The sequence below is a fragment of the Desulforegulaceae bacterium genome (assembly GCA_034006035.1).
Classification (GTDB): Bacteria; Desulfobacterota; Desulfobacteria; order Desulfobacterales; family JACKCP01; genus JACKCP01.
Genome location: JAVETN010000003.1, coordinates 173,014 through 230,684 on the forward strand (window position 1 = coordinate 173,014; position 57,671 = coordinate 230,684).

Annotated in this window: 43 protein-coding genes and 1 other RNA gene (1 of these 44 running past the window's edge); 21 read left to right on the forward strand and 23 right to left on the reverse strand. The window is 34.1% G+C overall.

Annotation, left to right across the window (positions count from 1 at the left end):
* Positions 1 to 70 precede the first annotated feature (70 nt).
* From RBR53_03990 to RBR53_04000, 3 genes are all read right to left on the reverse strand, one after another.
* Positions 71 to 427, reverse strand: a complete 357-nt coding sequence (locus RBR53_03990; GenBank protein ID MDY0131810.1) for a response regulator — start codon at positions 425 to 427, stop codon at positions 71 to 73.
* Between the two features lie 163 nt (positions 428 to 590).
* Entirely contained in the window at positions 591 to 1,073 is a 483-nt protein-coding gene (locus RBR53_03995) for a response regulator (GenBank protein MDY0131811.1), read from the reverse strand.
* A 27-nt stretch (positions 1,074 to 1,100) separates the two neighbouring features.
* Positions 1,101 to 2,789 (reverse strand): ATP-binding protein, encoded by a 1,689-nt coding sequence (locus tag RBR53_04000; protein MDY0131812.1) that lies wholly within the window; start codon positions 2,787 to 2,789, stop codon positions 1,101 to 1,103.
* Positions 2,790 to 3,523: 734 nt separating this feature from the next.
* On the opposite strand from RBR53_04000, the gene RBR53_04005 reads away from it, so the two are divergent.
* Entirely contained in the window at positions 3,524 to 4,078 is a 555-nt protein-coding gene (locus RBR53_04005; protein ID MDY0131813.1) for a hypothetical protein, read from the forward strand.
* Positions 4,079 to 4,215: 137 nt separating this feature from the next.
* Here the strand turns inward: RBR53_04005 and RBR53_04010 are convergent, their stop codons facing one another.
* The 3 genes from RBR53_04010 to uppP all read right to left on the reverse strand — a co-directional run bounded on the left by RBR53_04010 (position 4,216) and on the right by uppP (position 7,079).
* Positions 4,216 to 4,437: a cold shock domain-containing protein gene (locus RBR53_04010; protein MDY0131814.1), complete on the reverse strand. Its 222-nt coding sequence runs from the start codon at positions 4,435 to 4,437 to the stop codon at positions 4,216 to 4,218.
* Positions 4,438 to 4,907: 470 nt separating this feature from the next.
* Positions 4,908 to 6,251 (reverse strand): phosphomannomutase/phosphoglucomutase, encoded by a 1,344-nt coding sequence (locus tag RBR53_04015; GenBank protein ID MDY0131815.1) that lies wholly within the window; start codon positions 6,249 to 6,251, stop codon positions 4,908 to 4,910.
* Between the two features lie 18 nt (positions 6,252 to 6,269).
* On the reverse strand, positions 6,270 to 7,079 hold the full coding sequence (gene uppP, locus RBR53_04020) for an undecaprenyl-diphosphatase UppP (protein MDY0131816.1): 810 nt from the start codon (positions 7,077 to 7,079) through the stop codon (positions 6,270 to 6,272).
* A gap of 485 nt (positions 7,080 to 7,564) precedes the next feature.
* On the opposite strand from uppP, the gene RBR53_04025 reads away from it, so the two are divergent.
* The 4 genes from RBR53_04025 (at position 7,565) to RBR53_04040 (ending at position 10,957) form a co-directional block, all read left to right on the forward strand.
* Positions 7,565 to 7,867: a YggT family protein gene (locus RBR53_04025; protein MDY0131817.1), complete on the forward strand. Its 303-nt coding sequence runs from the start codon at positions 7,565 to 7,567 to the stop codon at positions 7,865 to 7,867.
* A gap of 35 nt (positions 7,868 to 7,902) precedes the next feature.
* Positions 7,903 to 8,985: a type IV pilus twitching motility protein PilT gene (locus RBR53_04030; protein MDY0131818.1), complete on the forward strand. Its 1,083-nt coding sequence runs from the start codon at positions 7,903 to 7,905 to the stop codon at positions 8,983 to 8,985.
* 79 nt (positions 8,986 to 9,064) lie between these two features.
* Positions 9,065 to 10,240, forward strand: a complete 1,176-nt coding sequence (locus tag RBR53_04035; GenBank protein MDY0131819.1) for a PilT/PilU family type 4a pilus ATPase — start codon at positions 9,065 to 9,067, stop codon at positions 10,238 to 10,240.
* A 12-nt stretch (positions 10,241 to 10,252) separates the two neighbouring features.
* Positions 10,253 to 10,957, forward strand: coding sequence for a hypothetical protein (locus RBR53_04040; protein ID MDY0131820.1), 705 nt, complete (start codon positions 10,253 to 10,255; stop codon positions 10,955 to 10,957).
* Between the two features lie 132 nt (positions 10,958 to 11,089).
* On the opposite strand, the gene RBR53_04045 is transcribed toward RBR53_04040, so the two are convergent.
* The 5 genes from RBR53_04045 to tilS all read right to left on the reverse strand — a co-directional run bounded on the left by RBR53_04045 (position 11,090) and on the right by tilS (position 16,680).
* A complete protein-coding gene (locus tag RBR53_04045) occupies positions 11,090 to 11,395 on the reverse strand; it encodes a helix-hairpin-helix domain-containing protein (protein MDY0131821.1) in 306 nt (101 codons plus the stop codon).
* Between the two features lie 173 nt (positions 11,396 to 11,568).
* Positions 11,569 to 12,339, reverse strand: coding sequence for a type III pantothenate kinase (locus RBR53_04050; protein ID MDY0131822.1), 771 nt, complete (start codon positions 12,337 to 12,339; stop codon positions 11,569 to 11,571).
* A 48-nt stretch (positions 12,340 to 12,387) separates the two neighbouring features.
* Positions 12,388 to 13,206 (reverse strand): dihydropteroate synthase, encoded by an 819-nt coding sequence (folP, locus tag RBR53_04055; GenBank protein ID MDY0131823.1) that lies wholly within the window; start codon positions 13,204 to 13,206, stop codon positions 12,388 to 12,390.
* Between the two features lie 3 nt (positions 13,207 to 13,209).
* A complete protein-coding gene (gene ftsH, locus RBR53_04060) occupies positions 13,210 to 15,138 on the reverse strand; it encodes an ATP-dependent zinc metalloprotease FtsH (protein MDY0131824.1) in 1,929 nt (642 codons plus the stop codon).
* Positions 15,139 to 15,264: 126 nt separating this feature from the next.
* Positions 15,265 to 16,680: a tRNA lysidine(34) synthetase TilS gene (tilS, locus tag RBR53_04065; GenBank protein MDY0131825.1), complete on the reverse strand. Its 1,416-nt coding sequence runs from the start codon at positions 16,678 to 16,680 to the stop codon at positions 15,265 to 15,267.
* A gap of 98 nt (positions 16,681 to 16,778) precedes the next feature.
* Here tilS and ffs point away from each other — a divergent pair.
* The 6 genes from ffs to RBR53_04095 all read left to right on the forward strand — a co-directional run bounded on the left by ffs (position 16,779) and on the right by RBR53_04095 (position 23,246).
* Positions 16,779 to 16,863: signal recognition particle sRNA small type (ffs, locus tag RBR53_04070), an RNA gene on the forward strand.
* Positions 16,864 to 17,064: 201 nt separating this feature from the next.
* Complete coding sequence (gene grpE, locus RBR53_04075; GenBank protein ID MDY0131826.1) at positions 17,065 to 17,787, forward strand: nucleotide exchange factor GrpE; 723 nt, start codon at positions 17,065 to 17,067, stop codon at positions 17,785 to 17,787.
* Between the two features lie 39 nt (positions 17,788 to 17,826).
* A complete protein-coding gene (dnaK, locus tag RBR53_04080; GenBank protein ID MDY0131827.1) occupies positions 17,827 to 19,752 on the forward strand; it encodes a molecular chaperone DnaK in 1,926 nt (641 codons plus the stop codon).
* Positions 19,753 to 19,912: 160 nt separating this feature from the next.
* Complete coding sequence (locus tag RBR53_04085; protein ID MDY0131828.1) at positions 19,913 to 20,260, forward strand: DUF134 domain-containing protein; 348 nt, start codon at positions 19,913 to 19,915, stop codon at positions 20,258 to 20,260.
* A gap of 24 nt (positions 20,261 to 20,284) precedes the next feature.
* A complete protein-coding gene (locus RBR53_04090; GenBank protein ID MDY0131829.1) occupies positions 20,285 to 20,497 on the forward strand; it encodes a DUF5320 domain-containing protein in 213 nt (70 codons plus the stop codon).
* 283 nt (positions 20,498 to 20,780) lie between these two features.
* Positions 20,781 to 23,246, forward strand: coding sequence for a helix-turn-helix domain-containing protein (locus tag RBR53_04095; protein MDY0131830.1), 2,466 nt, complete (start codon positions 20,781 to 20,783; stop codon positions 23,244 to 23,246).
* Positions 23,247 to 23,258: 12 nt separating this feature from the next.
* On the opposite strand, the gene RBR53_04100 is transcribed toward RBR53_04095, so the two are convergent.
* The 4 genes from RBR53_04100 to ubiE form a co-directional block, all read right to left on the reverse strand.
* Entirely contained in the window at positions 23,259 to 26,360 is a 3,102-nt protein-coding gene (locus RBR53_04100) for an efflux RND transporter permease subunit (GenBank protein MDY0131831.1), read from the reverse strand.
* The gene (locus RBR53_04105; protein ID MDY0131832.1) at positions 26,357 to 27,535 is read right to left on the reverse strand and encodes an efflux RND transporter periplasmic adaptor subunit; all 1,179 of its coding nucleotides are present in this window, start codon (positions 27,533 to 27,535) and stop codon (positions 26,357 to 26,359) included. The genes RBR53_04100 and RBR53_04105 overlap by 4 nt, the downstream gene beginning before the upstream one ends.
* Positions 27,528 to 28,904, reverse strand: a complete 1,377-nt coding sequence (locus RBR53_04110; protein ID MDY0131833.1) for a TolC family protein — start codon at positions 28,902 to 28,904, stop codon at positions 27,528 to 27,530. Before RBR53_04110 ends, RBR53_04105 begins: the two co-directional genes overlap by 8 nt.
* Positions 28,905 to 28,978: 74 nt before the next feature.
* The gene (gene ubiE, locus RBR53_04115; GenBank protein ID MDY0131834.1) at positions 28,979 to 29,683 is read right to left on the reverse strand and encodes a bifunctional demethylmenaquinone methyltransferase/2-methoxy-6-polyprenyl-1,4-benzoquinol methylase UbiE; all 705 of its coding nucleotides are present in this window, start codon (positions 29,681 to 29,683) and stop codon (positions 28,979 to 28,981) included.
* Between the two features lie 151 nt (positions 29,684 to 29,834).
* On the opposite strand from ubiE, the gene dnaJ reads away from it, so the two are divergent.
* Both dnaJ and queD read left to right on the forward strand, forming a co-directional pair.
* Positions 29,835 to 30,932, forward strand: coding sequence for a molecular chaperone DnaJ (gene dnaJ / locus RBR53_04120; GenBank protein ID MDY0131835.1), 1,098 nt, complete (start codon positions 29,835 to 29,837; stop codon positions 30,930 to 30,932).
* Between the two features lie 2 nt (positions 30,933 to 30,934).
* The gene (queD, locus tag RBR53_04125; protein ID MDY0131836.1) at positions 30,935 to 31,309 is read left to right on the forward strand and encodes a 6-carboxytetrahydropterin synthase QueD; all 375 of its coding nucleotides are present in this window, start codon (positions 30,935 to 30,937) and stop codon (positions 31,307 to 31,309) included.
* A 90-nt stretch (positions 31,310 to 31,399) separates the two neighbouring features.
* Here queD and RBR53_04130 read toward each other — a convergent pair whose 3' ends face one another.
* A complete protein-coding gene (locus RBR53_04130; protein MDY0131837.1) occupies positions 31,400 to 33,076 on the reverse strand; it encodes a DUF3352 domain-containing protein in 1,677 nt (558 codons plus the stop codon).
* A 181-nt stretch (positions 33,077 to 33,257) separates the two neighbouring features.
* Here RBR53_04130 and RBR53_04135 point away from each other — a divergent pair, with 181 nt between their 5' ends.
* Both RBR53_04135 and RBR53_04140 read left to right on the forward strand, forming a co-directional pair.
* Complete coding sequence (locus RBR53_04135) at positions 33,258 to 34,616, forward strand: sodium:alanine symporter family protein (GenBank protein ID MDY0131838.1); 1,359 nt, start codon at positions 33,258 to 33,260, stop codon at positions 34,614 to 34,616.
* A gap of 88 nt (positions 34,617 to 34,704) precedes the next feature.
* Positions 34,705 to 36,267, forward strand: coding sequence for an AAA family ATPase (locus RBR53_04140; protein MDY0131839.1), 1,563 nt, complete (start codon positions 34,705 to 34,707; stop codon positions 36,265 to 36,267).
* Positions 36,268 to 36,444: 177 nt separating this feature from the next.
* Here RBR53_04140 and RBR53_04145 read toward each other — a convergent pair whose 3' ends face one another.
* Positions 36,445 to 37,257, reverse strand: a complete 813-nt coding sequence (locus RBR53_04145) for a YkgJ family cysteine cluster protein (protein MDY0131840.1) — start codon at positions 37,255 to 37,257, stop codon at positions 36,445 to 36,447.
* A gap of 147 nt (positions 37,258 to 37,404) precedes the next feature.
* On the opposite strand from RBR53_04145, the gene RBR53_04150 reads away from it, so the two are divergent.
* Entirely contained in the window at positions 37,405 to 38,469 is a 1,065-nt protein-coding gene (locus tag RBR53_04150) for a branched-chain amino acid aminotransferase (GenBank protein ID MDY0131841.1), read from the forward strand.
* A 110-nt stretch (positions 38,470 to 38,579) separates the two neighbouring features.
* On the opposite strand, the gene galU is transcribed toward RBR53_04150, so the two are convergent.
* Genes galU through pyrR form a run of 4 tightly spaced genes read right to left on the reverse strand, consistent with a single transcriptional unit; the run spans position 38,580 to position 40,923 of the window.
* Complete coding sequence (gene galU, locus RBR53_04155) at positions 38,580 to 39,443, reverse strand: UTP--glucose-1-phosphate uridylyltransferase GalU (GenBank protein MDY0131842.1); 864 nt, start codon at positions 39,441 to 39,443, stop codon at positions 38,580 to 38,582.
* Between the two features lie 25 nt (positions 39,444 to 39,468).
* Positions 39,469 to 39,867, reverse strand: a complete 399-nt coding sequence (locus RBR53_04160; protein ID MDY0131843.1) for a hypothetical protein — start codon at positions 39,865 to 39,867, stop codon at positions 39,469 to 39,471.
* A gap of 16 nt (positions 39,868 to 39,883) precedes the next feature.
* Complete coding sequence (locus RBR53_04165; protein MDY0131844.1) at positions 39,884 to 40,384, reverse strand: molybdopterin-binding protein; 501 nt, start codon at positions 40,382 to 40,384, stop codon at positions 39,884 to 39,886.
* Entirely contained in the window at positions 40,384 to 40,923 is a 540-nt protein-coding gene (gene pyrR / locus RBR53_04170; GenBank protein ID MDY0131845.1) for a bifunctional pyr operon transcriptional regulator/uracil phosphoribosyltransferase PyrR, read from the reverse strand. The genes RBR53_04165 and pyrR overlap by 1 nt, the downstream gene beginning before the upstream one ends.
* A gap of 77 nt (positions 40,924 to 41,000) precedes the next feature.
* Between pyrR and RBR53_04175 the strand changes: the two genes are divergently transcribed.
* A complete protein-coding gene (locus RBR53_04175; GenBank protein ID MDY0131846.1) occupies positions 41,001 to 41,465 on the forward strand; it encodes a hypothetical protein in 465 nt (154 codons plus the stop codon).
* Entirely contained in the window at positions 41,462 to 42,640 is a 1,179-nt protein-coding gene (locus tag RBR53_04180; GenBank protein ID MDY0131847.1) for a murein transglycosylase A, read from the forward strand. Before RBR53_04175 ends, RBR53_04180 begins: the two co-directional genes overlap by 4 nt.
* A gap of 269 nt (positions 42,641 to 42,909) precedes the next feature.
* Here RBR53_04180 and RBR53_04185 read toward each other — a convergent pair whose 3' ends face one another.
* On the reverse strand, positions 42,910 to 44,376 hold the full coding sequence (locus RBR53_04185; protein MDY0131848.1) for a sigma 54-interacting transcriptional regulator: 1,467 nt from the start codon (positions 44,374 to 44,376) through the stop codon (positions 42,910 to 42,912).
* Positions 44,377 to 44,550: 174 nt separating this feature from the next.
* A complete protein-coding gene (locus RBR53_04190) occupies positions 44,551 to 45,276 on the reverse strand; it encodes a 4'-phosphopantetheinyl transferase superfamily protein (protein ID MDY0131849.1) in 726 nt (241 codons plus the stop codon).
* A 338-nt stretch (positions 45,277 to 45,614) separates the two neighbouring features.
* Here RBR53_04190 and RBR53_04195 point away from each other — a divergent pair, with 338 nt between their 5' ends.
* The 3 genes from RBR53_04195 to RBR53_04205 all read left to right on the forward strand — a co-directional run.
* Positions 45,615 to 56,789 carry a beta-ketoacyl synthase N-terminal-like domain-containing protein gene (locus RBR53_04195; protein ID MDY0131850.1) on the forward strand — a complete coding sequence of 3,725 codons (11,175 nt, stop codon included), beginning with the start codon at positions 45,615 to 45,617 and terminating at the stop codon, positions 56,787 to 56,789.
* A gap of 24 nt (positions 56,790 to 56,813) precedes the next feature.
* Positions 56,814 to 57,251, forward strand: a complete 438-nt coding sequence (locus RBR53_04200; GenBank protein MDY0131851.1) for an OadG family protein — start codon at positions 56,814 to 56,816, stop codon at positions 57,249 to 57,251.
* Between the two features lie 115 nt (positions 57,252 to 57,366).
* Positions 57,367 to 57,671: the 5' portion of a sodium ion-translocating decarboxylase subunit beta gene (locus tag RBR53_04205; protein MDY0131852.1), read on the forward strand. Its footprint extends 823 nt past the window's final position; 305 of the gene's 1,128 nt are visible here — the first part of the coding sequence; its start codon is at positions 57,367 to 57,369; the stop codon falls past the right edge of the window.

Here is a 57,671-nt window from a genome sequence, read left to right on the forward strand (position 1 = left end):
AATTATTTATGGTCACTGTTTGCAATCAGGCTTGTAAAGCCCTTTTTTTATCAGCCGATCTTTCTCTTTATTATTGACGGGCTGTATACGCTTCATTTATTTTTGCTATCAATTCATGAAGTTCACAGGGTTTGGTTAGATAGTCAAAAGCTCCTAGTTCAATGCCCTTTCGGGCCGCCTCCTGTGATCCATGACCTGTGAGCATAATAATTTTCATATCCAGACCCATTTGCTTAAAAATTTTTAGAACTTCAAGTCCGTCCATGTCTTCCATTTTCAGATCCATAATGGCTACGTCAAAATCTTGTTTCCGCACTGCTTTAATGGCATCGCCGCCGCTGGAAGCAGTGGTGACCTGAAACTTTCTTTTTGAAAGACGGTTGTTCAGTACCTCTGTATATCCTTCTTCATCGTCCACAAGTAGCACTCGGATACCCTTGGCTACAGAATGCAGATTGCTCTTTTTTTGATTCATGATACGCCCTCTGACTGTTTAAATTCAGCTGTGCCGTTTTAAGCCTTATGTCCATTTGAGAATTTTAAGCGCGGCATCTTTATTCATCTATCATAAGGTGTCTTTTTATAAGCGATCAGTCGTAACCCCTTCTCAGCACCAGCTCCTCAATGCGAGCCTGTTCGATTTTTTCATCGTGGGATTTCTTTTTCTTTGCTGCCTCATCCACCTTGGCCACCAGGGTATCGATATCACAGGGTTTCATCAAATAATCAAAGGCTCCCAGCTTCATTCCTTCAATGGCCGTTTCTACTGTGGCATGGCCGGTGAGCATTATTACTTCCTTGAGGGGATAATTTTTTTTAATCTTTTGGAGGGTTTCAATTCCGTCCATTCCCGGCATTTTTACGTCCAGGACAATAACATCAACGGTGTCGTTTTCTTTGAGGGTTTTTAATGCTTCTTCCCCGCTTGATGCAGAAACGATCTTTAGCCCTCGTTTGTCTAAGCGCTTGGTCATGGTTTCCACAAAGGGTACTTCATCATCAACCAGCATAACATAAGGTGTTGTCATCATTTTGCTTCTCCTTTTTTCCGGTATTTTTACATTATATTTCATTTGCTTATATAAACTGCTGCCTCTTTTTTATTTGTGAAAGGGAATCCAGATGCGAAACCGGGACCCTTTTCCCATTACACTTTGAACATCGATTTTGCCGCCCATTTTATTGATAATCCCGTAGCAGATGGACAGTCCCAGCCCTGTGCCTTTGCCCACTGGCTTGGTGGTAAAAAAAGGATCGAAAAGGCGGGAAAGGTTGGCCTCGGGAATGCCCGGGCCATTATCTTCCACCACGATCACAATGCTGTCGGGCTCAATTTTACTGATTTTTGTTGAGATATTTATGGTCCCTCCGGTTTTTTCCATGGCATACAAGGCGTTGTTGATTAAATTCAACAAGACTTGCTGGAGCTCAGACGGTGATGCCGTGATATAGGGAAGGGTTTTTTGAAGATTTGTTCCAATGGTGACCTTGTTGTATTTTGCCATCTGGGCGGATAAATATACAATTTCAGTGATAATGTCATTGATCTGGACATCTTTGAGTCTTGAGTCTGTTTTTCTGGCAAAACTGAGCAGTTTGTGAGTGATTTCCTTGCACCGTTGACCCTGGGTATTAATCTGGGTCAAAGCCCGCTGGAATTCTTCGAGGTTTTTACCTTTTTCAAATTCTTCTTCTTCCAGTAGATCACCGATCCATCCGGCTTCTTCCACCATAATGGCCACAGGATTGTTGATTTCATGGGCAATTCCTGCGGCAAGCTCCCCAATAGAAGCCATTTTGCCGGTTTCAATGATTTGTTGGTTCATTCCTTCTTTTTCTCTATCTGCCTTGCGAATGCGACGAACCATGCGATGGGTGGTATAATAGGCCATAGAAACAATGCCGGCGGCACCGATAACAAAAATCACCAATGCCAGGTAATACATTTTTCGCAGGCTTGAATACGCATCAGAAGTTTTTTGTTTGACAATAAGCAACCATTCGCCGTTTTTCAGACTGCCTGCCGCATAAAGGTTTTTTTCACCATTTTTTTTAGTCCATTGAGTGACAAGGAATTTACTCCGGGTTTTTTCAACTGCTTCCCACAAAAATGAAATCCCCTCCGGAGCCGGCGAAAAGTTCATGGCTGGTTGGGTTTGAAAATTGCCTTCCCGGTTTAAGATAAAAGCATACCCGGTTTTTCCCAGTCTAAGGTTTTGTACCAGAGAATTGAAAGCCATGAAATCTATGGTTCCCCTAAGTAAAAACTCCCGTCCGTTTTCATTTTGCTTGACCGAAACTATAAAGTGAGGGGTACCCCGGAGTCCTAAAAATACATCGCTGATATAGGAATCCGTTTGCCAGGCATTTTGAAACCATTCTGCGTCTTTGTAATTAACATTCTTAAATCCCAGTGGCCCAGCGTAGGCTGTTTGCTTGCCGGAAGCTTCTACAATACCTAGATCCACAAATACATTGCTGTAATCATTTCTCAAAAATTGAAGTTTTTTCTTAAGAAATTCGTCATCATTAAGAGTGTCAAAATCTTTTGTCATAGCAAGAAACCGGATGTTGCCCAGTTTTTCATTTAAAAAAGTATCTATGTTTTGCCTGTGTTTTTGAACCAGCTCATTTAAATGGGCATTGGTTTTTTCTTGGAAAGACACCTGATACTGGTGCAACAGGATAGTGATCACCAAAATCATGGGGGTAAAGGAAACAATGATGGTGCTTAAAATCATGTTCCTTTCAAGAGATTTATAATAATTTTTACTTTTATTTTTCGCCATTTTATTTTCCATTATTGTAATGGTTAGATGCTAAAGATGAATCCCGTACTTTGAATAATGCCAAAAACATGCCAGTACTCAATTCGTTTTTGGATTGTTAAAAAATAAACCTTTTAAATTAATATCTTTTTTTTAAAACAGCTGAATAAAAGTTCTCTTGCCATCTCAGGGGCTTAAATAAAGCCTTTTTTGGAACAATAGAAGGGAGGATTAAATTGAGTAAAAAATTTAAAATTTATTAAATAAGTGATAAAAAAATTTAAAATAAAGAAGGATTGGGCTGGCTTGGAAAGCCTTGGCACCTTTCTTTTTAAAGTTTGTAAAGTATTTTTACAGTTTGTAAAATATTTTACAGTTTTTGGCAAAAGTACAAGAAATTCTGCTTGTGTTGGGGAGCTTATATCCTTGAAGTTTGGGCAAGTTGGTAAAAACCTAATGTTTTTAATCAAAATTTTAAGTTTTGATTAGTTGTCTTTAGGGCTTTAAACTTTGGTTTTTTATAATAAGTTCCAGTAAAATCTGCGAAAGTCAAAACAAAGAGCTGTTATAAAAACAGCCCGTGAATTATGGCTTGTTAATTGCATAATATTAGTGACGCTTTTTGTGATTTTAATAAACCCTCTATTTTACTCTCCATACTGAAGAATAAAGCATAATATAAAGTTTCTTCTTTTTTAGATTTTTTCAGATGGTTGATTAGAGTAGAATAGTTAAACCTCAAGGAGGAATGTGTTGTGGATAAAATAAAAATAAGAGATCTGATGCGGCCTATCGAAGCATTTCCGGTTATTTCCAGTGATGCTTCCTTTATGGATGGGGTGGTGACTTTGGAAAATGTTGATGAGCAATTCAAATCAGGAAAGACTCCTGAAAGAATTTTGTTGGTTCATGATAAAAATGGAAAAGTTATTGGAAAACTTTCTCCAATGGATATTGTCCAGGGCTTGGAACCAAACTATGACTATATTGATCGAGTGAAATCCGGGCAGTATGGTAAAATGATTAGGAGTTGGCTTTTAGCCATGAAAAACCAATTGCAATTGTGGCATAAACCCTTCGAGGAACTATGTGAAAGAGCGAATAAAATCAAAATTTACGATTTTATTAAAATGCCGAAATCTGACCAGATGGTAATGATCGACGATAGCATAGACGTGGCTTTTCACCTTTTTGTTCTTAGTCGCCATGGTTCTCTTTTCGTCAAAGAAGGGGAAAACATTGTAGGCTTAATTTTATTTTCAGATATATACAAAAAAATCAGGGAATCCATTAAGACTTGTAAAATTTAAGATAAACTTAGATAGAATTCCCGGGCTGGGTGATTGTAAATTTGGTTGTCTTTTTTAATAGAAACAGATCTTTTAGGTTAAAAAATTTAATGCTGTTTTTGTAAAACAGCATTAAATAACATTTAAAAAACAATTGATTATGGTTTTATTACATTTTTTGCAGCATATCCTCTGTCATTTTCCTCAATTTCAAAAATCACTTTTTCACCTTCAGCAAGAGTTCTGAAGCCGGGCATTTCAATAGAGGTATGGTGTACAAAGATATCTCCGCTTCCGTCTTCTTTTTCAATAAATCCGTAACCTTTTTTGTTACTGAACCATTTTACTTTTCCTTCAAGCTTGTTTTTTTCAGCAGTCAAAGTCATTCCTCCTTCTTTCCTGTAGTCACAACTCAAAAAAGTGTTTTTATAAAACATCATTGTTCACCTTAATTAAACGACTATAAGTCTTTTGAAAAAAGATGAAAAAAACTTTTGGAATTGTGGTTAAAAATTGTTTTATAAAATATCACAACAAAAGTGCAGGGTGCAAGAAAATTTATAAATATTTATTGTTTTCAGGAGGTTCTTTGATAGTGCTTTGCACAAATAAATCTAATTGGGATGCTTTTGTAAAAAGAATGAAAAATAAATTTTCAGATCATAAAGTCTTTTTTAAACAACTCAGGTTTAGATTTTGTTAATTAAAGGCTGAAGTTTTTTCTGATAGATAAATTATATTGATAATAAGTAAAGGTTTGCTCCCGGCTGATTTCCGGGAGTAGGACTATTTGATTTTCTGTGGGTTGTTAGCCTTATATTTGTTATAATTTGAAGTAAGAATAAAAATATTAAATAAGTTTTTCAAGCTGAGCTTCAATTTCACCTTGTATTCTAAAAAGGCCTTCCTTGGTGTAGGATTCAAATCTCAACACTAAAACAGGCTGGGTATTTGAAGATCTGATAAGGCCCCAGCCATCATCATATAAAATTCTTGCTCCGTCTATATCAATAACTTTGTTTGTTTTTTTAAATATTTCTGTCATCTTTGAAACAATTGAAAGTTTTTTATTTTCAGGACATTCTACTCTTATTTCAGGAGTTGAAAAAGTTTTTGGGACATCGCTGATAAGCTCTGATGGAGATTTGTTAGTTCTATCAATTATTTCAAGCATTCTGCATCCTGCATATATCCCATCGTCATGTCCGAAGTATCTGTCAGCAAAGAATATATGTCCGCTCATTTCTCCGGCAAGAAGTGCTTTGGTTTCCTTCATTTTCTTTTTTATTTTTGAATGGCCTGTTTTCCACATAATGGCTTTTCCGCCGTTTTTTTCAATATCCTCATACATGGTTAGAGAGCACTTTACTTCTGAGATAAAAACAGCACCAGGATTTTTTTTAATTACTTCCCTTGCGAAAATTATCATCATTTGATCGCCGTAAATCATCTTTCCCGAACTGTCTATAATTCCAAGTCTGTCTCCGTCACCGTCAAACCCTATCCCTAAATCAAGGTTGTTTTCACGGACAAGTTTTTTAAGGTCTTCAAGGTTTTCTTCAACAGTTGGATCTGCCTCATGGTTTGGGAATGTTCCGTCCATATCGCAATAAATATCAAAAACTTCGCACCCAAGTCTTTTAAATATTTCAACAGCAAAGGGTCCAGCTGTTCCATTCCCGGCATCAACTCCGACCTTAAGCTTTTTGTTCAGAGTTATATCGTTTAAAATAAAGTCATAATAATCTTCTGTAATGCTTACAGATTTTGCAGTTCCCTTTCCTGAGTCATAATCGTTTGCTAAAATCATATTTTTTATTTTCTGGAGATCTTTTCCATGGAGGGAATCTGTACCTATATTAACTTTAAATCCATTATATTCAGGAGGGTTATGGCTTGCTGTAATCATTATTCCTCCATCAGATTTTAATTTGTGGATTGAATAATACAGCATTGGAGTGGTGGTAACTCCAATGTCTAGAACATCACAGCCCGCATCAATAAGTGCTTGTGTAGCTATTTTTCCGTAATTATCAGATGTTACTCTGCAGTCTCTAGAAAGGCAGATTGTTTTTCCGCTGTATCTTTTTATATACGAGCCAAGAGCTTTTGCTATGTTGTAGACATCTTTTTCATCCATATCTTTGCCCGCAATCCCGCGGATATCGTATTCTCTGAATATTTCAGGATTCATACACATCTCCTTTTTATTTTAAATATAAGCAAGTACAAAGCAAGTTGCTGAAGCCATTAAACAATACGGTGCAAAATAATAGAATTTTCCTTTAGTTAATACTTTTATTAAAAAAACAAGAGCTAAGTATCCTATGATAAAAGATATTAAAGTCCCTACAATCACAAAGAAAAGATTTTCTGCAATATAGTCTGGGGAAACATCTTTTAAGGCTAGAAGCTGTGCTCCAAGAATTGCAGGAACAGAAAGCAAAAATGAAAATTCTGCTGCAAATTTTTTGTCAAGTCCTAAAAAAAGTCCTGAAACAATGGTGGAACCTGATCTTGAAATTCCTGGGAAAACAGCAAAACCTTGAACAGTCCCAATAATTAAAGCTTTTTTAAGGGGATTTGAAAGGCTGTGTTGTTCTTTTTGAGAATTCTTTAAAAATTTTGATGCAAAAAGAAATGATGAGGTAATAAGAAGCATAAATCCTGTAAGAGCTATATTTGAAAAAATATGTTCTGAATATTTTTTTATTAAAAGGCCTATTGCAGCAGTGGGTATGCTTCCGACTATTATCATGAGTACAATTGTAAAATCTTTGTTTGAATTGTTTTTTATTCCCTGGAAGTCAAAACATGAGGCTGTCAGCTTTATGATTCTTTGGAAATAAAAAATTAAAATTGCACCAAGGGTTCCAACATGAAGGCAGATATCAAAAAAAATTTCAGGTTCTTTGATGCCTAGAATATGCTGAAAAATTACAAGATGACCTGAGCTGCTGATTGGGAGAAATTCTGTCAGGCCCTGGATTATTCCCAGAACAATAGAATTAAATAGATCCATAAATAGAACACTTTCTTTTGAGTTAAGTTAAGCTGATCTTTGAATCTGACCGAGTTTAAATTTTTCAGGTTGTACCATAATAGCTAAAAATGTAAACTCAAACTGGTTGTTTTATGTTTTAAAAGGAAAAGTTGTGGAAGTTTTGTGCTTCATTTTGTCTTAGTCTAATTTTTGTTTACTCATAAAAAAATCAAAAAAGCTGAATCATTAAAAAGAAGGTTGTAAACAGGTTAATCCAGGTGCAAAAAAGACTCAAAGTTTTTAAAGAAACCCTTTTGACTTGACTAACAAACAGAAATTAAACTATTTTTTACTTTGGTGATTAAGGGAAACTGTCTTTTTTTGCTCAATTCAGGTTAAGGTAAAAAATTTAAAATTCAAAATAATTTATGGATTCTGAATCTTGAGTTTTTTAATTAATCGAACAAAAAAATGGTTTGTGTAGTTTTTATTTATTTAGTCAAAGAATAATTACAGGTGATTAAATGTTTATAATGGGAAATCTTTTGACCGCTGTAGCTATGGTGCTTAATACAGTGCTTCAGATTTATATGTGGATTATTATTGGTAGTGCCATTCTTTCATGGGTGAATCCTGATCCTTTCAATCCAATAGTGAGGTTTTTGAGAAGTGTTACAGAGCCTGTGCTTTTAGAGGTAAGAAAAAGACTTCCGGTTTCATTTGGAGGTGTTGATTTTTCTCCTATAATAGTAATTCTTGGTATAATTTTTTTGCAGCAGTTTGTTGTAAATACACTTTATATGGCAGGAAAAAAAATGGGAGTATGATTTTAATACTTCAATAAAATTTACAGGATAAATATATGGCAAAAATAGACGCTTTTTTCAAGCTTATGAATGATCAGGGAGCATCGGACCTTCACATGGTTTCAGGTCTTCCTCCTTCTTTGAGGGTTAATGGAGAAATAGAAAGAGTAAAGTACAAGGTTTTAGCTAATGATGAATTACGGGGAATGCTTTATGAAATAGCTCCGGAAACAAAGATTAAAGAGTTTGAAGAAACCGGTGATGTTGATTTTGGTTATGAAATAAAAGGTCTTGCAAGATACAGAGCCAATTTTTTTATGCAGAAAAACGGAATCGGAGCTGTGTTCAGAGAAATCCCAAGCGAGATATTGACAGTTGAGCAGCTTGGCCTTCCTCCGGTAATTGCAAAACTTGCTCTTTTGCCCAGGGGTCTTGTTCTTGTAACAGGGCCAACTGGAAGCGGTAAATCAACCACTCTTGCTGCAATAATAGACGAAGCAAATAAAAAAAGAAAAGATCATATAATTACCATTGAAGATCCCATAGAGTTTGTTCATAAAAGTCAGGGATGTATTGTGAATCACAGGGAAGTCGGTTCGCACACCAAATCTTTTACAACTGCTTTAAGAGGTGCTTTAAGAGAAGACCCAGATATAATTCTTGTAGGAGAATTAAGGGATCTTGAAACCATTTCCCTTGCAATTGAAGCAGCCTCAACTGGTCATTTGGTTTTTGGAACCCTGCATACAAATTCTGCTGCAAAAACTGTTGATAGGATAGTTGAGGTTTTTCCTGCAAACGAGCAGCCTCAGATAAGATCAACCCTGGCTGATTCAATAAGAGCTGTGGTTTCTCAGGTTTTATTTAAAAGAGCAGATCAAAAGGGAAGAGTTGCCTGTCTTGAAATTTTGATCGCAAATCCTGCAGTGAGAAATCTTGTGCGTGAAGGAAAGACTTATCAGATTCCTTCTTCAATTCAGACAGGAAGACAATATGGAATGCAGCTTCTTGATGATGCCATTCTTGAACTTCTTCAAAGAGGTAAAATCACTGGTGATGATGCCTATACAAAAGCAAACTCAAAGGCAAAGTTCAGAGAATATATAAAAAATCCTCCAAAGGATTTTACAGAAGTCTAGTTCTTGGTTAACCAGATGAAAATAAATTTATATAAGATTTTGGTTGTTTCTATAAAAAATAAACTATTGGGTGAATTAAGTGAAAAGAAACGAGGTAGATCAGATACTTACAGCCATGCTTGATTCCTATGAAAATGTTTCAGACCTTAATTTCAGCATTGGAAGGCCTCCCCAGGTTGAGTCTGATGGTGAATTGAAACCAATTTTTGTTCATTCTGAAATGGAAGATCTTACTCCTTATCAAACAGAAACCCTTGCCCTTAATCTTATTAATAACGACAAAAGGCTTTTGGATCTTTTAGTAACCACAGGATCATGCGACCTTTCATATTCTCTACCGGGAAAAGCCAGGTTTCGAGTAAATATTTTTTCCCAGTCAGGGGGGAATTATTCCATAGTTTTAAGACGATTGGAAACAAGTGTTCCCACAATCAAAGAGCTTTCCCTTCCTGATGTTTTTTTGGAAATTGCTGAGGAAAAAAACGGAATTGTTTTTATTACAGGTGCAACCGGTACAGGTAAGTCAACATCTTTGGCTGCAATTCTGGACCAGATAAACACTGCCCATTCAGTTCATATTGTCACCCTCGAAGACCCCATTGAATACCAGCATCCTCAGAAGAAAGCCACCTTTAATCAAAGGGAGCTTGGAAGTGATTTTTCAGATTATTCAAGTGGTTTAAGAGCTGCATTAAGGCAGTCTCCAAAAGTTATTCAGGTTGGTGAAATGAGGGACAGGGAAACAGTTGAAATAGGCTTAAGAGCTGCTGAAACCGGTCATCTTGTTCTTACAACTCTTCATACTGTAGATGCAGGTAAAACTTTAAACAGAGTAATAGGTATGTTTGATATTGAAGAGGAAAGGCAATTAAGAATCAGGCTGGCAGATTCTGTAAAATGGATTGTATCACAAAGGCTTTTGCCAAAACTGGGTGGAGGAAGGGTGGCAGCCTTTGAAATTTTAAATACAAGCCTTAGAACTAAAGATGTAATTTTAAATGGTGAGGCTGAAGGCAAGACTTATTATGATATAATGGAAAGTTCCATGCATACAGGAATGATAACCTTTGATCATAGTATAATTGAGTTGTTTAAAAATGGCCTTATCAGCGAAGACACAGCAAAAGCTTATGCTTCAAGAAAATCAATTGTAAATAGAGGGATAGATTCACTAAAGTCTGAAAGGGGTGAAAAGACAACAGATATCTCAAATCTTGAAATGGAACGAAGCTATCCTGGCAGGAAAAAATTTTAAAACGGTGATAAAATGCAGAAAAAATGTAAAAACTGTGGTAAAATTTTAAACATACCAGATGATAAAATACCAAAAGGAAAGACTGTTGTTGTTACCTGTCCTTCATGTAAGAAAAAAATAAGGATTGAAAAAAAAGAAAATTTTTTTGATCTGGATGAAAAAAACTCTGATATTCCTGATCTTGTTAGTGATTTTGAGGGCGAAGAATTAATCCAGCCAAAATTTGAGGATAGTTTCTCTGATTTTAAGGACTCAGGTGATCCCTTTGATTTCATTGAGGAAGAAGGGGAAATGGCAATGCTTTGCACAGAGGATGAGGCTTTAAAAAAAGGGATGACAGATGTTCTTGAATACATGGATTATTCTGTTTTTTCACCTGAGGACAATCACCAGGCTTTAAGAGAACTCAGAATGAGAGGAGAATTTTCCCTTATTGTTGTGGATGAATCTTTTTACTGCGATGAGATAAGTAACAATGCGGTTATCAGGTATGTAAAAAGACTTCCCATGAGAGATAGGCGGGAAATTTTTGTATTTCTTGTGTCTGGAAGGCGGAGGACTTTTGATAGAAAAGATGCTTTTATCCACAGTGTCAACGCAATAATAAATACAGCCCACCTGAATAATTTTGAAGATTTGTTGAAAAAAGGTTTTGCTGAAAACGAGAGTTTTTACAGAAATTTCAAGGAAGCATTAAAAAAAGGTCTCAAATTTTAAGGACTGAACTTGCTTAGTTTCGGGTTCTTTATAGATTTTGCAGAGGAAGAAATTTTAAATTTTGTTGAACTTAAATTTTTTTAATAGAGGAATCAGCCATGAAAGCCTTTGGGTTTTCATGGCTAAAATAATTTATTTATTTTTCTTTTGTAGAATTTCTTTTTGTGCAGGTTGATCACCTACAGTTATTCTATCTTTGTTTTTTAATACAGTTTTATTACCTATTCCTTTAATCTTAACAAGATCTTCAATACTTTTAAAATTGCCGTTTTTATTTCTGTATTCAATTATTCTTTCAGCGTATTTGTCTCCTATTCCTGAAAGCTGAGTAAGCTCTGCTTTTCCTGCGGTGTTTATATTGATTTTTTGAGAAGCAAACCCTGAGCCTGTAAAAATAAAAATGAAAATGGAAAAAATAAGAACAAATTTTTTAAACATAATAGTCTCCTGTAAAAAAAATAGGTTAAAGTAAGATATGAAAATTTAATATTTTATATTTTTATAGTAAAATATTTAAAGTATCAACTGATAAAATTTTTTATTTGAATATTTGCAGCCAGCAAGTGATTTTGCTGGTAGTTTGATTTTTGAGGCTAGAAAATACTGAAAATTTAAAAAATTTCATTTACAGCAAGCATCCCTTCCAAAGTAAGTTGAGGTTCAATGCTTTCAATGGAAGTTGTTATTTTTTCCATTACAACTGCAAGTCCTCCTGTTGCAATAACCATTGGATTTCCCAAGGTTTCTTTTTTTATTTTTTCCACCATTCCGTCAACAAGAGCGGCATAGCCATATAAAATTCCTGATTTCATACTTGAAATAGTGTCTTTTCCTATGGCATTTGGTGGAGGATCGTAAATTTCTACCCTTGGGAGTTTTGAAGCAATATTATAAAGAGCTTCAGCAGCTATTTTTATTCCAGGAGAAATGGCTCCACCAAGATATTCGCCATTTGAGGAAATAACATCAAATGTTGTTGCTGTTCCAAAATCAATTATTATTAACGATGTTTTAAATTTTTTGTATGCTGCTATTCCGTTTATTATTCTGTCTGCTCCTACTTCCATTGGATTTGAGTATAAAATAGGCATAAGCTTGCTTACAGATTTTGAATTTATCCAGTGGATATTTGCATTTTTAAGATAGTCTCTGGAAAAATCTTTTATGATATGGTCTGTTTCAGGTACTACTGAAGAAACAAGAACTTTTGTTATTTCTTTTTCAGAAATGGAGCTTTCGGAAAAAAGGCTTTTTACAATAATTGCAAATTCGTCTTTTGTTGCCTGTTTTCTTGTACTTACCCGCCAATGCTTTAATATTTTTTTATCTTTAAAGATTCCTATAACGGTATTGGTATTGCCAACATCAATTGCAAGAAGCATCTTGCCTCCGAATTTATAAGTTTGTAAGCCTGGATCAAGGACTTAATGTTAAATTAAAGCATCTATTACTTTTAAGGCTGCCCTGGTTTCTTTTACATCATGAACCCTTACAATTTTTGCTCCGTTAAGACAAGCAGCGCATACTGAAGCAACGCTTCCTGTTATCACATCTTCATCATTTGGCAAATCATCTTTTCCAACAAGTTTTCTTATAAATGTTTTTCTTGATGTTCCTATTAGAATTGGAAAACCAAGAGCTTTTAATTGATCAATTTTTTTTATGATTAAAATGTTGTGTTCAAGGGTTTTTCCAAAGCCGATTCCAGGATCAAGAATAATTTTTTCTTTTTTAATTCCTTTTTTTAGTGCAAATTCAATTCTTTCTTCAAAAAAATTTAAAAGTTCATCAATAATATTTGAATATGAAGGGTTTTTCTGCATGGTCTCCGGAGTCCCTTTCATATGCATTAAAACAAGATGTGAATTGGAATCTGATGCAAGCTCTGCCATTTCATAGTCAAATGAAAGGGCAGAAATGTCATTGATTATAGAGGCTCCAGAAAGGATTGCATTTTTTGCAACTATTGCTTTATTTGTGTCAATTGAAATGGGAAGATCTGTTATTTTCCTTAAGTTTTTAATAACAGGAACAACACGGTTGATTTCTTCTTCCGGTGGAACAGATTTTGAAAAAGGCCTTGTGGATTCTCCTCCTATATCAAGGATATCAGCCCCTTCATTTATAAGTTTTTTTGAGTGGGAAAGAGCTTTTTCTAAATTGTAGAATTTTCCCCCATCAGAAAAAGAATCAGGGGTAATATTAATTACCCCCATTATTAAAGTTTTTTTACTTTTAAGATCAATCATTGATTATTCTTGATTTTCATCAGGAGGTTCAGGGTTTGTTTCTGAGTCAGAAACTTCTTTTTCTTCATTTTTTGTTTTTTCTTTGTTTATAATAGGTTCCTGATCATCAAGGGAAGGAACCTTTGAAGAAAATTTAAAGTCGGGCTTTTCGCTTAAAATAAGTTCATCAAGCTCATTGCCCATTACAGTTTCTTTTTCAAGCAAAAGATCCGCAAGTTTGTGAAGAAGGCTCATGTTTTTATTTAATACATCTTCTGCTGTTTTATATGCTTTGTTTATTATATTTGTAACTGCCAGATCTATTCTTCTTGCTGTATCTTCTGAGTAATCCTTTGAATGGGTTATTTCCCTTCCAAGAAAAACCTGATCATCGTCCTTTGAATATGAAAGCGGGCCAAGCTCTTCGCTCATTCCCCATGACCTTACCATTTTATGGGCAATGTTTGTAGCATGCTTGATGTCGTTTGAAGCTCCTGTACTTATCCTCTTGAAAATGAGTTCTTCAGCCACTCTTCCTCCAAAGGCAACAGAAAGTGAGCTTTCAAGCTGATCTTTATATCTGAAATCGCTTTCATCAGGTAGAAACCAGGTAACACCAGCAGCCCTTCCCCTTGGAATTATTGTTATTTTATTTACAGCGTCTGTTAAGGGAAGAAGTCTTGCAACAAGTGCATGACCGCCTTCGTGGTATGCAGTAACTTTTTTCTCGTCCTCACTCATTACCTTGGATTTTCTTTCAAGACCCATATATACTTTGTCTTTTGCATCTTCAAAATCTTTCATGTCTACAAAATCTTTGTCCCTTTTTGCTGCAATAAGAGCGGCTTCGTTTATTACATTTTCAAGATCAGCACCTGAAAATCCCGGAGTACCCTTGGCAAGGGCTCTTATGTTTACATCATCTGCAACAGTAGTTTTTTTAATATGCACTCTTAAGATCTTTTCTCTTCCTGCAACATCGGGAAGAGGAACTATCACCTGTCTGTCAAATCTTCCGGGTCTTAAAAGAGCCGGGTCTAAAACATCAGGCCTGTTTGTTGCTGCAATGAGAATAACCCCTTCATTTGATTCAAATCCGTCCATTTCAACAAGAAGCTGGTTAAGTGTTTGTTCTCTTTCATCATGGCCTCCGCCAAGTCCAGCACCTCTTTGTCTTCCAACGGCATCGATTTCGTCTATGAATATGATGCAGGGAGCATTTTTTTTACCTTGTATGAAAAGATCTCTTACCCTTGATGCTCCAACCCCTACAAACATTTCAACAAAGTCTGAACCGCTTATGCTGAAAAAAGGAACTGCGGCCTCTCCTGCAACTGCCCTTGCTAAAAGAGTTTTTCCTGTACCTGGAGAGCCGGTTAAGAGTACGCCCTTGGGAATTCTTCCTCCAAGACGGGTGTATTTTTTCGGATCTTTCAAAAAATCGACTATTTCACTAAGTTCTTCCTTTGCCTCGTCAACTCCGGCAACATCATCGAAAGTAACCGTTTGTGTGTTTGCAGTCATAAGCTTTGCCCGGCTTTTGCCAAAAGACATGGCTTTCCCCCCACCGCCTTGCATTTGTTTCATGAAGAAAATCCAGACTCCAATTATTATCATAAGGGGAAGCCATGAGACTAAGACGCTTACTATCCAGTGGTTTTGTTCAGGTGGTTTTGCATTAATTGCAATTCCTTTATTTCTAAGTTCTTCAATAAGGCCTGGATCATTTGGTGAGTAAGACCTGTAAGTTTGTCCAGAGGCATCTTTTATTGTAAGATTTTGATCCTGAATAGTTACATCAGTTATCTGGCCCTGGTTTACCATGGCCATAAATTCGGAATAGTTAATCTGTCTGGAACCTGGACTTTGCTGCTGTTCAAAAATTTGAAAAAGCATGAAAAAGACCAGAAGTATTACCAGCCAGAGAGAAAGATTTTTATAAAAAGGATTCAATTAGACCTCCAGATATTTATTTAGCTCCTAATTTTGACAAAGGAGCAGGGTTAACTGCTTAATGTTTAGCCAATTTTTTAATTACCTTAATCATCATTGTTGAGCAAGCAAGAAATATTTGTTTTTTTACATTAAAATTCGTTTAATAACTAATGTTTTTTCACCTTTCAAGGGTAAAGCATTAAAATGGTTTTTTGCAACTCCTGAGATCCAGTAGATTTTTTCCCGGGATTCAAGAACTGCAATTTTTTTCTTTTCATCCGGTGAAAGTTTTTTTTCAGCTAAGATTTTTTTTATTTTTTTTCTTCCCTTGAAGTTTTTTGGAGAAAATCTGTCTCCTTTTTCAAGATTTCTCAAGATAAGAGGAAAGTTGATTTCCTTGGGATTAAGCCTTATTTCTTCAACTTCCTCAAGGCTTTTTGTATTGTCTTCCTTTTGTGTATAAATTTTAAAATTTATTGTTTTATCCGGGCTTATCAATATATTTTTTTCCGGAAGTTTTTCTATTTTGATATTAAAATCAAGACTTTCGGGCTTATAGTTTCTCAGGCAAACTTCAGCTAGCTTAAGTTCTAAAGTTTCAAAATATTTTTCTGCTATTATCCGATCTTTTAAATGGAATTGTTTTCTTCCTTCAAGTAATGAAATTTCAATTATTTTATCTATATGATCCAGGGTGGTTTTAAAAGTTGTTCCTTTAAGGGATTTTATGGTTTTTCTTAAAACTCTTCTTTTTATTGCTTTTTCAAGTTGATTAAAGACTTCAAGATCAATTAATGCTTTGTTTTTTTCAAACTTGACTATACTTGAAAAAAAATTATTTATATAGTTTTCAATAAACCTGTTTTCTTCATCAGAAATATCTATAAGGTTTGCAATTCCTTTTTTTATTGATGGATTGAACTCTTTTTCCAGGTAAGGAATTAAAACATTTCTTATTTTATTTCTCAGATAGTCTGCTTCAAAATTTGTTTTGTCTATACAATAATTGATTTTCTTTTTTTCAAGGAAATCAATTATTTGATTTTTATCAATATCAAGAAGGGGTCTTATTATATTGTTTCTTTTTTCCGGAATACCAGAAAGCCCGTCAATTCCGGTACCTCTTAAAAAATTCATTAAAACTTGTTCTATTGAGTCATCTTTATGGTGGGCTGTTGCAATAAATTTAAACCCTTTCTTTTGTGAGATTTTATTTAGTAGATCATATCTTTTTTTTCTTCCGGCGTCTTCTTCAGAAATTTTAAGTTCTTTTGATATTTTTTTTATATCTTTTTTTTCGTAGAAAAATTCTATTCCAAGCTCTTTGCAAAATTTTTTGCAAAACTGGGCGTCCTTATCTGCCTCTTTTCCTCTTAAACAATGGTTTAAGTGAAAAGCTCCAATTTTAAATTTGTATTTTTCAGATAAAAGATGAAGATGGTAAAGAAGGAAAACAGAATCTGGGCCGCCTGAAAAAGCAAGAAGAACCGATTCGTTTTTTTTAAATTCGAATTTGTTTATGAGTTTTTTTTCTATTAGTTTTTCAAATCTTGATTTCATTAGGCTTCTCTTTTTGAGATTTGTCTTGATTTTTTTTATTGAAAATATATGATGTAGTCAAAATTTTCAATGAAAAGCCCCAAAGTCATCCTGACCGGCCGCCGTGTAACAGACGGTTGTGAACCTCGTCAGGCCTGGAAGGGAGCAGCGATAAGCGATTCTTTGTCTGTGTCGCGGATCGATCCCGGTCAGGATGACTTTGGGGCTTTTTTTTCTTTAAGTCCCTCCACTTAGGCATATTTTCAAAATAAAACCCTTAAGAATTAGCTTTTACTTTTCTTGACAAGCTGTTTTTCCGTCTTATTTTTCCCAACAGATTGAGTATGATTGTTTTTACACTATAAAAAATTGAAATAATTAATAAAGTTTTGATGGGGGAGAGTTTTGGAAGAAAATAATAAGACATCCCGGAAAATTGATATTGATGATGGCTCTGAAGATTCTTTTGAAAAAGCTGAGCCAGAAGAAAAAATCAATTTAGATTCTTGCTTTGAAAGTCATGATGCGGAAAAAGAAAATCAGGAGTTTGAAAGTGGTTTGGAAGAAAAAGAAGCTGATTCAATAGAGCAGCCTGATGAAATTGTTCTGCTTAAAAAAAGGCTTGAGGAAGCTGAAGAAAAATCCAGGGAATCAAATGACAAGTATATTCGAGCTCATGCAGAGCTGGAAAACTTTAAAAAAAGAACCAATAGAGAAGTCAATGAGTTTAAAAAATATGCGGTAGAAGCAATAGTAAAACAGCTTCTTCCTGTGATTGACAATCTTGAAAGAGCAGTGCTTTCCGCTGAATCTTCAGGAGAAACTGAATCATCTCAGATAACTCAGGGAATAAAAATGACCTTGAAAGAAGTTGAAAGAGTATTTGATCAGTTCAGTATTAAATCTGTTGATGCCCAGGGAGAAAAATTTGACCCCTTATACCATATGGCAGTGGGGCAGGAAGAGCGGGATGATGTTGAAGCAAACATAGTAGTTAAGCAGTTTCAAAAAGGATATCTTCTCCATGAAAGACTTATAAGACCAGCAATGGTTATAGTTTCTACAGGAAAGTCTATGGAAAGAGCAGATAATGAAAATTTGGACAAAGAAAATAATAGCGGTGAATAATTCAGTAATAACCGCGGGATAAGATAAGGAGATTTTAAAATGGGTAAAATTATAGGAATAGATTTAGGTACAACAAACTCTTGTGTTTCAGTTATGGAAGGCGGAGAGCCCAAAGTTATAACAACAGCAGATGGCGGAAGAACCATGCCTTCAATGGTGGCATTGACTGACAGCGATGAAAGAGTTGTGGGGCAGATTGCAAAAAGACAGGCAATTACAAACCCTGAAAATACAGTGTTTGGTGCAAAAAGACTGGTGGGAAGGAAATTTAATTCTCCTGAGGTTCAAAGAGATCAAAAAAACCTTCCCTATGAAATAAAAGAAGCAGACAATGGTGATGTCCGGGTTGTTTTAAGAGACAAGCAGTTCAGTCCTGCCGAGATTTCATCTTTTATTCTTGCAGAAATAAAAAGAACAGCAGAAGCTTATCTTGGCGAGCCTGTAACAGATGCTGTAATTACAGTTCCTGCTTATTTTAATGACAGCCAGAGACAGGCAACAAAAGATGCAGGTAAAATTGCAGGGCTTAATGTTCAAAGAATTATAAACGAGCCTACTGCTGCTTCTTTGGCATACGGGCTTGATAAGAAATCAGAGGAAGTCATAGCAGTATTTGATCTTGGCGGTGGAACCTTTGATATTTCAATTCTTGAAATAGGAGACGGTGTTTTTGAAGTTAAGGCCACAAACGGTGATACCCATCTTGGCGGTGACGACTTTGACCTTTTGGTAATTAACTGGCTTGCAGATGAATTTAAAAAAGACAATGGAATTGATTTAAGAAATGATAAAATGGCGTTGCAGCGTTTAAAGGAAGCAGCTGAAAAAGCAAAGATGGAACTTTCATCTTCAGTTGAAACAGATATAAATCTTCCTTTTATAACAGCTGATCAGTCAGGCCCAAAGCATCTTCAGATCAAGCTTTCAAGATCAAAACTTGAATCTTTAGTGGGAGATCTTCTTGCAAGAATTGACGGACCCTGCCTTACAGCCATCAAGGACTCTGGACTTTCAAAGGATAAAATCAATGAGGTTATTCTTGTTGGTGGTATGACTAGAATGCCAGCTGTTCAGGAAAGAGTTAAAAATCTTTTTGGCAGAGAGCCCCATAAAGGAGTAAACCCCGATGAAGTTGTGGCCATCGGAGCTGCAATTCAGGGCGGTGTTTTACAAGGTGATGTAAAAGACGTTCTTCTTCTTGATGTAACTCCTCTTTCTCTTGGGATTGAAACCCTTGGCGGAGTTATGACAAAGCTTATTGAAAAAAACACCACTATTCCTACAAGAAAAAGTCAGGTGTTTTCAACAGCTGATGACAATCAGCCTGCTGTTTCAATTCATGTGCTCCAAGGTGAGCGTGAAATGGCTTCAGACAATAAGACTCTAGGAAAATTTGAGCTTACAGATATTCCTCCTGCACCAAGGGGAATGCCTCAGATTGAGGTGACTTTTGACATTGATGCCAACGGAATAGTTGCTGTTTCTGCAAAAGACAAAGGCACAGGAAAAGAACAGTCAATTAAAATTACAGCGTCCAGCGGCCTTTCAGATGAAGATATTGAAAACCTTGTTAAGGAAGCTGAGCTTCACGCAGAAGAAGATAAGAAAAAACGCAAATTGGTTGAAGCTAAAAACCAGGCTGATGCAGTAATTTATCAGACAGAAAAATCTCTTAAGGATGTTGGAGATAAAGTTGATGCCGAAACCAAGGCAAATATTGAGTCCCATGTAGAAAAACTTAAGGTGAAGATAGAAGGCACTGATGTTGAAGAAATAAATAAAGCAACTCAGGAGCTTACAGAAGCATCCCATAAACTTGCTGAAAAAATTTATCAGCAGCAGGCAGAGCAGGGCCAGGCCGAAGCAGGTTCAGCAGATCCTGCCCAGGGAGAGTCAGCAAGTCCTTCTGACGATGATGATGTTGTTGATGCAGATTTTGAAGAAGTAAAAGACGATAAAAAATAAAATTAGTTAAAATATAAATTATTTAAAAGCCCTGAAAGGTTAATCCCTGCAGGGCTTTTTTTGTTTTTATCAAATTAATTTGGTCATTTGACCATTATAGACTTGAAATTATTGTTTTTTATATGTATATTTAGTTATCAAATGACAATCAAGGTGGGTTATGACCAGGTATAAAAAAAAACGTTTTATTTCAAGAAAGCCAGAAAATCAGGTTTTTGCACCTTTGGGAAATTCTTTTAAAGAAGAGCTTGTCTTATCCCTTGAAGGTTTTGAAGCAATAAGGCTTTCTGACTATGAAAATCTTAATCAGGAAACAGCTTCAAAAATTATGGGAGTATCAAGACAAACCTATGGAAGAATTCTTAGAGAGGCAAGGCAGATAATAGCCGAAGCCCTTGTTGTAGGAAAAAAAATAAACATAAGCGGAGGGCATTACCAGCTCAGAAGTGAAAAAGGAAATAGAAGACGCTTCAGAGGTGGACAAAGCAGGAATCCTGATTTTGAATAAAAAAACTTAAACAGGAGGTGTATTATGCCAGGAATGGATAAAACAGGCCCAAACGGAGCAGGTCCAATGACAGGTGGGGCAAGAGGTTATTGTTCGGGAAATTTTCAGGGAGCTCGCAATCCTTCAGGTTATGGATATGGAAGGGGAGGAGGTTTTAGAAGAAGATTTTTTAATAGAAACAATAATTTCCAAAATCCTTTGCCAAATTTTCAAAATGGATCAGAAGTCGAAGAATAAATAACTACTCAGGGCAGCTTAGCTGTCCTGATTGATTTTAGCTTTAAACATTTTTTAAAATATTTAAAGTTTTAAACCTCACCTCAATAAAAATCATCTGTTAATTATTTAACAACACCGGTTTATTCATTTATTTAAAAACAAATCCCCAAAAGATAAAATCAGTTCCAAGTATTGTTTCACAAATTTGTTTTCAAATTTGTAAATTCTAAGTTTGTTATGCTAAGTATAAGTTTAAAATTTTGCATATTAATTTTGAAAATTTAAAAGGCGGGGGCAAGTTGTGCAGGACTTTATAAATCATGAATTAAACCTTGCAGGAAAATTTGTAGAAGAAACAGGAGCTAATATTTTTCTTACGGGAAAGGCTGGAACAGGTAAAACAACTTTTTTGGGAGAAACAGCAAAGACAACAGCCAAAAGGTTTATTGTCACAGGACCAACCGGAGTTGCTGCAATAAATGCAAAAGGAGTGACCCTTCATTCTTTTTTTCAGCTTCCTTTTACCCCGTTTATTCCGGGCTCAGACCTTGGGGACAGAAGATTTAAATTAAGTAAGGAAAAAAGAAATATAATTAAAAATTTAGATCTTTTAATCATTGATGAAATAAGCATGGTCCGCTCTGATGTCTTAGATTCAATTGACCTGGTCTTAAGGAGTTTTAAAAACAGTCCAAAGCCCTTTGGAGGGGTTCAGCTTTTAATGATAGGTGATCTTCACCAGCTTTCTCCTGTGGTAAAAAGGAATGAATGGGAAATTTTGAAAAATTATTATGATTCCCCTTATTTTTTCAGCAGCCACTCTTTGAAAAACACTGAATTTATAACAATTGAACTCAAGCATATTTATCGTCAAAAAGATGAAAAATTTATAAATATCTTAAATAAACTAAGAGATAATGATTTTGATAATCAGATAAAAAGTGAGCTTGAAAAAAGATATATAAAAGATTTTGTTCCTGAAAAAAATGAGGGTTATATGATTTTAACCACCCATAACAGGGCAGCAGAGTGTTTTAATCAGGAAAGAATGGAGGAAATTGAAGAAAAAGAATTTTATTTCAATGCTGATATTTCAGGTGATTTTCCAGTCAATAATTATCCGGCTCCTGAGGTTTTAAATCTTAAAAAAGGTGCCCAGGTAATGTTTTTAAGAAATGATCCCTCACCTGAAAAGCTGTATTTCAATGGAAAAACCGGAATTGTAACAAAAATAGATAAAGAAAAAATCAAGGTTTTTTGTCCTGATGATAAAAAAGAAATCAAGGTTTTTCCTTTGGAATGGGAAAATATAAAATACGGACTTGGGGATGATAATGAAATAAAGTCTGAAATTACAGGAAAGTTTATTCAGTTTCCTGTAAAGCCTGCCTGGGCAATAACTATTCATAAAAGTCAGGGGCTTACATTTGAAAAGGCAGTTATTGACGCCCAGGATGCTTTTACCCACGGCCAGATTTATGTTGCCTTGAGCAGATGTACAACTCTTGAAGGCCTTGTTTTAAGTTCTCCACTTTTAAATCTTCCGGGAACCGACAAAATGGTAGAAGATTTTTATAATAACCTTGAACCAGGCCTTTATCTTGAGAAATTTCTTGAAAGTTCAAAAAAAAGCTATCAGCAAAAGCTTATTTTTGAGTGTTTTGATTTTTCATTGTTTGACAGGTTTTTCAGGCGATTTTATTTTTTTTGTAAAAGCAATTCAAATACAATCTTTTTATCAAATTCAGAAAAAATAGAAGAAATTAAAAAAATTGCAGAAGATGATATTTTTTCTGTATCTGAAAAATTTAAAAATCAGCTGGGTAAAATGTTTGGATCAAAAATCCTGCCTGAAAAAGATAGTTCCCTTATTGGAAGGATAGGTAAAGCTTCTCAATGGTTTTTTGAGCGGGTGGAAAAAATAAATGATTTTTTAGAAAAATTAAGTTTTGAAACAGACAACAAAGAAATAAAAAAGCAGCTTGATTATTCATATAAAAACCTTTTTCAGGAAACACTTATAAAAAAAGCATCAGTAAAATCCTGCGAAAACGGGTTTAGTCCTTTGTTTTATTTAAAATCTGTTTCAAAAGCACAAACAGATTTTACTCCACCAAAAAAAAAGAAAGATTCATTACCTTTGTTTGAAGAATCAGATATTGAACATGGCGAAGTGTTTTCTCTTTTAAAAAAATGGAGAGCAAAAAAAGCAGGGGAAGAAAATCTCCCCCATTATCAGATACTTCATCAAAGTGTGATAATCCAGATTTCCATAATTCTTCCGGAAAATGAAAAAGAGTTGATGAAAATAAAGGGAGTAGGGCCTAAAACCAATGAAAAATACGGAAAAGAGCTTCTTGAAATTGTAAATAATTATAGAAAAATAAATAAAATTGAAAAAGTAGAGCTTCCAGAATTTGAAGAAAAACCTAAAAATGTAAAAAAGAATAAAACCCCAAAAGAGGACACTAAAACAATAAGTTTTAATTTATACAAAAAAGGTCTTTCCATTGAAGAAATTGCCAGGGAAAGGGGTTTTGTTCCAGCAACAATTGAAGGACATTTAAGTTTTTTTGTAGAAAAAGGAGAGCTTAATCTTAATGAATTAATTTCAGAAGACAAAAAAGATAAAATAATTCAAGAAATTAAAAATCAAAAAGATCAACTTGGTTTTAAACAAATTAAAGAAAATTTAGGCAATGAATATTCCTATGGAGAAATAAAAATGGTTGTTTCTCATCTTAAGTTTCTTGAAACTAAAGATTAGTTTTATATAAAATCAGCTGACTTCTTCAGTTTGAAAAACAAAATTAAAGGCTTTTTTAAGATCTTCTGTCACAAGATAAAAACAAGGAACCATGACAAGGGTGATTATAGTTGCAAATAAAACTCCAAATCCAAGGGAAATTGCCATTGGAATAAGAAACCTTGCCTGTCTTGAAGTCTCCATAATCATTGGCATAAGTCCGCAAAATGTTGTCAGAGTTGTTAGCATTATCGGCCTGAATCTTAAAATTGCTGAATTGTAAACAGCATTTGCTGGTAATTCGCCTTCCCTGGTTTTTCTATTTGTAAAATCAATTAAAACAAGGGAGCCGTTAACAACAACTCCTGAAAGAGCAACTATTCCAAAAATACTCATTACGCTTAGGGAGTATCCCATAATAAGATGGCCTATTACAGCACCGATTATTCCAAAAGGAATGCAAACCATTATTATTACAGGCTGAAAATAACTTTTGAATGGGATAGCAAGAAGAGCATAAATAAGTAAAAGGGCAAATAAAAGGCCCTGGATAAGGCTTTGAATACTGTCTCTTATTTCTGCCTGGGTTCCTTCAAAGCTATAGGTTAAAAGAGGGGTTTTTTCTAAAAGTCCTGGAAGAACATCTTTTTCAAGATTTGCAGTTAAGATGTCTGCCTGTGATCTTGGGAAAATATCTGCTGTAACTGAAACAACTCTTTTTCCTTCTTCACGGTTTATTGATGTAAATGCCCTTGAATAACTTATTTGGGCAGCATCTCTTAAAAGAATTTCACCTTTGGGAGCATTTAAAACAAGGTTTTCAAGAGTTGCTTCATAATTTCTTTCTTTTTCAGGAAGTTTTACCATAACGCTTATTTCATCTTGACTTCTTAAAAATGAAAGTGCTTTTTTTCCGTAAACCGCATTTCTTACCTGACTGGCAATTTCCCTTGAAGTAAGACCCATTCTTTTCCCTGCCGGGAGAATTGAAAGATCAATTTGACGTTTTCCACTGGCAGAACCATTGTCTATATCAGAAACTCCTTCATAGTTTTCAAGCTTTTTTGCCAGCTCTTTTCCTGCATTTTCAAGAATATCTTTATTGGGATGTGAAAGTCTTATTGTAATTGCTTTTCCCGATCCCGGGCCTCCTCTGTCAGACTCAAAGGAAATTGTTTCAATTCCTGTAAGATTTCCAGTACGTTTTCTCCATTTGTTTGAAAATTCAGTTGTACTTATGGGCCTTTTATCTGCATCTGTAAGATAAACTCTTAAGCTTATTGTATTTTCACGTATAAGAGAAAAAATTCCCTGGCTTAATTCTTCTTTTCCGTTTTCCTCAACAATCTGATTTGCACCGTCAATAAGAATTTTTTCAATTTTTCTTACATTTTCATGGGAAGATCCAATAGGAAGAACTGCATTAGCATAAACATAGTCAGATTCAACAGAAGGAAAAAGAGTCATTCCCATTCTGCCTGATTTTATATACCCTCCAAAGCCCAGAAGAATTGCAAGGCAAAAAGCTATTACATTATATTTGTTTTTAATGGCAAATTTTAAAAATTTGCCATAAATATTTTCAATAAAAGATTCAAAGGCTGTGCTAAAACGATTTTGTAACTTGTTTATAAAATGAAGAATTCCTTTTTTTCTTAAAGGTTTTTGATGGCCAAGATGGGCAGGAAGGATCAAAAGACTTTCAATCAGAGACACAGCAAAGACACAGGCCACTACAATAGGAATTGATTTAAAGATTTTTCCCATGAATCCAGGGATAAAAAGCAGGGGGAGAAAAGTTATAATATTGGTGGTAACACTGAAAAATACAGGGGTAGCAACTTCTTTTACTCCATAGACTGAAGATTGGAAAATTGAAAATCCCTTCTGTCTAGAGCTGTAAATATTTTCGCCTACAACAATGGCATCATCAACAACAATTCCAAGTGTAATTATAAAAGCAAACATGGTTATCATGTTTATGCTGAAGTCTGTAAATGGGAAAATAAGGAAAGCTCCTGAAAATGAGACAAGAATTCCAAGGCTTACCCAGAAAGCAAGTCTGATTTCAAGGAAAAGAGCAAGAAGAATAAAAACAAGGAAAAGTCCCTGAAATGCATTTTTTAATAAAAGTGCTCCCCTTTGCTTGAAGGTGTCTGATCTGTCCCTTAAAACTGAAAGCTGTAAATCTCCTGGAAGTTCTGAGTTTATTTCAGCCATTATTTCTTTGGCGGCTTTAGAGACCTGAATGGGAGTTTGATCTCCAACTCTGTAAACATCAATCAAAAGGGCATTTTTTCCATTAAATCCTGCAGTGACAAAGGAATCTTCAAAACCTTCCTTAACAATTGCCAGATCTCCAAGCAAAACTCTTTCCCCGCTTGCCGTGGTGATTATGGGAAGTTTTTTGTATTCTTTGGCTTTTTCCTTTAAATCTTTGACTCTTACAAGAAGGTCTCCTCCTTTTGTTCTTAAGTTCCCAGCTCCTACATCAAGAGATGAGGCTTTTATGGAAGAGGCAATATCTTCAATTTTTAAATTATATTTTCTTAAATTAGCCTGGGGAACTTCAATGTGAATTTCCCTGTCCCTTGAACCGCTTAATTCTATCTGGGTGATGTCTGAACTTTGCAAAAGTCTGTCTTTTATGTTTTCGGCTGTGTCTCTTAGAACAATATCATTTTCAGAGCCCCATAAAACCAGATCAAGAACTCCTCTTTTTCTTTCAGCAATTGATACCTTTGGATCTTCGGTTTCATCGGGAAAGGAACTTATTCTGTCAACTTCCTTTTCAACTTCCTGCCATAGTCTTATAATATCAGCAGATTTTAATGCCTCAATAATAACTCTGCCTGAACCTTCAGAAGCAGTGGAGCTTATACTTTCTATTCCTTCAAGTCCTTCAATTGCTTCTTCTATTGGAAGAATTATTCCTTTTTCAACTTCTTCGGGGCTTGCTCCGGGATAGGCAACTGAAACAATCACTGAATCAGGATCAAATTCAGGGAAAACTTCTTGTTTTATATTCAGTCCCATAATAATTCCCCCAACCAGAAGAACTATCATTAGAATATTTGCAGCAACTGAGTTGGAAGCCATCCAACCTAAAATGCCTTTGTTTGTGAATTCGTTCATCTGTGACTATCCTGATTATTGTCTATTTTAAGAGGCATTCCGTTTACAGGTATATTAATTGAGGAGGTGACAATTTTTTCACCTTCTTTTATTCCTTTTTTAACAAAAATATTTTTATCGTCTTTCCAGATTATTTCCACAGGCCTTATTTCAAGAACTCCATTGTTAAAAATCCAGATATTATTGTCATGGACATTTTCCCTTGGAATTTCAAACACATTTTTTATAATATCACCCATGATTTCAAAACTAATGTAATCACCTGCTATCAATGGCAGTTTTTCACAGTCAAGACTAAGAGGATCCTTTACTTCTGCAATAATTTCAACCATTCTTGAATCTTTACTGACCCGGCCTGTAAGGGATTTTAAATTTCCTGTTCTAAAAAGATCTGAAGTCTGGGAGTAAACTTTGACCAAAGCTTTGTTTTGCTCTGCTTTTACAAGTCTTTTGATTCTGTCCTGGGGAAGATAGCCTAAAATTCTATATGATGATGTTCCATAAAGCAGGGCGATTTTTTCAAGTGAAGAAATATAGCTTCCCTCTTCAATATAGGTTTCTATTATTACCGAATCAAAAGGTGCTTTAATTATGGTTCTTGATAGGTCTAGCTGAGCTTTTGAAAGTTCAGCTTCTGATGATTCAAGTTTTGCCCGGGCAGATTTAAGTTGGGGCTGTCTTAATGCAAGTGATTTGTTTTCAAATTCATCCATTCCTGATTTTTCATAAAAGCTAAGCTCTTTTTTGGCACTTTCCTGTTTTCCTATTTCAAGGCTTAGTTCTGCTTCAGACTGCTTTACCTGGGCTTTTAGTTTTTTTATCTGGTAAAGGTAATCTTCTTTTTCAATTTCTGCTATTATTTCGCCTTTTTTTACAATCCCCCCGGGATAAAAGTTTTTTGAAACAAAAACAATTTTACCGCTGACAGAAGTTTTAAGGTCAACACTTTTTTCAGGAACAACTGTTCCCATTCCTTTTATTATTATTTGAGATGTTTTTTTATTTAGAGTTTTAATATCAACATAAAATGCTTTTACTGTCTTTTTGGCTCCTTTTTTTACCAAAGGTTTTGAAGTCATAAAATAAGTGTAGCTTTTAACCCCCAGGAAAATGAGTAAAATAAAAAGAGCTGTTTTTATAGAAATTCTTATGATTTTTAAGTTTTTTTCATTCATTTTTATTTTCCATGTTTTTTGCAAATTTTTCAGCCCAGGTGCTTCCAATGGCTCTGTAAAGAGATATCCTATATTCAAGGAGATTTGATTTTTCGTTTATAAGAATAGATTCAAGATTTTTGAGGTAATTATATTTTTCAATATAATCAATATAATCTGAGCTTCCGTTTTTATATTCATTCTCAGAATAATAAAGGGAAGTTTTTGATGCTTCTATTCTTTTTTTTACAAGTTCCAGTTTTTTTAACTGGGATTTTTCTTCTGAAACTGCATCTGATACTTCCTTTAGTGCCGAAATAACAAGGTCTTTATAGGAATATAAATTTTCGTTTCTTTCCGCTCTTGTTCTTTTGATCTCTTCTTTTAAATTTCCTCCGTTAAACACTGGTGCTGCTAAATTTGCCGCAAGATTTGAGATCCAGTCATCAATGGAAAGAGAAAAGTCATCTGAACCAAGACCTATGGCTCCTGAAATTGAAAGCTTTGGAAGCATATTTTTTTTTGCAGAATAAAGGTTTTGCTGGGAGGCATTAAGCCTTGAAAAAGAAGCTTTAATATCTGGCCTTGAACTGAGAATATCTAAAGGAATTCCAGTTTCAGGCATTGGAGGAAGATCAGGAAGTTCAGATACTTTTAATTTTAAAGAGTCAATTCCTGTAAGATAGATAAGTTTGTTTAAAAGAAGGGTTTTTTCAAGCTCAATGGAGTTTATTGTTTCTTTTAATGAAATTGTTTCCTTTTTATGATCATAAATATTTGAAGCCTTGGTCATTCCATTTTTATACCTGAGCTTTAAAATCTCAAGCTGGTTTTCATTCTGGTTAAGGATTTCATTTAAAATTTTTAGTCTTGAATTGATTGAAGTTATATCTTTCCATGTGGTTACAGTTTCAGAGGCAATGGTTACTGCAGCTGATTCTAGTTCACTTCTTGCAGCTTTTTCATTAAATTCAGCAGCTTTTACCCGGGAATTTATTTTTCCCCATAAATCAATTTCATAACTTGCCGCAAGTCTTGCAGATGAAGATTTAGAGGTGTTTTTATCTGTTCTTGTTTCAGAAATTCCCCCCTCAATATCAAGATCAGGAAACAGCCCTGATTTTTCCTTTGCAGAAACAGCCCCTGATTTTTTAAGGGTTTCAAAGGCCTTTTTTATTGTATTATTGTTTTTAAGAGCGGTTTCAACCAGATAATTAAGTTCTTCATTATTTAAATCTTCCCACCATTTTTCAATTTTTACATTTCCTGATAAATTTTTGGTGAAACTTTCAGGCATTTTAACATCAAAATTTTTTTCTTCGGGTTTAAATGACGCACACCCGGAAATTAAAATGATTATCAATACAAAGATTAAAAATTTTTGATTCATGATTATCCTGTAAAATTAAAAGCTTTAAGTTTTTTTAATTGGCTGATGAAGATCATTAGATTTAAGAAAGCTTTTTATTTTTCCCCTGTAAAAAGAGTGCAGATTCCAAAGGTAAAATTTTTATATTCCAGATTTTTAAATCCGGCTTTTTCCATTATTTTTAAAAAATCAGGGGAAGAAGGAAAATTAATTACAGATTCAGGCAGATAAGAATAAGCGTTATAATTTTTTGAAAAAAGGCCGCCTATAAATGGAAGTATTTTTAAAAAATATAAAAGATAAAGGGATTTTAAAAATTGGTTTTCAGGTGTTGTAAGCTCTAAGACAGCAATTCTGCCGCCGCTTTTAAGACAGGAATAAAAGTTTTCCAAAGCTTTTTGTCTGTTTACTATGTTTCTTATTCCAAAAGCTATGGTAACTGCATTAAATTTTTGATCTTTAAATGGAGAATAAAGAGCATTTGAAGAAACAAGGTAAAAACTATTTTCTTTATTTTTTAGCCTTATTTTTTTCTTTGAAAATCTAAGCATTTCCCAGGAAAAATCAGCTCCTGTTATCTGGGCTGTTCTATTTTGTCTTAAAACTTCAAGGCCTATATCACAGGTTCCGCATGCCATATCAAGAATTTTGGGGTTGTTTTGATCAAGTTTAAGTGATTTTACCGCCTTTTTTCTCCAGGTGACATCCTGTCTTAGGCTTAAGAATCTGTTAAGAAAATCATACCAAGGTGCTATTGTATCAAACATGCTTTTTATAAATGGGCGTTCATTCTTATTCATTGACAATACCGTTTAATGTATTAATTATTATATAAAATTTTGGCTTCCGAAAAACTCAAGGTCGGAAGCCAATTTTATTTAATTGAAGACGGCAAAATATTTACCACAATCTTAAATTTTAAACAATAAACATAAAGTTCAGGTTTTTATAATGACAACAAAAAAAGATTATTATGAGATTTTAGGGGTTGAAAAGGATGTTGATTCAGATACCTTGAAAAAAAGGTATAGAAAAGTTGCAATGAAGTACCATCCAGACCGAAATCCTAACAATGCCGAAGCTGAGGAAAAATTCAAGGAAGCATCTGAAGCATACGCTGTTTTATCCGATGTGGAAAAAAGAAAGATTTATGATCAATATGGTCATGAAGGCTTAACAGGAGCAGGTTTTTCAGGAGCTGGAGATTTTAATGATATTTTTTCAGACTTTGGTGATGTATTTCAGGAGTTTTTTGGATTTGGGAGAAGCAGAAAAAGACGCTCAGGACCTTCAAGGGGCTCTGATTTAAGATATGATCTTGAAATAGATTTTGAAGAAGCTGTGTTTGGTGCTGACAAAGAGCTTGATCTTTTAAAAGATGAAAAATGTGAAAGATGCTCTGGAATAGGAAGTGAACCTGGAAGTTCTCCCGAGGTTTGTTCCAGGTGCGGGGGATCTGGCCAGTATACAGAGTCCCAGGGATTTTTCACAGTGAGATCAACTTGTCCGTATTGTAAGGGGCAAGGTTCTGTAATTAAGGATCCATGCAGGGAATGCAGGGGAAGGGGAGTTGTCCAGAAGCAAAGAAAGATTTCCTTGAAAATTCCCAAAGGGGTGGACAGTGGCTCAAAACTAAGGATTTCTGGTGAAGGAGAAGCAGGGGCATTAGGCGGACCAAACGGTGATCTTTATATTTTTCTAAGGGTGAGGCCACATAAAAATTTTGAAAGAAGAGGAACAGATTTAATCTGTTATGTTGATATTACTTTTATCCAGGCCGCTTTAGGAGATAAAATAACCATTCCAACCATAAGTGGTGAGCTTGAAATAGAAATACCAAAAGGAACCCAGTTTGGCGATAAAATAAGACTTAGAAATGAAGGGGTTCCCTCTCTTAGAACAGGTCAAAGAGGTGATCAAATTGTCATTTTTCATATAAAAACTCCAAAAGGTATAAACAAGAAGCAGGAAAAGCTTTTAAAAGAATTTAACAAGCTTGATAAAAGTAAGATTAAAAACAAACTCAAAAATCTTTTAAAAGGATTTTAGATATGTATGAACTAAAAGTTACAGGAAGTTTTGCAGCTGCACATCGTCTTTCAAATGTTACTGAGAAATGTGAAAATCTCCATGGACATAATTGGAAAACAGAGCTCTTTATAAAATCTGACAAACTCAATGAGTTTGGAGTTGTAATAGATTTTGGAATTATAAAAAAATATTTAAGGGAAATTTTAGAATATCTTGATCATAAGTATTTGAACGAATTGGAGCCATTTAAAAATATCAATGCATCATCAGAAGTTTTATCAAAATATATTGCCGATGAAATTGAGAAACGAATTGAAAGTAAAGAAATAAGTGTTTCAAGGGTAACAGTCTGGGAATCAGACAATGCCGCAGCTACTTATTATCCTGATAAATAAAAAGCTGGAAAACTGAAACTGCTTTTTTGCCCGGTCATCAAATTAAGTTTTATCAATATGAGCTGGACAAAAAAGCTTTGTTTCGGTTAATTACTCACCTGATTTTTTTATTATTCCTTTTCCATGAAGTTTGTCGTCTTCAAAAACAGAAGCATTTCCAAAAGCCTTATAAATTGAAAGTCCGTCAAAAAGTGGAACTAAAACTTCATCTAAAAGGATTTCGCCTTTTTCTGTTAAATCAGGAGATTTAAATTTTGAAAGTTTTAAAATAGACCTTCCTGAATCTTTGAGATTATCTAAAAACTTTATGGTATCAAAAAATGAAATCATGTTGAATTCTTCTGGAAACTGTTCTTTTATAAATTTGAAGTTAGAATTGTTTTCTATGGAATTTCCAGACTTGCCTGAATCTATAATTTTTTGGAAAACAAAAGTATTGACTGAAACAATGAAGTAATCATTAAAATATCCCCAGGAAGGCTCAATTGACTTTCCAAACGGAAGGGGAATTGATTTGATTTTAACATTGTTTAAGGTTTTGTTCTGAAGGGGAATCAGGTTGTTTTGTTTTTTCCGGATAGAATCAAAGCCTTTGTTAAAAACAGGCCCGGCTTTTTTGTCAAATACAAAAGCCAGAGAGGGAACAGGAAAGATTCCCCTGGTGTCAGTATCTGTAATTATAATTCCCAGTTCACCTTTAAATTCATTATAAAATGTTCTTGGATCAACCTGGGTTTCAAATAACAATTTCTGCTCAAATTCCTTAAGTTTTTCTTTGTCATTAAAAATATTGTCTATAAATTTTTCAGGATTGAACTTGTTCTGCCATGAAAAGCTGACAAGGTCTTTGGGAACCATGGATAGAAAATTTTTCCCATTTTCTTTTTTGATGGTGTTTTTATAATTAAGCTCTACTTCTGAAATAGATTCATAAAAAGAGTCACCTCTGTTAAACCCGCATAAAACAACTGATTTTAAGTCATTATTCAATCTGCTCTTTAAATTAACAAGAAAATCTGTTTTGTTTTTTTTGCTTATTCTTTCAATTTTTGAATAGATTTCTTTTGTATCTGCATAGAAAAAAAAGTCTCTTTTCTTAAAATTTATTTTGTTTTTTATATTTTTATATTTTTTTGTAGAAGCCAGGGATTTTTCTTTAGTCACTCCTGCAATTTTTTGGGCTGTTTCAAGGTTTAAGGTGAGTATCAGGTATTCATTAATTAGAAAATGGTAAAAGTCAAAAGAGTCTTTATATCTGGCTTTTGAAATTGTGGTTTTCTTGTATTCAAATTTTTCTTTTGTTTCTATTTCAGAAATGGATTCTGATAGGATTTGAGAAAATTTTGAGTTTATTTTGGACTGGATAAGCAAAGCTGCTTCCATATTTTCCAAAGGTTTTTCAAGATCAAAGGATATAAGGGCAAAAGAAATGTTTTTACCCAAAAAGTTGTAAAAAATTTCCTGATTTATTTTTGAACTAAAGTCTGATTTAAACTTTTCAAAGCCTTTTATTGTTTCTTCGGGAAGCTCAAGTTTTTTAGCTGTTGAAATAAAATCTATTTTTTTTATATTTTGACCCAGGTTGTTTTTGCTGATACTTTTTATGTTTTTTTCAAGGTTTTTTATCTGAATAAGAAAAGTTGTATTCTCAGGCAGAAGCTGTTCAGGAGCTGATGGTAAAAGAACAGGGGCTTTTATTAAATAAAAATAAGCTCCGACACCTGATGCAAGTGCAAGAATAAAAAAAGAAATAAAAATTTTTTTCATACAAAACCTTTCCTGGTGTATTTTTCATAAAAATTAAAGTATATGTTTTGGGCTTGACTGTTTAGTTACAGCTCAAATCAATGTTTTTTGTTTGATAGACAAAGATCTTTTTTACCAAGATTAACTGCTCATAATAATAGATTTCATTTTAATGTAAACTAAATTAAAAGGGGAAAGATTTATGGACGCTTTTCTGAAATCTCTGGAAAGCTTTATGGGAGTACTCAGCGGTTGGATTTGGGGGACTCCGCTTTTGGTTCTCCTTGTTGGAACAGGTGTTTGGCTGACAATAAGATTAAAAGGACTTCAGTTTACAACTCTTGGAGAATCCCTTTATCTTGCTTTCATCAGAAGAAAAAATTTTGATGATAAAGAAGACGGAGATATTTCCCATTTTCAAGCCTTAATGACAGCCATGTCAGCTACAGTTGGTACAGGTAATATAGCTGGAGTTGCAACTGCAATTGCACTTGGAGGCCCTGGTGCCTTGTTTTGGATGTGGATAACAGGACTTGTTGGGATGGCTACAAAGTATGCGGAAGCTGTTCTTGCTGTTGTTTACAGAGAAAAGGATGCCAAGGGGAATATGAGCGGCGGGCCTATGTATTATATTTCCAATGGTTTGGGCTGGAAATGGATGGGTACTCTTTTTGCTGTTTTTGCAGCAATTGCAGCCTTTGGTATTGGAAATATGGTTCAGTCAAATTCCATGGCCGATGCAGTTAATGCAAACTTTAATATTCCTTTTTGGGTTACAGGGCTTGTAACAATGTTTTTTGTTTCCCTTGTTGTTATAGGAGGGATCAAGAGTATAGGAAGAGTTACTTCTGTTATTGTACCTTTTATGGTTCTTTTTTATGTAATAAGCTGCCTTATTGTTCTTATTGTCAATTATTCAGAAATTCCCTCAGCTTTTGGAGTTATTTTTAAATATGCTTTTAATCCCACAGCTGCAACTGGAGGGTTTGCAGGTTCTGCTTTGATGCTCACAATAAGAATGGGGGTTGCAAGAGGGGTTTTTTCAAACGAATCAGGGCTTGGCAGTGCACCTATTGCCGCAGCTGCTGCTAAAACAAACCATCCTGTAACCCAGGCTCTTGTGTCCATGACCCAGACTTTTATTGATACAATAATTGTTTGTACAATGACAGGTCTTGTTATTGTTTTAAAAGGTGCCTGGACAACAGGCAGAAACGGTGCTGATCTTACCACCTACTCTTTTAAGATTTCAGCAGTTCCAGGGGGAGAATACATTGTAACAATAGGTCTTATTCTTTTTGCCTTTTCAACAATTTTAGGCTGGTGTTACTATGGAGAAAAATCAATAGAGTATCTTTTTGGTGAAAAGGCAGTAATGCCTTACAGGTTTGTATTTGTTCTTTTTGTTGGAATAGGATCTGTTTTGAAACTTAACCTTGTCTGGACAATTGCTGATGTTTTCAACGGTCTTATGGCTTTTCCAAACTTAATAGCTCTGGTAGCTCTTACCCCTGTTGTTGTTAAATCCACCAGGGAATATTTTGATAAGAAAAAAGAATAGATTTTTTTAAAGTTTTAAAAAGGCTGTTTTATCCTGAAATCCAGCCCGGGAAATAGATGATAAATTTTTATTTTATGGGAGAATTGATATGGGTACAAATAATCTACAACCTTTTTCTATGATTGAAGGCTTGGTTGAGCATTTTAAGGATGAAAAATGTCTTACAATTGAAACCCATATTTCATGGATTGTTATAACAGATAAATACGCCTACAAGATTAAAAAATCACTGGATCTTGGGTTTCTGGATTTTTCCACCCTTGAAAAAAGGTTGCATTTTTGCCGGGAAGAAATCCGTCTTAACAAAAAATTTGCACCAGATATTTATCTTTGTGTTATTCCAATTACCGGTACACTTGAGTCTCCCAAATGGGATGGAGATGGGAAACCCATTGAATATGCTGTGAAAATGCGGGCTTTTCCCCAGGATAAGCAGCTGGACCGAGTCCTTGACGCCGGTTTGCTAAAAGCCGAACAATTTGATCTTTTAGCAGATTATATAGGAAAATTTCATGAAGAAGCAGAGGTTGCCCCTGGAAACAGCGACTATGGAAGCCCTGAAAAAATTTTTTACCCTGTCCAGGAAAATTTTATCCAGATACGCGAGCATTGCAGGGATAAAGATGTGTTGAAATCGCTTTCACAACTGGAAAAATGGAGCAGCGAAACCTTTGATTCTCTTTTTTCCACTTTTATAGCAAGAAAAAAGTATGGTTTTATCAGGGAATGTCATGGGGATCTGCATTTGAGAAATCTTGCCTGGGTCGAAAACCGGCCAGTGGCTTTTGATTGTATTGAATTTGATCCTTACCTGAGGTGGATCGATACTATAAATGATCTGGCGTTTTTGGTAATGGATTTAGATAGTAAAAATCAATCCAGGTTTGCCAACCGTTTTATTAATAAGTACTTGGAATATAACGGAGATTATGAATCAATTCCCATTTTAAAATTCTATCTGGTTTATAAGGCTTTGATCCGTGCCAAGATCTCTGCCATTCGAGGTGATCAGCCAGGGATAAGTTCCAAAGAAAAAGCCTTGGCTAAAAAAAAGTTTCAAGACTACTTAAAGCTGGCCTTGGATTATACTAAACCTGTGACACCATTATTGATTATCACTCGAGGTATGTCAGCCTCTGGAAAAAGCACCATAAGTCAGCAGCTTGCAGAATCATTGGGAGCCCTGCGTATTCGAACTGATGTTGAACGAAAACGGCTTTTTGGTTTAAGACCTGAAGACAAGAAGGAGAATAAAATAGATCAAGGTATTTACGGACAAAGTGCCACTGAAAAGACCTATTCAAAACTTGAGGAATTTACAGAGAAGATAGTCAATTCAAAACATTCTGTAATAGTTGATGGAGTGTTTATGCATTATTGGCAGCGGGAATTATTTAGAGAGCTGGCAAAAAAGAAAAATATCCCCTTTATTATTCTGGAATTTGTCTGCGATATAAAAACTCTTCAAAAACGTATTGTAGAGCGTAAAAACAAAGAAAATGTTTCTGATGCGGATCTCAAGGTACTTGAACATCAGTATACCAGGTGGGAACCCTTGAATAGCAATGAGATCTGCAATTCTGTAACAATAGATACAGGCAGGCAGGTCAACATAAAAATCCTTGCCAGGCAGCTTAAAGAAAAAACCTAATTTACCAGGAGGCTATTGTTATAGGTTTGTTTTTTTCTCTTATCCCATTGATTAACTAAAACCTTTGTGGGCTTTTCAAATTTATTGCATTTACTGAGTTAAACTTGAAAAACCCTCAATTCAGGTAAAATAAAGAAAGCTGAATTGAACAGCTTTTTAACCAATTTTTCTAAGTAGTTAATTGTTTTTTTTAACTCTTTGTTCTGCTTTTTCTTGATCCACCTGAAAAATACCTGTGGGGTCAACCTGGAAAAACATTGCTTTAAGCCAGGCAAATCCGAACTGAAGAAGCTCTACGTCATCGCTGAATCTTTCAATAAGGTTGTCATCAAGGTTGTACATTTCCTTGAACCCGCTTTCCAAAACAAACCTTCTAAAAGCATCTATGTTGTAGCAGACCATGAAAAAAAGTTTTTTACTTTTTTCAGAAAATTTCATTGTTGTGGTTGTTGTTTGCTTTCTTATAACAAGATCCATCCATCCTGAATTTATTTTGTCTCTTTCTTCAATCCCTTGATCTTGTCTCCATTCTTTTACTGTCATTTCATTTTTTTCAAGGTGACCTTTGCAGGTAGGCTCTGTAATGAGAAAAAAGAAGTCTTTGTCTTCATTTTCTTTCATTCTATGACTTAAGGATCCAAATCCTACAGGATAATATCGGCATATTGTGGGTCTGTCCTCGTAAATAATGCACCCTTCAACGTCTTTTACAAAAGGACAGGATTTTCTTTCATCATCAAGCATTCTCAGTGTAATTATAGGAAGATCTGTTTTTTCCAGCATATTAGGCTCTGTATAAATTGAGAGAAATTCGGATGAGTCAATTTCCATCTTATTTTTTATTTTAATTATGTCATAGGGAGTGAGCATAATGTTTATATTTCTGCAGCAATTGGTAAAACAGCTTACTCCAGGATGGCATTTGAATTGAAATTTACTATTTTCATTTAATTCAACAGGTTTAATTTCTGCTTTTATATCTTTTGTCATTTTAATATCTCCATTAGTTTATAATTAAGAAGTTGAAAATACCATTAATTGGTTAAATGTCAAATCAGGTCTTGAGTTTTTTTTAAAACAATACTTATATAGTTTTAATAAAATTTAAGTTTAATTCCAAATTAACGGAGTAAAGGTATGGATTTACAAATCATAAAGTCTAATCAATTAAAGGAAAAACCAGCTGAGGACAAGCTGAGTTTTGGCAAAATGTTTACAGACCACATGTTTATTATGGATTATGAAACAGGAATCGGATGGAATGATCCAAGAATTCAACCTTTTGGTCCTTTTACCATTTCTCCGGCAACTTCTGTACTTCATTATGCTCAGGCAATTTTTGAAGGACTAAAAGCCTATAAAAACTCTAAAGGCGAGGTAGTTCTTTTTAGGGCAAAAGAAAATTTCAAGCGAATGAATAAATCAGCAAAAAGAATGTGCATTCCTGAATTTGATGAAGATTTTGTTTTTAATTCTCTTAAGGAGCTTATAAAAATTGATAAGGACTGGGTTCCCTCAAAAGAAGGAACTTCCCTTTATATAAGACCTGCAATAATTGCTACAGATGAATATGTTGGAATAAAGGCATCTGATAATTATAGATTTTTTATAATTATGTGTCCTGTGGGAGCCTATTATTCAGCAGGCTTTGATCCTGTTAAAATCTGGATTACCAAAGATTATGTAAGAGCAGTTCCCGGAGGTGTGGGAGAAGCAAAAACTGCAGGTAACTATGCAGCAAGTCTTTATGCGTCAGAAGAAGCCATGAAAAAAGGTTATAATCAGGTTTTATGGCTTGACGGGATAGAAAAGAAATACATTGAGGAAGTGGGCTCAATGAATATATTCTTTGTTATTGATGGAGAAATTATAACCCCAAAACTCACAGGCAGTATTCTTCCGGGAATAACAAGAGATTCTGTAATAGCAATGGCAAAAAAAGAAGGCTACAAGGTTAGAGAAGAAAGAATTTCAGTAGAGGATGTAATAAAAGCCCATAAAAGCGGAAAGCTTGATGAAGTTTTTGGAAGCGGAACTGCTGCAGTTATATCTCCGGTTGGAGAAATTGCCTATGGAGACGAAAAAATAGTTGTGGGTGATGGTAAAACAGGAAAAATTTCAGCAAAATTTTTTGAAAACCTGACAGGAATTCAGTATGGAAAAAAACCAGACCCTTTTGACTGGATGATAAAAGTTTGCTGATTTAAACTTTTGTTAGATAATTGAAAAATTATAAAAAAAGAAGGCTGAAATGAAAAAAGATATCAGCCTTATTTTTATAATATAATTACAGGATAAAGTTAAAACTTTGGCTAAGTATAGTTTTTTATAAACTCTAAAAGTTCATCTTTAATTTCAGGCTGTTCCATACAAAATGCAAAATTAGCCTTTTGAAATCCTGCCTTGCTTCCGCAGTCAAATCTTTTGCCTTTAAATCTGTAGCCGTATACAGGCTGTGATTCCATAAGCTCTGCCATTGCATCTGTGAGCTGGATTTCTCCTCCTGCTCCTTCGTTTGTATTTTGTAAAATTTCAAAAATTTTAGGGGTAAGAATATATCTTCCAATAATTGCAAGATTTGATGGAGCATCCTCAGGCTTTGGTTTTTCAATCATTTTCTTTATCTGAACAAGACTGTTTCCCATTTCATCAGCATCTACTATCCCATATTTATCCGTATGTTTTGGATCAATTTCTTCAATGGCTGCGATTGATGCTCTTACCCTGTCAAATTCATTTATCATTTGTTTTAAAACAGAGTTGTCTGACTTGATAAGATCGTCTGCAAGTAAAACTGCAAAAGGTTCATCTCCAACAATATCTCTAGCACACCAGATGGCGTGGCCAAGTCCTCTTGCTTCGTTTTGTCTTGTGTAGATAATAGTTCCTGATTCAGGAACTATATTCATTACACTTTCCAAGAGCTTGTCTTTCCCCTTTGTAAGAAGAGTATTTTGAAGTCTGTGCGAATAGTCAAAATGATCTTCAAGAGCACTTTTACCCCGGCCTGTAACAAAAATAATCTGCTCAATTCCTGCTTCAAGTGCTTCTTCAACTGCATATTGAATAAGAGGTTTATCAACAACAGGAAGCATTTCTTTGGGCATTGCTTTTGTTGCAGGAAGAAATCTTGTTCCAAGACCGGCAACAGGGAAAACAGCTTTTTTTATTTTCATGGTTATTAAAGGTCTCCAGTTTAATTTATTTTGCCTGTTCGTATGCTTCTTCAATTCTTTTTCTTATATATTGGATATTTTCATCTGTTCCCTCATCAAGGTCAAAACAGTGTCCGTCTTCACCAAGAAGTCCCCCTGGAACAAAATCACCTTCTTCATTTGGATCGTTAATTGTATCTCCGTAAAAACAGACAGAAAGCCATCTGTCCATAGGATCATCATCAATAATATCAAGAAGAACAAATAAAGGTCTTGATTGTCCCTTTTTTTTGCCTCTTAAAGAATAACTTATTCCAGGTCTTGAATTGAGTTCAAGCTCAACATCTGTTTTTGATTCAAGAAAATCTTTAAAAACAATAAAACTTTCTTTTGTTTTTGTTCCTGAATCTTTCCAGTCTTTAATCAGTTTTTTTAATTCTTCCATTATTTATCTCCTTATTTCAATTTCTTATATTATTCACAATATGCTCAAGCTCTGGAAAAATAAGAGCTTTTGATGCAAGTTTGCATGCACCCACGCTTTTAGGAAGACAGAAAATAACAGTTTTTCCTGCTATTCCTGCTTTTGCTCTTGATAAAATGGCTGGTGAATCAATCTGTTCAAGCCTTATTGAGGTGAAAGCAGATGAAAAACCTGTAATTTCTTTTGTAAAAAGAGGGGAGATTGTTTCTATTGTAATATCATTTCTACCCAGTCCTGTTCCTCCTGTTGTAATTATACAATGGGGATTTTCATAAAAAATTAAATTTGTAACAGCAGTGCTTATTTCACTGAAGTTATTTTTGACCGTTATCCGTTTTAAAAGATTGTGGCCTTCTTTTTTTATTCTTTTTTCAATCCAGTTACCGCTTCTATGCTTCTTGTTTTTTGATGAAGATATAACAACAACAGCAATATCAAGTTTTTTAAAAGGTTTTTTTATATATGTTTTTAATCCCATTAATTTTCTCCGGTTATAAATACCATGTCCTCACCGTCGACTTCTTTTACAAAAACATTCACTCTTTCATTTTTTTCAGTTTCAATAAACTTCCCTGTAACATCTGGCTGGATGGGAAGTTCTCTGTGATCTCTGTCAATTAGTGCAGCAAACATTATTCTACTGGGTCTTCCAAAATCAAGAAGTGCATCTATAGCAGCTCTTGTTGTTCTTCCTGTGAAAATAACATCATCAATAAGAATAATTTCCTTGTCATCAACTGAAAAATAAATTTTTGATTCCTTAACCTCAGGATGGATAGAAATTCTTGTCCAGTCGTCTCTATATAAATTTATATCAATTTCTCCTATTGGAAAATCTGAATCTGCAATTTTATCCATTATTTTTTTAAGTCTTTTTGCAAGAAAGACTCCCCTTGTGTAAATTCCTACAATTGCAATTTTTTTTGGGGATGAAACTTTTTCAAGAATTTCATAAGCCATCCTTGTAAGCTTTCTTGATATTTCATTTTCATTAAGAATTACACGTTTTTCTTTCATTTTATTACTCCGATGGTATAAAAGTTGTCATTGATAATAGGACGTTTGGCAATTACCTTCAACAATGAATTTTGACTATGAAAGATTATGGGCTTGTTCTTATTCACAATAAAGAAGAAAATTCTTTTAAAATTGATCAAAAACTTGAATCTGTAAAAGGTTTTTTTAAATCAATTGTTATAGTTTCGCATTCACCTGAAAAATTTGGAGAGTCCTTATTTCCTGTGATTGTGCCTTTTATGGGAAACTCTTTTTTTTCCCAGATTTATTCAGGGCTTTTTTTTATGGAGGATAAAAATATTCTTGCACTAGATTCAGGCTTTCTTTTTCCGGTTTTAAAAAATTTGGAAAAACTTAAGAAAAATCTCCACAAAGGCGTTGATGCTGCTCTTTTTTATGAAAAAAACAAGTATATTTTAACTCCCGGAGCATACTCAACAAAAATTTTAAATAAGTTTAGAAAAAATGTCTTTGATCCTGATTATGATGAGTTGTTTATTAAAAGAATGAAAATAAATAAAATTTTTAATGGGGAATCATGAAACGATTTTTAATGTTTTTTGTTATTGTTTTTTTCTTTTGTTCTTGTGGATCAAAAGATAATCTTAAAAAAGATTTTTTTAAAGAAGTAAAAAAAAGTAATTATCCTGTTTTTACCGATGATATGGGATTTGACGGGCTTTTAAGAGCTATAGATATGTCTTTGTCCTATTATAGTGTTTTTAGAGATGATAAAGATTTTTCTTTTGGGGAAAATAAAGTAAGTAAAGCTAAGCTGGAAAAGTCATTAAAAAGTTTTAAGAATTTCATTGAAAACTCACCTTCTTTAAAAGAGCTTGAAAAATATATTTCAGATAATTTTATTCTTTATTCTCCCCATTCCCAAGACACAGAAAAGTCTTTTTTATTCACAGGTTATTACGAACCTGAGCTTAAAGGAAGTTTAATAAAAACGGATAAATATCTTTATCCCCTTTATCTTCTTCCCAAAAATATGGTTTATGTTGAACTTGACAAATTTTCTTCTTCATATGGAAAGAAAAAACTTACAGCAAGAAAAGATGGCAATAGGATAATTCCTTATTTTACAAACGAGGAAATCGCTTTTGAAGGAGCACTTGAAAAAGAAGGAGAAGTAATTGTTTGGCTTGACAGTCAGGTGGATTTGTTTTTTTTACAAATTCAGGGCTCAGGAAAAGTTTATCTTGAAAACGGTGAGGTCTTAAGGGTTCATTATGCCGGAGGAAATGGGCATAGCTATAAAAGCATAGGTAAATATCTTATTGAGCAAAATAAAATGACTTTAAAGGAAATGTCTATGCAAAGCCTTAAAAAATATCTTGAAGAAAACCCCGAAGAGCTAAGGGAAGTTTTGTCATACAATACAAGCTATGTTTTTTTTGAAGAAGTGGAAGGCGGCCCTTATGGAGCTCTTTCAAGGGAGGTTACCCCCGGAAGATCCCTGGCCCTTGATTTGAAACTTTATCCCAGAGGCGGTCTTGTTTATATTGAAGCAAAAAAGCCTGTTTTGTCAGGAAACAAAGAAATAAAATCTTGGAAAGATATGAAAAGATTTATGTTTATTCAAGATACCGGAGGGGCAATCAAGGGATATTTCAGGGGAGATGTTTTTTTTGGATGCGGAGAGTATGCTGAAATAGCAGCCGGCCATCTTGCAGATAAAGGTAATATTTATCTTTTTATACCTTATAACTAAAACTGATTTGTAAAAAAATTATAAAAACTTTTCTTGATTGGTTGTTTTTTAAATATTCATTTTTAGAGAGTTTAGAAATTGCTATAAGTTTAGCAGGTTTATTTTTCTTGCTTTAACATTTGATTTTTTAAACTGAAAAAGAATAATAGTAATTGGTTGCTTCATATTTAGTGCTTTGGATTTTTTGTAAAATTTAAATCTGCTGATTTGATAGATCTGTTTTTTTAGTTTGATGCTAAGCTGATTTATTTTTCTAATTAATTATACCCTTAGGTAGAATCTATATATTTTTTTACTGTTCTCCTATCAAGACCTGTTCTTCTTGCCACTTCTTCAAAATTTGCAAATCTTTCATATAAAAGTGTACAATATCCAGACATAAGCTCATGAGCTCCAATTTCTCCTTTTACAAGCCCTGAAACAAGAAGTTCTTCAACTCCCTTGTTGATTTTGTTTTTACTGAGATAATGTTTATTCAATAAAACACTTCTTGTGCATTGTTCCAATTCTCTTACATTTCCAGGCCACTGATAATTAAAACCAAGCTGATTTTCAATGACATCTAAAACCATTTCTATACACTCAGAAGAATCCTTACCTATGATACGCTTAACAGTAATGATTACCAGCTCTTTAAGCTCATCAGGCTCTTCTCTGATACGCTGCCTCAAAGGCGGCACATTGATAATGTCCGAGCAGAGCCTGTAATAAAAATCATCTCTGAAAACATCTCCATTTTCAATTGATTCAAAATTCCTATTTGTGGCGGCTATAACACGGCCATTAAATCTTTCTTGTTTGTGGCTTCCAACCTGACTAAAAACCCGTTCTTGAAGGACTTGAAGAAGCTTTATCTGAACAGGTTCGGAAATTTCACCTATTTCATCAAGAAAAATTGCTCCGTTTTTACTGCATTTTTGAAAAACCCCTTCAAAATTCTCCACTGCTCCTGTAAACGACCCTTTTTTATGGCCGAAAAGTTCAGATTCAAGAAGAGTTTCTGGAAACTGTGACAGATTAAGAGAAACAAAAGAACGGACAAAGCTTTCTTCAAAACATTTTTTCTTTTCATCAAAAGGAATAAAACCGCTTTTTCCTATGGCACTTGCAGCTGTTCCCTTTCCAGTACCAGTTTCACCGAGAATTAAAGTTGAAAAATCTTCCATACGATTATAAAGGTATTTTGAATACATTCTTAAATCGTGAGTAAAAACATTGTTCCATAGTTTGCGTTTCAAATCCTGCATGATTGCACTTTTGCCTTTAAGCGAGTCTCTTATAAAATAAAAGGCTCTTCTTATCTGATAACAAAGTGCAAAATAAAGATTGATTGAGGCATTATCAAATCCTCTTGATTCAAGCATTTTATAAGCGGCTCTGACAAATGAAACTTTTATGGAAGTATCTCCTGCTTTAATTTGCTGAAGAATAAGCTCATCGAAATTCTTGCGAAACTTGTAAAAAAAATCAAATAAAAATGTTGTTTCAATAAGCAATCTATCATTGCCTTCAAAATTATGGATTGTAAGGCCTTGTTTTTCAAGCTCTGAAATACGAGACATTACACCTTTAATTGTTTTATCTATAATATTCTTTCCTGGAGAGTCTAGAAAAAACCCTGCAATTTCCATATCAAGCTGCTTTCTTTTATCACTAAAAGGGTTGGCAACAACAGCATCAGCGACAAGTGTAAAAAAATTTCTTTGTTCATTGGTAAGGCTTATTTTTTTATTCATTAATCTTTTCTCCACACAACTATTAATTAAGAGCTGTTGTTCAGCTGGGGAACAAAAGTCTTTTTTTCTTAAAACACTAAATATCTTGAAAAGTTGATCTTTTTGCTAAAATTTAAATCTGAAATCATTATAATTTTTTTGTTTGAAAGATGAAACTATAAATTCAGGCTAAATTTAAATATTGTTTTCGTAAACAAAAGACACAACATAGTTCTCTAATAAGAAAAATGATTCTGTACATACATTTTTTATTGGTACCCCATTATGATAAATCTTATTTTTAATAATCTCCACTTTTTTAAGGCTTTCGTTAAATCCTTTTTTTATATATTTGAGATAGCTTTCTTTTATTGTCCAGAGTTTTAAAATTTCAAAGTAGTTTTCTGGGCAAGTGAGCTTTTTTTCTTTTTTCGAAAAACCAGCATAGAGCAGATACTTGGTATTCAAGCATTTCAATTCTTCCAGATCAATTCCGATTCTTTGTTTTTCATTTATTGCTGAAACAGCATATTTACCTGAATGGGAAATAGAAATGTTTAAAAAAGGAAGGTTTTTTATCAAGGGAGCTCCGTAGATATCCTTTTCTGTTTCAATACTTCTAAAGGAAAGATGGGGATATTTGTTTTTTACAAGATTTTTAATACCTATTCTAGCACTCATCCATTCAAACTGTTTTTTTATTGTTTTAAAACCATTAATGGTTTTGATTTCTCTGGCAGAAAAAAAATTACCGAGAAAATAAAAATCAGCTGCTTTTATTTTTGTAGGTTTTGAAAAAAATGAAGAATGTTTTAAAAATTGGGAATTGTAAACTTTAAAAAGCTTGTAAATATCTATTATACAGATTTCTGTTTCCTGATAAATTTTTCCTGAAAAGGCTATAAATCTTTTTAAATTCATTTTTTTATCTCCAGATTAAATAATTTCATAAATAACTTATAAGCAATGATTGTTCCATAAACCCTAGTTAAATATGAAACCTCTGGAATTCCTTTCTTTAATCAAAAATCTTGATTTTAAGTTTAAACAGGTATCTGAGCCTTTTATGCATAATGTGTACATGGCAGGTACATAAAAAGTTAGGAGTTTAATAAATAGTTTTTTAGTTCTGATTGCTTTAAATTAAAATATTTTCTTTAAAAACAACATCTTATTTGTTTTTTCTGGGCTATGGCATACTTGTTGTATAGTCAGAGCTTGAAACTTGAAAAATAAACAAAACATCAGGAGATAATTTAATGATTAAGAAAATATTCAATTCCAGCTTGCCGGTTCTGGCATATAACCCCTTTGGCTCACCAGAGATTAAGTATTTTAAAGCATTGTTTGAAAGCGGTTGCCTTCCTGTTTTTGATACTGAATTTATTGAAAATGAAATTACACTGGATCTTATAGACCAGCTTGAAAATTCAGAAATTCTTTACGGGATCAGGATTTTTGCAGAAAATTCTGAGCTTTTTAAACTGATAGAAACAAAGAAGCTGAGAAATCTTGAAGCTGTAATCGTTTCCTATTTAGATAAAGCAGAGCTTAAAAATTTTTCCTTTCCCTCTTCTCAGACAGTAAAGCTGATTGAAACAACTGATATTCAAATCAGTGAAGAATTAAAATCTACAGGAGCAGAAGCACTTGTGCTCAAAGGTGCAGAAGCAGGTGGAAAAATATCTGAATATACATCTTTTGTTCTTATGCAATGGTACCTTGAAAATACGGATTACCCTGTGATAATTCACGGTGGTGCAGGGCTTTATACAACAGCAGGGCTTTTTTCCGGAGGTGCTTCAGGGATTGTTCTGGACAGTCAGCTTTACTTGACTGACGAAGCTCCAGTTTCAAAAAATTTTAAAAACCTTTTAGAAAATCTTGAGGAATTTGATTCTGATATAATCGAAGATGGTAGCGGCAAAAGATTCAGGTTTTTTTCAAAGCTTGCAACAAAAATTGTAAAAGACCTTAAAATCAGTGATCAAATTGAAGGCAGCAGCACAGTTCTTTATGAAAAAATAAAAAAATCAGTGACTTTTCTTTCAGAAACTATAGAAAATCCTGTTCAGAGCCTTTTTTATCTTGGTCAAGACGGCACATTTGCCAGAAAGTTTGTAAAAAAATCAAGAAAATTAAAGGACGTGGTTAATTATTTATTTGAAAAGACCTCAGAACTTTTAAACTCCATTGAAGATAATAATCCAATAAGAGAAAATTCAAAATTTTGTAAAATTTCTAATTGCAGATATCCGATAATCCAAGGGCCCATGGCAAATATATCGGATAATATCGAGTTTGCATCTGAAGTTTATGAAAATGGAGGATTGCCTTTTTTTGCACTTGGAAGTCTGCCTGTTGAAAAGGCAGAAGAAATAATTGTCCAAGGAAATCAAGAAGTTCCTGTATTCGGGGCAGGACTTATTGGGATAGAGTCTTTAAATAGAAATGTTTCCTCCCATATGGAGATGATAAAAAAACAGAAAGTGAAATTTGCACTTTTTGCAGCCGGAAGCCCTTTTCAGATAAATGAGCTTGAGGCAAATGGGATAAAAACCTGGCTTCATACACCTTCTCTTGGGATGCTTGACAATGCTGTTTCAAGCGGATGCAAAGGGTTTATTTTTGAAGGTACCGAGGCCGGAGGTCATATTGGAAAACTTACAAGCCTTGTTCTCTGGGAGCTTGGAGTTGGTTTTTTAATGGAAAAAGACGGGTTGGATATTTCCAATATAATGGTGACTTTTGCAGGGGGGATAGGAACAAAAACAGCTTCATTAATTATTTCTGGAATATCTTCAGTCCTTGCTGAAAAAGGGGCTACCATAGCAATCCAGCTTGGAACACCTTATCTTTTTTCAAAGGAAATAGTAAGAACAAAAGCACTTAAACAGCAATATCAGGAAATAATATCAGAGCATTATAAAACCGTACTCATGGGAAATACAGTAGGACTTCCTGCAAGAGCGGTTAAAACACCTTTTTTAGAAAAAATAATAGAAAATGAGTATTCCAGAATTGAAGAAAAGCTTTCTTTAAAGGAAAGAAAAAAAGGATTTGAAGTTGATAATATGGGCTCCCTTCTTGTTGCTGCAAAGGGAGTTAAGCTTGTATTTGATCATGAGGAAAACAAGGTTTGTTTTGAACAATATTGTGATGAAGAATGTTATGAAAAGGGAAACTATTGCGTTGGTTCAAGCGTTGCTTTTCATTCAAAAGCCAAAGATATCAAATCCATCCATGGGATTTACATGGGATGTGAAAAAGATTTGTTTGAAAATCTTGACCGGCTTGAGGTTTTATTTTCTGAAAAGAGAATGCTTAACGATGAAATTGCAGTAATTGGAATGGGGTGTGTTTATCCTGATGCTGATAATATTGAGGAATTTTGGGAAAATATTGTTTCCAGAAAATATTCAATCAGGGAAATTCCAGATTCCAGAGTTGATAAAAGTCTTTACTTTGCTGAAGACAGAAAAGCTCCTGATAAAGCTTATACAAAAATTGCAGGAACAGCTGAAAATTTTAAATTTTATCCAGAAAAGTTTGGTTTTGACAAAAAAACAGGAAATTCCATTTCAAGAAGTCAGCAAATGCTTCTTGAAGCATGTAGTCAGGCAATTGAAAATTCCCAAATAAAAATGGAAACCAGTGAAAATTTAAAGTCTGCTGCAGTAATTATCGGCTCATGTCTTGGAAATGAGCTAAGTTATGATCTCAATCTTAAATATTATTTTCCTGAATTAGAATATCACCTTGATCAAATAGATGAATTTAAAAATCTTTCTAAAGAAGAAAAAGAAAAAATTCTTGTTAATCTTAAAACATCTCTTTCAAAAGGACATAGTTTTGAAACACCTGACAGTATGACTTTGAATATTGAAGCTTCAAGACTTGCCGCCTGGCTTGGGTCTCAAGGTCCTAATTATGTTGTGGATGCAGCCTGTGCAACTTCTTTTGCAGCAATTGACTGCGGAATAAAAGAACTTTTATCAAATAGCACAGATCTTGTTATTGCAGGAGGGGTCAGTTCAAATCTTGCACCCGAATCATTTATCGGCTTTTGTAAAATGGGAGCTCTTTCAGCTGAAGGCTCATTTCCTTTTGATAAAAGGGCAGGAGGTTTTGTTTTAGGAGAAGGTGCAGGAGTTATAATTTTAAAAAGAATGAAAGATGCCATAAGGGACAAGGACAGGGTTTTAGCAGTCCTAAAGTCTGTTGGAGCATCATCTGATGGAAAAGGAAAGGCAGTTGCAGCACCAAATGAAAAAGGACAGATTCTTGCAATTGAAAGATGTTTTGAAAAAAACAAATCTTTTACACCTGAAGATATAGATTTTATTGAAGCCCACGGAACTTCCACAATAATAGGGGATGAAGCTGAAATAAAAACTATTTCAAGTGTTTATGGCAAATCAGGAAAAACAGGAATAAGTTCAGTTAAGTCACAGATAGGTCATCTTTTAGGCGGAGCAGGGGCTGCGGGTTTGATAAAAGCTGTTCTTGCAATAAACAATAAAGTTCTTCCTCCTCTTGCTGATTTTAGAGGGCTTTCCGATAAATGTTCCCTGGACGGTACAGATCTTTACATTATAAGCGAACCTGAAGAGTGGATACCAAAGGACGGCAGGCCAAGAAGAGCTGGTGTAAGTTCATATGGGTTTGGAGGGATAAATTACCATGGGGTTCTTGAGGAATACAGTGAAAGCTATAAATCTTTGGATAGAAACTTTTTTACTGGTTCAGCCATAAATCCTGACAGCAAGAGAATTGTTATTTCAGGGCTTGGAATAATTGCTCCGGGTGCTGATAATCAGGAGCAGTTTTTTGAAAAATTATTGTCTGGTAAAAAGGATTTTAAAAATATTCCTGAAACTATTTTTCATAATGATTATTATTCAAAGGCAGATAAGGAATTCTCCCTTCCTCTTGTAAAGGCTGGAATTGTTGAGGATTATAAATTTGACAGTATTAAATATAAAATTCCTCCAAACACTCTTAAGTCAATAGACAGATCCCAGCTTTTTGCTCTTGATGCTGCAAGCCAGGCAGTGGAAGAAGCCTGTGGAGACAAAAAAGATCTTTTGTTTGCCCCGGGAAACAAAACAGGGGTGATTTTAGGAGCCATAAGCGGATCAAAACATGTTGAAAATATTATCCGTTCAAGAACAGTTCTTATTGAAAAAATAATTGGTGAGACAAAAGATATTGATGGAAAAGTCAGGGAAAAAATAAAAACTGAGTTAGGAGCTGCTTTAAGAGACAGATTTCATGAAAACTGCGAAGATTCAACTCCCGGGCTTCTTTCAAATATAATAAGCGGCAGAGTTGCAAATTACTTTGGATGCTGCGGGGCCAATTTTATTGTTGATGCTGCCTGTGCATCATCTGCAATAGCAATGGATATTGCTATGAAGTCAATACTTTCAGGCGATAATGATGCAGTTCTTACCGGAGGTGTTGATACAAATTTTTATCCCGGAATCATGATGGTATTCAAGAGGCTTGGGCTTTTATCTTCTGAAGATACTAAAGTTTTTGATAAAAGATCAAAAGGAGTAAACTTGAGTGAAGCAGGAGTTGTCATGGTAATGACTACCTATGAAAAGGCCATGGAAAAAGGTCTTCCCGTTCTTGCCGAAATATCATCCATGAAAATTGCTTCAAAACCTTCAAATAATTTTTATTCTCCTTCCCAGGAACTCATAAAAAAAACAGCAGACAAATGCTATGCCGACTCAAGTGTTTTTAAAAAGAATATTTCTTATATGGATGTGTTCGGCTTTTCAAGCCTTATGATGGATCAGATTGAAAAGCAGGGGGTTGAAAGCATTTTTGAACACGATCTTTTCTTTGGCAATACCAAACCCGAGCTTGGATATTTTAAAGGAGCAAATCCCGCAGTTGTTTTTGCAAGGCTTATTTTGCAGGCAAAAAACAGGATGATCCTTCCAAACAGAAATTATGACAAAGAAAATTCCATAATTAAAAAAGATTCGTATCTAAAACCATCAGTTGATTCTGTTGTTCTAGATGAAAATCTGCAGTTTCACACAGCAGCAAATATTTTTGGATTTGGTGCAAACCACGGGCATGCAATAATAAGTTCCCTTCCTTCAAGGCTTTTAAAGTCTGTAAAAAGAACAGAAAAAAGAAAAGAGGCTATAACAATAAATCAGCCTGAAATTTTGAAAAAATCAGTAAAGAAAAGCCAAAAAGCAGAAGAACCAATAAGAATAAACCAGCCTGAAGTCTTGGAAAATACGGCAGTGCTTTTATGTGGGCAGGGTTCCCAATATCCGGGAATGATGAAGTCTTTATATGAAAAAGAAAAAATAATCAAAGACCAAATGGATTTTGGTGAAGAAATTTTTAAAAAGGAAAGGGGTTATTCTCTTATTGATATAATGTTTGGCAGAAAGCCAGGTCTTAATTCCACTGAAAATACCCAGCCTGCTGTTTTTATGGCAAGTTCTGCTATTTTTGAATACATGAAGTCAAAAAGATTTTATCCTGAGTATTTCATAGGGCACAGCATAGGCGAATATTCAGCTCTTTATGCTTCAGGAGCCCTTGGTTTTGAAGATTCAATGAAGCTTCTTTTAAAAAGATCCAGGCTTATGAAAGAAGCTGACGAAAAATATCCCGGAAAAATTGTAATTGTATTTAAAAATAGTGAAGAAACATCAGAAATAATAGAAGAATCAGGAATCCAAGGGATATATATTTCAAATATAAATAGCCTTAAACAAACAGGGGTTTCAGGTTTTAGTGAAAAAATTGAAGCTTTTTGTTCTTTTCTTTCCAAAAAAGGGGTGTTTTACAAAAAGCTGGATCTTACAGGAGCTTTTCATACGCCTGTTCTTTTAGAAGCTGCTGAAAAACTGGAAGAATATTTAAAGAATGTAAAATTTAACAAATCATCATTGCCGAAAATCATTTCAAACCTTACTGGAGAACCTTATCCTGAGGATGAAAAAGAAGCAAAATACCTTCTTGTAAATCAGATAATTTCACCTATTCAGTTTGTTAAATCAATAAAAACAGCAATGAAGCTTGGAGTAAGAAGTTTTATTGAAACAGGAACAGGAAAAATTCTTTCAGGTCTTTTAAAACATATGGAGCTTGATCTTTATAATTCTTATTTATCTGTGGAATCCGAGGTAAAAGAAAATGAAAGCCTTGAAAATATAAATTTATCTATTCAGGAACTTAAGAAAAATAAAATTTCTTTTCCCGGGGAAAAAACTGATGAGAAATTTGAATATGATAAAGATTTTAAAACTTTTATCTCAAAAAATAAGGCTGAATTAGATAAGGTATTGTTTGATCTATATGAAAAAGCAAAACATGATAAAAAACTTAAAAAGATTGAGAGCTTTAATTTTTATACAGATCCGATTGCCATAGCAGGAGTAGCCATAGGCCTTCCTGGAAAGTCAGGAAAAGTTTTTAATGATGACAATTTTTCAAAACTTATTTCAGGCCAAAATTTTATTGATCAACTTTCAGATGAAGAAAAATTAAGTTTTACAGATAAAAAAATATCAAGAATAACAAAATCTCCTACTGGAAGCGTTGAAATTAAAAAAATTAAAGATATCAGTGATGTGATCCATCTTGCAGGAAAGCTGGGATACTTTGATCTCAAGGATTATGGGGTTGATTATGATTATGATATCTCCATTTCTGTGGCTTTTGCAGCTGGAATTGAAGCCCTGAAGGATGCAAAAATTCCACTGGTTAAAATAAAAAATAAAAAATCAACCAGGCTTTCTCTCGTTGAAAAGTTTGAGCTTCCCCTTGAAATGCAGGCTTCAACTGGAGTTATAATGACTTCCCTTTTTCAGGGAATGGAAAAATTTGCAAGGGAGATGAAGTCCTATTATTATGATAAATTTTATTTAAAACCATATGAGGAAATGGAAAATATTTATTATCATCTTATGGAAAATCTTAAATCCAAAGAGTCTAAAGATATGGTTACAGACTGGTTTTTCAAATTAAGAAAAAAAAGGAAAAATTCATCTGAATACGAATTTGATAAAAACCTTTTATTTAATATAACTCCCCTTGGCTCAGCACATTTTGCTCAACATATCAAAGCAAAGGGACCAAATCTTAATTTAAACGGAGCTTGTGCTTCCACAACTCAGGCATGTTCAGTGGCAGAAGACTGGATAAGGAATGGAAGATGCGACAGAGTTATTATAATCGGAGGAGAATCAGCAACTTCTCCAGAGCTTAATCAATGGGTAGGCTCAGGCTTTCTTTCTCTTGGTGCAGCAAGTGTTAAAAATGTTGTAAAAGAGGCTGCAAAACCTTTTGACGAAGAAAGACATGGTACAATTTTAGGAAGCGGGGCTGTTTCTCTTATTGTTGAAAAATCTTCAACCATAGAAAAAAGAGGCCTTAAAGGACAGGCTGAAATACTGGGAACCAGGCTTGGGAACAGTGCATACCATACAACAGGGATAGATGTTGATCACCTTGCCGATGAAATGAGTCTTTTCATGGATATGGTAAGAAAAAGGCATGGTCTTGATATAAATGAAATTGCTCAAAAAACTATTTTTATGTCCCATGAAACTTACACTCCTGCAAAGGGAGGAAGTGCAGATGCAGAAATAAAAGCTTTGCGTCTGTGTTTTAAAGATAGTGCTTCAAAGATCAAGATAACCAATACAAAAGGATATACAGGCCATACTCTTGGAGCAGGGATAGAAGATGCGGTTCTTGTAAAATGTCTCCAGGCAGGAAAAGTTCCTCCAATAGCAAATTTAGAAAAAATCCCTTTTGAATTTTCTGATTTAAGGCTGAAGGATGAAAATGAGGGAAATTTTGAATATGGACTGCATTTTTCTGCAGGATTTGGTTCTCACTTTGCCTTTTTGTTTATTAAGAAAATTGATGAGGCAGCTATAAAAAGCAATCCTGTGTATGAAAAATGGCTTGAATCTATTTCAGGACTGAAAAATCCTCAACCTGAAATTATAAATTCAACCCTATGTATTGAATCTTTAAAAATTGAAGAAAAAGAACAATTAAAAGAAGAGAAAAAAGATACAAAGCTAAAAAGCGGCAATTTTTCTCTGGAAAGAAAAATAAAAAAAACAATTTCTGATCAAACAGGTTACAGCAAAGATATGCTTAATTCAGACTTTGATCTTGAAGCTGACCTTGGGATTGATACAGTAAAACAAGTGGAAATTTTTGGTAAAATTTCATCAGAGCTTGGAATAGAAGTTCCTGAAGATTTAAAACTAAGGGAGCTTAACACAATAAGCAAGCTTTCCTCCTACCTGAAGACTAATTCAGAAATTAAACTAAAAGCTGAAGAAGCCTCTTTTGAATCAGAAGAAGAAACAAAAGATTTTTCCAGTGATTATGAAGATAAAATTAAACAAATAATTTCAGTTCAGACCGGTTATAGCAAAGATATGCTTAATTCAGACTTTGATCTTGAAGCTGACCTTGGGATTGATACAGTAAAACAAGTGGAAATTTTTGGTAAAATTTCATCAGAGCTTGGAATAGAAGTTCCTGAAGATTTAAAACTAAGGGAGCTTAACACAATAAGCAAGCTTTCCTCCTACCTGAAGACTAATTCAGAGATTAAACTAAAAGCTGAAGAAGCCTCTTTTGAATCAGAAGAAGAGATAAAAGATTTTTCCAATGATTATGAAGATAAAATTAAACAAATCATTTCAGTTCAGACCGGCTATAGCAAAGATATGCTTGATTCAGACTTTGATCTTGAAGCTGACCTTGGGATTGATACAGTAAAACAAGTTGAAATCTTTGGTAAAATTTCATCAGAGCTTGGGATAGAAGTTCCTGAAGATTTAAAATTAAGGGAGCTTAACACAATAAGCAAACTTGCTTTATACCTGAGGGGAAATTTTGAAACAAAGATAAAATCAGAAATTGATTCAGTTTCTGAGGTTGAGGAAAAATCAGTTTCTTCTGTAAAAAGATATTCAGTTTCTGTTTCAGAATTTAAAACTGAAAAAGAAGAATCAAATATATTTGCCGGGAAAAATTTTCTTGTAACAACTGATGATTTCGGGTTTTCAGAAATTTTTATTGAGAAGCTAGAAAAGCTAGGCATTTTTACTCTTACTCTTGGAAGGGCAAAAACAAATGACTATTGCGTAAATTTTGCAAATCATGATGAGCTTGAGTCTTTGATGGATAAAATTTCCAAAGAGAAGGATATAAACGGATTTATTCACCTTTCTGTTTTAAATGGTTATTTTTCTGAGAAAGACCATGATGATTGTGAAGAAGATGTAAAATCGTTTTTCATAATTTCAAAAAAACTTTCCCAAAATATGAAAAATACAGATTTTCTTGTATCTTCAATTTCATTTAGTTCAGTTGTATTTCCCTATTCTTCAAATTGCAGAGGAAAAATTTATCCGGCTTTTTCAGGTATTTCAGGAATTGCAAAAACCATTGGAAAGGAATTTGAGCAGGCAATTGTAAAAATAGTTGATTTTAATATTGAAAAACCAGGCCAAAGTCTTAAGGAAATAGGAGATCAATATATTGAAAGACTTTTATCCAAAGACAGATTTGTTGAAACAGGAGTCAGCGACGGTTTATTGTACAAACTTATAATGAAAGAATCTGTTCCTGAAAAAGGGAGCTTTTTTATAAATAAAAATGACAAAGTTGTAGTTTCAGGAGGTGCAAGGGGAATAACCTTTGAAATCCTTAAACAGGTTGCCCATGAAATAAAGCCTGAAATTATAATCCTTGGAAGAAGTGATATTTACTCTCTTGAGGAAAGGTTTAAAAATACTGCCCTTGATGAATCTATGCTTATAGCCATCCTTAAAAAAGAAATGGAAAATAAAAAGCCTCTTGAAATAAAAAATATGGCTAAAAAAATTTTGGGCTTAAGAGAAAGCCTTGAAAACATAGAATATTTAAAGTCTTTGGGAATAAAGGTCAGCTACCATTCATCTGATGTTACAGATTATGAATCAGTGAGAAAAGTTGCCTTAGAATATGATAATATTCAGGGTATTATCCATGCTGCAGGCCTTGAGGAAAGCCAGATAATTGAAAAAAAGGAACTTTCATCATTTAACAGGGTTTTTGATACTAAAGTTAAAGGTGCAAAAAACCTTTTAAAAGCCTTTGATGATAAAAAATACCAATTCTTTATAGGATTTTCTTCAGTTACTGCAAGATTTGGAAATCAGGGGCAGGCAGATTATACAGGTGCAAATGATATGCTCGGAAGAATTTTAAATGAGCAGAAAATCAAAAATAAGGAAAAAATTTACAAGGTAATTGCCTGGACTGCGTGGAAAGGTGCAGGAATGGCAACAAACGAAACAGTATTAAAAGTACTCGAGTCAAGAGGGCTTACCTTTTTACCTCTGGATCAAGGTGTTGATTTTTTCATGGACGAATTAAAAGACAGGAAAACTTTTGAAGCAGTTTTCACAGGATTGGACAAAGAGTTCGATAAAGACTGTCTTATTAGCGGGGAAAAAAGTATTTCTCCTTTCCTTGATTCAATAGAAGAGGAAAGTGATGACAAAATAGTGTTTTCAAGAGTTCTTGATTTAAAAAGAGATCTTTTTTTAATGGATCATCAACTTGAGGGCATTCCTGTTTTCCTGGGAGCTACAGGAATAGAAGCAATGGCAGAAGCTGCTTATTATTCAGTAAAAAACAGTAGAAAAAGACTTTCTTCCATAACAGATTTTGAAATTCCCTATGGAATAAAAATTTTAAAGAAACGCCCTAAAAAAATTGAAATAGAAGCAGTTTCTTCTGGAGGGGAAAGTGATTTAATTGAGTGCAGAATTTCTTCTAGATTTGAAAGCAAGGTTGTCCGTGGAGATAAGAAGCTGCATTATAAAGGTCTTTTCCATTTTGCAGAGTCTGACTATCATGAAGAAATCATTGAACTTCCAGAGTTTTCGCCTGTTAAATCAAGTGAAAAAACAGAGGAACTTCTTTATCATCCAAAACGTCTTTTTATGGAGGGCTCATTTAAAACAATTAAAGAAATTGTTTCTTTTAAAGACAACACTCTTATTACAAGGGTTTCTCATAATGAACCCAGGGAATTTTTTAAGGGACAGTCTTTTCCAAAGTTTTATACAGACCCTGTTTTAATTGATTCAATGTTTCAGACAGGAGGAGTTTTTGAATTTTTATCTTCAAACAATCTGGTTCTTCCTTCTGCTGTGGAAAGATTTAGATTTATAGCTCCTGTTGAAAGGGAAAAAGAGTATTTGTGCATAACAACCAAGGTATCTTCAGACAAAGAAACAATAAGCTTTAATCTTATTCTAACAGACGAAAGCGGGAAACTTTATATGGAAGTTAAAAACTTTAAAATGGTAAAACTGGCTAAGGTAGAAAAAGATTATATGGTCGTCAGTAAAATTAAAATTTCAGCATAAAAGAACAACTGAAGGGAAATAAAGATGTTTAATTTGGAAATTATATCTGAACTGAATGGATGGAGTTTTGCAGGTACAGGAATTCTTATTGTGTTTGGATCTTTAGCAGGTCTTTCATTTGTTATATCACTTCTTCATAAAGTGATTGCCTTAAATTCCAGGTCATTTAAATTTATAAAGACTAAAAAAAGTCAGATTTCTAAATTTTTTGGTGAAGGGTTGAAAAAGAAGTTTAAAATTTCTTCAGGGCTTAAAGAATATGCCATAAAATTGAAAACAATAACAGTACTTACTGGTGAGCCTTTTCATCTATCAGATCTTATCAGGAATGCTGAAAAACGAGGGCTGAATTCACCTCCTCCCAACTTTATTGTAGAAGAGCTTTTAAAAGCAAATTTTATAATAAGTGATGATTCTAAAAAATTTCGCTGGAATCAAAGACTTTGTGAAGTTTTACTTTAAAACCTTTTAAAATAAAACAACAGCCGGGTTTTTAGCCCGGCGCACTAAACTTCCGGCTTTTATCAGTTCTGGTAAATCATAAGCTGGAAAAATCATCATAAAAAATGAGGAAATAATGGGAGAACTTTTTTTACAGTTTTTCAATAATACAGGTTTTGCTCTTGTTAGTCCGGGTCACTTGATAATGATTGGTGCAGGAATTTTATTTATCTGGCTTGGCGTAGTAAAACACTATGAACCTCTTCTTCTTGTTCCCATAGGGTTTGGAATCATCATGGGAAATATCCCTATTTTTAAAGGATTCGGATTGGGGATTTATGAAGAGGGGAGTGTGCTTAGCTATCTTTATATGGGTGTAACATCAGGAGTTTATCCTTCCCTTGTATTTATGGGAATTGGAGCTTTAACAGATTTTTCAAC

Bases quoted from the DNA above. Each gene is read 5' to 3' on its own strand.
- RBR53_04105 (MDY0131832.1), bottom strand. From the start codon at position 27,535: ATGAATGAAAAAAACTTAAAAATCATAAGAATTTCTATAAAAACAGCT.
- tilS (MDY0131825.1), bottom strand. From the start codon at position 16,680: ATGAAATCAAGATTTGAAAAACTAATAGAAAAAAAACTCATAAACAAA.
- RBR53_04165 (MDY0131844.1), bottom strand. From the start codon at position 40,384: ATGGGATTAAAAACATATATAAAAAAACCTTTTAAAAAACTTGATATT.
- RBR53_04025 (MDY0131817.1), top strand. From the start codon at position 7,565: ATGTTTATAATGGGAAATCTTTTGACCGCTGTAGCTATGGTGCTTAAT.
- galU (MDY0131842.1), bottom strand. From the start codon at position 39,443: ATGAAAATAAAAAAAGCTGTTTTCCCTGTTGCCGGTCTTGGAACAAGA.
- RBR53_04185 (MDY0131848.1), bottom strand. From the start codon at position 44,376: ATGAATAAAAAAATAAGCCTTACCAATGAACAAAGAAATTTTTTTACA.
- RBR53_04110 (MDY0131833.1), bottom strand. From the start codon at position 28,904: ATGAATCAAAAATTTTTAATCTTTGTATTGATAATCATTTTAATTTCC.
- RBR53_04085 (MDY0131828.1), top strand. From the start codon at position 19,913: ATGACCAGGTATAAAAAAAAACGTTTTATTTCAAGAAAGCCAGAAAAT.
- RBR53_04200 (MDY0131851.1), top strand. From the start codon at position 56,814: ATGTTTAATTTGGAAATTATATCTGAACTGAATGGATGGAGTTTTGCA.
- RBR53_04190 (MDY0131849.1), bottom strand. From the start codon at position 45,276: ATGAATTTAAAAAGATTTATAGCCTTTTCAGGAAAAATTTATCAGGAA.
- RBR53_04145 (MDY0131840.1), bottom strand. From the start codon at position 37,257: ATGACAAAAGATATAAAAGCAGAAATTAAACCTGTTGAATTAAATGAA.
- RBR53_04015 (MDY0131815.1), bottom strand. From the start codon at position 6,251: ATGAATCCTGAAATATTCAGAGAATACGATATCCGCGGGATTGCGGGC.
- RBR53_04140 (MDY0131839.1), top strand. From the start codon at position 34,705: ATGGGTACAAATAATCTACAACCTTTTTCTATGATTGAAGGCTTGGTT.
- folP (MDY0131823.1), bottom strand. From the start codon at position 13,206: ATGATTGATCTTAAAAGTAAAAAAACTTTAATAATGGGGGTAATTAAT.
- queD (MDY0131836.1), top strand. From the start codon at position 30,935: ATGTATGAACTAAAAGTTACAGGAAGTTTTGCAGCTGCACATCGTCTT.
- RBR53_03995 (MDY0131811.1), bottom strand. From the start codon at position 1,073: ATGAAATATAATGTAAAAATACCGGAAAAAAGGAGAAGCAAAATGATG.
- RBR53_04130 (MDY0131837.1), bottom strand. From the start codon at position 33,076: ATGAAAAAAATTTTTATTTCTTTTTTTATTCTTGCACTTGCATCAGGT.
- ubiE (MDY0131834.1), bottom strand. From the start codon at position 29,683: ATGAATAAGAATGAACGCCCATTTATAAAAAGCATGTTTGATACAATA.
- dnaK (MDY0131827.1), top strand. From the start codon at position 17,827: ATGGGTAAAATTATAGGAATAGATTTAGGTACAACAAACTCTTGTGTT.
- RBR53_04195 (MDY0131850.1), top strand. From the start codon at position 45,615: ATGATTAAGAAAATATTCAATTCCAGCTTGCCGGTTCTGGCATATAAC.
- RBR53_04000 (MDY0131812.1), bottom strand. From the start codon at position 2,789: ATGGCGAAAAATAAAAGTAAAAATTATTATAAATCTCTTGAAAGGAAC.
- pyrR (MDY0131845.1), bottom strand. From the start codon at position 40,923: ATGAAAGAAAAACGTGTAATTCTTAATGAAAATGAAATATCAAGAAAG.
- RBR53_04040 (MDY0131820.1), top strand. From the start codon at position 10,253: ATGCAGAAAAAATGTAAAAACTGTGGTAAAATTTTAAACATACCAGAT.
- uppP (MDY0131816.1), bottom strand. From the start codon at position 7,079: ATGGATCTATTTAATTCTATTGTTCTGGGAATAATCCAGGGCCTGACA.
- RBR53_04175 (MDY0131846.1), top strand. From the start codon at position 41,001: ATGAAAGATTATGGGCTTGTTCTTATTCACAATAAAGAAGAAAATTCT.
- RBR53_04050 (MDY0131822.1), bottom strand. From the start codon at position 12,339: ATGCTTCTTGCAATTGATGTTGGCAATACCAATACCGTTATAGGAATC.
- RBR53_04045 (MDY0131821.1), bottom strand. From the start codon at position 11,395: ATGTTTAAAAAATTTGTTCTTATTTTTTCCATTTTCATTTTTATTTTT.
- RBR53_04100 (MDY0131831.1), bottom strand. From the start codon at position 26,360: ATGAACGAATTCACAAACAAAGGCATTTTAGGTTGGATGGCTTCCAAC.
- RBR53_04160 (MDY0131843.1), bottom strand. From the start codon at position 39,867: ATGGAAGAATTAAAAAAACTGATTAAAGACTGGAAAGATTCAGGAACA.
- dnaJ (MDY0131835.1), top strand. From the start codon at position 29,835: ATGACAACAAAAAAAGATTATTATGAGATTTTAGGGGTTGAAAAGGAT.
- RBR53_04030 (MDY0131818.1), top strand. From the start codon at position 7,903: ATGGCAAAAATAGACGCTTTTTTCAAGCTTATGAATGATCAGGGAGCA.
- RBR53_04180 (MDY0131847.1), top strand. From the start codon at position 41,462: ATGAAACGATTTTTAATGTTTTTTGTTATTGTTTTTTTCTTTTGTTCT.
- RBR53_04150 (MDY0131841.1), top strand. From the start codon at position 37,405: ATGGATTTACAAATCATAAAGTCTAATCAATTAAAGGAAAAACCAGCT.
- RBR53_04135 (MDY0131838.1), top strand. From the start codon at position 33,258: ATGGACGCTTTTCTGAAATCTCTGGAAAGCTTTATGGGAGTACTCAGC.
- RBR53_04090 (MDY0131829.1), top strand. From the start codon at position 20,285: ATGCCAGGAATGGATAAAACAGGCCCAAACGGAGCAGGTCCAATGACA.